Annotated in this window: 56 protein-coding genes (2 of these 56 only partly in view); 20 read left to right on the top strand and 36 right to left on the bottom strand. The window is 36.1% G+C overall.

Features of this window, described 5'->3' with window-relative positions:
- From serS to AC5XHR_RS08885, 11 genes are all read right to left on the bottom strand, one after another.
- Window positions 1–1261, bottom strand: partial view of a serine--tRNA ligase gene (gene serS, locus AC5XHR_RS08935; RefSeq protein ID WP_495950429.1) — the 5' portion only. 8 nt of this gene lie to the left of the window's left edge; 1261 of the gene's 1269 nt are visible here — the first part of the coding sequence; it begins with the start codon at window positions 1259–1261; its stop codon lies off the left edge, out of view.
- A 61-nt stretch (window positions 1262–1322) separates the two neighbouring features.
- Entirely contained in the window at window positions 1323–1817 is a 495-nt protein-coding gene (locus AC5XHR_RS08930; protein ID WP_495950428.1) for a hypothetical protein, read from the bottom strand.
- On the bottom strand, window positions 1818–3725 hold the full coding sequence (gene asnB / locus AC5XHR_RS08925; protein WP_495950427.1) for an asparagine synthase (glutamine-hydrolyzing): 1908 nt from the start codon (window positions 3723–3725) through the stop codon (window positions 1818–1820).
- A gap of 36 nt (window positions 3726–3761) precedes the next feature.
- Window positions 3762–5018 (bottom strand): MATE family efflux transporter, encoded by a 1257-nt coding sequence (locus AC5XHR_RS08920; RefSeq protein WP_495950426.1) that lies wholly within the window; start codon window positions 5016–5018, stop codon window positions 3762–3764.
- A gap of 4 nt (window positions 5019–5022) precedes the next feature.
- Window positions 5023–6153, bottom strand: a complete 1131-nt coding sequence (locus tag AC5XHR_RS08915) for a glycosyltransferase (protein ID WP_495950425.1) — start codon at window positions 6151–6153, stop codon at window positions 5023–5025.
- 113 nt (window positions 6154–6266) lie between these two features.
- Complete coding sequence (locus tag AC5XHR_RS08910; RefSeq protein WP_495950424.1) at window positions 6267–6758, bottom strand: hypothetical protein; 492 nt, start codon at window positions 6756–6758, stop codon at window positions 6267–6269.
- Between the two features lie 21 nt (window positions 6759–6779).
- Window positions 6780–7559, bottom strand: coding sequence for a (Fe-S)-binding protein (locus tag AC5XHR_RS08905; protein WP_495950423.1), 780 nt, complete (start codon window positions 7557–7559; stop codon window positions 6780–6782).
- Between the two features lie 3 nt (window positions 7560–7562).
- Complete coding sequence (locus AC5XHR_RS08900) at window positions 7563–8183, bottom strand: hypothetical protein (protein WP_495950422.1); 621 nt, start codon at window positions 8181–8183, stop codon at window positions 7563–7565.
- 10 nt (window positions 8184–8193) lie between these two features.
- The gene (locus AC5XHR_RS08895) at window positions 8194–9528 is read right to left on the bottom strand and encodes a 4Fe-4S dicluster domain-containing protein (protein WP_495950421.1); all 1335 of its coding nucleotides are present in this window, start codon (window positions 9526–9528) and stop codon (window positions 8194–8196) included.
- A gap of 11 nt (window positions 9529–9539) precedes the next feature.
- Entirely contained in the window at window positions 9540–10490 is a 951-nt protein-coding gene (locus tag AC5XHR_RS08890) for an MlaD family protein (protein ID WP_495950420.1), read from the bottom strand.
- A 124-nt stretch (window positions 10491–10614) separates the two neighbouring features.
- Complete coding sequence (locus tag AC5XHR_RS08885; protein WP_495950419.1) at window positions 10615–12768, bottom strand: peptidylprolyl isomerase; 2154 nt, start codon at window positions 12766–12768, stop codon at window positions 10615–10617.
- Between the two features lie 269 nt (window positions 12769–13037).
- Here AC5XHR_RS08885 and lon point away from each other — a divergent pair, with 269 nt between their 5' ends.
- The 10 genes from lon (at window position 13038) to AC5XHR_RS08835 (ending at window position 24673) form a co-directional block, all read left to right on the top strand.
- Window positions 13038–15443: an endopeptidase La gene (gene lon, locus AC5XHR_RS08880; RefSeq protein WP_495950504.1), complete on the top strand. Its 2406-nt coding sequence runs from the start codon at window positions 13038–13040 to the stop codon at window positions 15441–15443.
- A gap of 81 nt (window positions 15444–15524) precedes the next feature.
- On the top strand, window positions 15525–16634 hold the full coding sequence (locus tag AC5XHR_RS08875) for an AI-2E family transporter (protein ID WP_495950418.1): 1110 nt from the start codon (window positions 15525–15527) through the stop codon (window positions 16632–16634).
- 151 nt (window positions 16635–16785) lie between these two features.
- Window positions 16786–17688: a DUF4349 domain-containing protein gene (locus tag AC5XHR_RS08870; RefSeq protein ID WP_495950417.1), complete on the top strand. Its 903-nt coding sequence runs from the start codon at window positions 16786–16788 to the stop codon at window positions 17686–17688.
- Between the two features lie 159 nt (window positions 17689–17847).
- Window positions 17848–19491 carry a glucose-6-phosphate isomerase gene (pgi, locus tag AC5XHR_RS08865; protein WP_495950416.1) on the top strand — a complete coding sequence of 548 codons (1644 nt, stop codon included), beginning with the start codon at window positions 17848–17850 and terminating at the stop codon, window positions 19489–19491.
- A gap of 82 nt (window positions 19492–19573) precedes the next feature.
- Entirely contained in the window at window positions 19574–20458 is an 885-nt protein-coding gene (locus AC5XHR_RS08860) for a bifunctional 5,10-methylenetetrahydrofolate dehydrogenase/5,10-methenyltetrahydrofolate cyclohydrolase (RefSeq protein WP_495950415.1), read from the top strand.
- Window positions 20451–21083 carry a 7-carboxy-7-deazaguanine synthase QueE gene (locus AC5XHR_RS08855; RefSeq protein WP_495950414.1) on the top strand — a complete coding sequence of 211 codons (633 nt, stop codon included), beginning with the start codon at window positions 20451–20453 and terminating at the stop codon, window positions 21081–21083. The genes AC5XHR_RS08860 and AC5XHR_RS08855 overlap by 8 nt, the downstream gene beginning before the upstream one ends.
- 23 nt (window positions 21084–21106) lie before the next feature.
- Window positions 21107–22474, top strand: a complete 1368-nt coding sequence (locus AC5XHR_RS08850; RefSeq protein ID WP_495950413.1) for an exopolysaccharide biosynthesis polyprenyl glycosylphosphotransferase — start codon at window positions 21107–21109, stop codon at window positions 22472–22474.
- 27 nt (window positions 22475–22501) lie between these two features.
- The gene (locus tag AC5XHR_RS08845; RefSeq protein ID WP_495950412.1) at window positions 22502–23254 is read left to right on the top strand and encodes an MlaE family ABC transporter permease; all 753 of its coding nucleotides are present in this window, start codon (window positions 22502–22504) and stop codon (window positions 23252–23254) included.
- The gene (locus AC5XHR_RS08840; protein ID WP_495950411.1) at window positions 23254–24063 is read left to right on the top strand and encodes an ABC transporter ATP-binding protein; all 810 of its coding nucleotides are present in this window, start codon (window positions 23254–23256) and stop codon (window positions 24061–24063) included. Before AC5XHR_RS08845 ends, AC5XHR_RS08840 begins: the two co-directional genes overlap by 1 nt.
- Window positions 24056–24673 (top strand): outer membrane beta-barrel protein, encoded by a 618-nt coding sequence (locus AC5XHR_RS08835; RefSeq protein WP_495950410.1) that lies wholly within the window; start codon window positions 24056–24058, stop codon window positions 24671–24673. Before AC5XHR_RS08840 ends, AC5XHR_RS08835 begins: the two co-directional genes overlap by 8 nt.
- Before the next feature lie 33 nt (window positions 24674–24706).
- Here the strand turns inward: AC5XHR_RS08835 and AC5XHR_RS08830 are convergent, their stop codons facing one another.
- Together AC5XHR_RS08830 and AC5XHR_RS08825 are read right to left on the bottom strand one after the other, a co-directional pair.
- Entirely contained in the window at window positions 24707–25012 is a 306-nt protein-coding gene (locus tag AC5XHR_RS08830; RefSeq protein WP_495950409.1) for a hypothetical protein, read from the bottom strand.
- A gap of 73 nt (window positions 25013–25085) precedes the next feature.
- Window positions 25086–25895 carry a M48 family metallopeptidase gene (locus AC5XHR_RS08825; RefSeq protein ID WP_495950408.1) on the bottom strand — a complete coding sequence of 270 codons (810 nt, stop codon included), beginning with the start codon at window positions 25893–25895 and terminating at the stop codon, window positions 25086–25088.
- A 103-nt stretch (window positions 25896–25998) separates the two neighbouring features.
- On the opposite strand from AC5XHR_RS08825, the gene AC5XHR_RS08820 reads away from it, so the two are divergent.
- Entirely contained in the window at window positions 25999–26532 is a 534-nt protein-coding gene (locus tag AC5XHR_RS08820) for a DUF4251 domain-containing protein (protein WP_495950407.1), read from the top strand.
- On the opposite strand, the gene meaB is transcribed toward AC5XHR_RS08820, so the two are convergent.
- Window positions 26529–27503, bottom strand: a complete 975-nt coding sequence (gene meaB, locus AC5XHR_RS08815; RefSeq protein WP_495950406.1) for a methylmalonyl Co-A mutase-associated GTPase MeaB — start codon at window positions 27501–27503, stop codon at window positions 26529–26531. The two genes, AC5XHR_RS08820 and meaB, sit on opposite strands and share 4 nt — an antisense overlap.
- Window positions 27504–27562: 59 nt before the next feature.
- On the opposite strand from meaB, the gene AC5XHR_RS08810 reads away from it, so the two are divergent.
- Entirely contained in the window at window positions 27563–27844 is a 282-nt protein-coding gene (locus AC5XHR_RS08810; RefSeq protein ID WP_495950405.1) for a cytochrome C, read from the top strand.
- A gap of 35 nt (window positions 27845–27879) precedes the next feature.
- Here the strand turns inward: AC5XHR_RS08810 and AC5XHR_RS08805 are convergent, their stop codons facing one another.
- Complete coding sequence (locus AC5XHR_RS08805) at window positions 27880–28872, bottom strand: enolase C-terminal domain-like protein (RefSeq protein WP_495950404.1); 993 nt, start codon at window positions 28870–28872, stop codon at window positions 27880–27882.
- 201 nt (window positions 28873–29073) lie between these two features.
- Here AC5XHR_RS08805 and AC5XHR_RS08800 point away from each other — a divergent pair, with 201 nt between their 5' ends.
- Window positions 29074–30003 (top strand): DUF4349 domain-containing protein, encoded by a 930-nt coding sequence (locus tag AC5XHR_RS08800; RefSeq protein WP_495950403.1) that lies wholly within the window; start codon window positions 29074–29076, stop codon window positions 30001–30003.
- 33 nt (window positions 30004–30036) lie between these two features.
- Here the strand turns inward: AC5XHR_RS08800 and scpA are convergent, their stop codons facing one another.
- The 4 genes from scpA to AC5XHR_RS08780 all read right to left on the bottom strand — a co-directional run bounded on the left by scpA (window position 30037) and on the right by AC5XHR_RS08780 (window position 35504).
- Window positions 30037–32151 (bottom strand): methylmalonyl-CoA mutase, encoded by a 2115-nt coding sequence (gene scpA, locus AC5XHR_RS08795; protein WP_495950402.1) that lies wholly within the window; start codon window positions 32149–32151, stop codon window positions 30037–30039.
- A 122-nt stretch (window positions 32152–32273) separates the two neighbouring features.
- Window positions 32274–33359 carry a peptide chain release factor 1 gene (prfA, locus tag AC5XHR_RS08790; protein WP_495950401.1) on the bottom strand — a complete coding sequence of 362 codons (1086 nt, stop codon included), beginning with the start codon at window positions 33357–33359 and terminating at the stop codon, window positions 32274–32276.
- Between the two features lie 171 nt (window positions 33360–33530).
- Window positions 33531–33803, bottom strand: coding sequence for a hypothetical protein (locus tag AC5XHR_RS08785; RefSeq protein WP_495950400.1), 273 nt, complete (start codon window positions 33801–33803; stop codon window positions 33531–33533).
- Between the two features lie 93 nt (window positions 33804–33896).
- Entirely contained in the window at window positions 33897–35504 is a 1608-nt protein-coding gene (locus tag AC5XHR_RS08780) for a fumarate hydratase (RefSeq protein WP_079666707.1), read from the bottom strand.
- 166 nt (window positions 35505–35670) lie between these two features.
- Here AC5XHR_RS08780 and AC5XHR_RS08775 point away from each other — a divergent pair, with 166 nt between their 5' ends.
- From AC5XHR_RS08775 to AC5XHR_RS08765, 3 genes are all read left to right on the top strand, one after another.
- The gene (locus tag AC5XHR_RS08775; protein ID WP_495950399.1) at window positions 35671–36432 is read left to right on the top strand and encodes a Rossmann-fold NAD(P)-binding domain-containing protein; all 762 of its coding nucleotides are present in this window, start codon (window positions 35671–35673) and stop codon (window positions 36430–36432) included.
- A gap of 8 nt (window positions 36433–36440) precedes the next feature.
- Window positions 36441–37835, top strand: coding sequence for a class II fumarate hydratase (gene fumC / locus AC5XHR_RS08770; protein ID WP_495950398.1), 1395 nt, complete (start codon window positions 36441–36443; stop codon window positions 37833–37835).
- Between the two features lie 137 nt (window positions 37836–37972).
- Window positions 37973–39076, top strand: coding sequence for a leucine-rich repeat domain-containing protein (locus tag AC5XHR_RS08765; RefSeq protein ID WP_495950397.1), 1104 nt, complete (start codon window positions 37973–37975; stop codon window positions 39074–39076).
- Between the two features lie 46 nt (window positions 39077–39122).
- On the opposite strand, the gene AC5XHR_RS08760 is transcribed toward AC5XHR_RS08765, so the two are convergent.
- The 8 genes from AC5XHR_RS08760 to AC5XHR_RS08725 form a co-directional block, all read right to left on the bottom strand.
- Window positions 39123–39842 carry an ABC transporter ATP-binding protein gene (locus tag AC5XHR_RS08760; RefSeq protein WP_495950396.1) on the bottom strand — a complete coding sequence of 240 codons (720 nt, stop codon included), beginning with the start codon at window positions 39840–39842 and terminating at the stop codon, window positions 39123–39125.
- A gap of 24 nt (window positions 39843–39866) precedes the next feature.
- Complete coding sequence (locus tag AC5XHR_RS08755; RefSeq protein WP_495950395.1) at window positions 39867–41336, bottom strand: DUF5687 family protein; 1470 nt, start codon at window positions 41334–41336, stop codon at window positions 39867–39869.
- Window positions 41337–41388: 52 nt separating this feature from the next.
- On the bottom strand, window positions 41389–43038 hold the full coding sequence (recN, locus tag AC5XHR_RS08750; RefSeq protein ID WP_495950394.1) for a DNA repair protein RecN: 1650 nt from the start codon (window positions 43036–43038) through the stop codon (window positions 41389–41391).
- A 75-nt stretch (window positions 43039–43113) separates the two neighbouring features.
- Window positions 43114–44016, bottom strand: coding sequence for a type IX secretion system protein PorD (gene porD, locus AC5XHR_RS08745; protein ID WP_495950393.1), 903 nt, complete (start codon window positions 44014–44016; stop codon window positions 43114–43116).
- A 31-nt stretch (window positions 44017–44047) separates the two neighbouring features.
- A complete protein-coding gene (coaBC, locus tag AC5XHR_RS08740; RefSeq protein WP_495950392.1) occupies window positions 44048–45253 on the bottom strand; it encodes a bifunctional phosphopantothenoylcysteine decarboxylase/phosphopantothenate--cysteine ligase CoaBC in 1206 nt (401 codons plus the stop codon).
- Window positions 45254–45358: 105 nt separating this feature from the next.
- Window positions 45359–45679, bottom strand: a complete 321-nt coding sequence (locus AC5XHR_RS08735; protein WP_495950391.1) for a DNA-directed RNA polymerase subunit omega — start codon at window positions 45677–45679, stop codon at window positions 45359–45361.
- A gap of 41 nt (window positions 45680–45720) precedes the next feature.
- Entirely contained in the window at window positions 45721–46713 is a 993-nt protein-coding gene (locus AC5XHR_RS08730) for an outer membrane protein assembly factor BamD (protein WP_495950390.1), read from the bottom strand.
- 99 nt (window positions 46714–46812) lie between these two features.
- Window positions 46813–47442, bottom strand: a complete 630-nt coding sequence (locus AC5XHR_RS08725; protein WP_495950389.1) for a TetR/AcrR family transcriptional regulator — start codon at window positions 47440–47442, stop codon at window positions 46813–46815.
- 188 nt (window positions 47443–47630) lie between these two features.
- On the opposite strand from AC5XHR_RS08725, the gene AC5XHR_RS08720 reads away from it, so the two are divergent.
- The 4 genes from AC5XHR_RS08720 to AC5XHR_RS08705 are packed head-to-tail and all read left to right on the top strand — an operon-like array spanning window position 47631 to window position 50015.
- Window positions 47631–48254, top strand: a complete 624-nt coding sequence (locus AC5XHR_RS08720; protein ID WP_495950388.1) for a TatD family hydrolase — start codon at window positions 47631–47633, stop codon at window positions 48252–48254.
- Window positions 48251–48982, top strand: coding sequence for a tRNA threonylcarbamoyladenosine dehydratase (locus AC5XHR_RS08715; protein ID WP_495950387.1), 732 nt, complete (start codon window positions 48251–48253; stop codon window positions 48980–48982). Before AC5XHR_RS08720 ends, AC5XHR_RS08715 begins: the two co-directional genes overlap by 4 nt.
- Window positions 48983–48985: 3 nt before the next feature.
- Window positions 48986–49348 carry a ribonuclease P protein component gene (rnpA, locus tag AC5XHR_RS08710; protein ID WP_495950386.1) on the top strand — a complete coding sequence of 121 codons (363 nt, stop codon included), beginning with the start codon at window positions 48986–48988 and terminating at the stop codon, window positions 49346–49348.
- 49 nt (window positions 49349–49397) lie between these two features.
- Window positions 49398–50015 carry a DUF4126 domain-containing protein gene (locus AC5XHR_RS08705; protein WP_495950385.1) on the top strand — a complete coding sequence of 206 codons (618 nt, stop codon included), beginning with the start codon at window positions 49398–49400 and terminating at the stop codon, window positions 50013–50015.
- Between the two features lie 39 nt (window positions 50016–50054).
- Here AC5XHR_RS08705 and AC5XHR_RS08700 read toward each other — a convergent pair whose 3' ends face one another.
- From AC5XHR_RS08700 to lysA, 9 genes are all read right to left on the bottom strand, one after another.
- A complete protein-coding gene (locus AC5XHR_RS08700) occupies window positions 50055–51992 on the bottom strand; it encodes a DUF8458 domain-containing protein (protein ID WP_495950384.1) in 1938 nt (645 codons plus the stop codon).
- Window positions 51992–52549 (bottom strand): LPS assembly lipoprotein LptE, encoded by a 558-nt coding sequence (lptE, locus tag AC5XHR_RS08695; RefSeq protein ID WP_495950383.1) that lies wholly within the window; start codon window positions 52547–52549, stop codon window positions 51992–51994. Before lptE ends, AC5XHR_RS08700 begins: the two co-directional genes overlap by 1 nt.
- A complete protein-coding gene (locus AC5XHR_RS08690; protein WP_495950382.1) occupies window positions 52521–53219 on the bottom strand; it encodes a DUF4013 domain-containing protein in 699 nt (232 codons plus the stop codon). Before AC5XHR_RS08690 ends, lptE begins: the two co-directional genes overlap by 29 nt.
- A 14-nt stretch (window positions 53220–53233) precedes the next feature.
- Window positions 53234–54514, bottom strand: a complete 1281-nt coding sequence (locus AC5XHR_RS08685; protein ID WP_495950381.1) for a sigma-54 interaction domain-containing protein — start codon at window positions 54512–54514, stop codon at window positions 53234–53236.
- Between the two features lie 61 nt (window positions 54515–54575).
- The gene (locus AC5XHR_RS08680) at window positions 54576–54923 is read right to left on the bottom strand and encodes a hypothetical protein (protein WP_495950380.1); all 348 of its coding nucleotides are present in this window, start codon (window positions 54921–54923) and stop codon (window positions 54576–54578) included.
- 23 nt (window positions 54924–54946) lie between these two features.
- A complete protein-coding gene (gene miaB, locus AC5XHR_RS08675; protein WP_495950379.1) occupies window positions 54947–56383 on the bottom strand; it encodes a tRNA (N6-isopentenyl adenosine(37)-C2)-methylthiotransferase MiaB in 1437 nt (478 codons plus the stop codon).
- 141 nt (window positions 56384–56524) lie between these two features.
- Window positions 56525–57010 (bottom strand): energy transducer TonB family protein, encoded by a 486-nt coding sequence (locus tag AC5XHR_RS08670; protein ID WP_495950378.1) that lies wholly within the window; start codon window positions 57008–57010, stop codon window positions 56525–56527.
- Window positions 57011–57065: 55 nt separating this feature from the next.
- A complete protein-coding gene (locus AC5XHR_RS08665; RefSeq protein ID WP_495950377.1) occupies window positions 57066–57548 on the bottom strand; it encodes a hypothetical protein in 483 nt (160 codons plus the stop codon).
- A gap of 65 nt (window positions 57549–57613) precedes the next feature.
- A protein-coding gene (lysA, locus tag AC5XHR_RS08660; protein WP_495950376.1) for a diaminopimelate decarboxylase crosses the window boundary here: on the bottom strand, window positions 57614–57671 show its final stretch. Its footprint extends 1142 nt past the window's final position; 58 of the gene's 1200 nt are visible here — the last part of the coding sequence; the start codon falls outside the window, past its right edge — the gene reads right to left on this strand; the stop codon is at window positions 57614–57616.

Genomic DNA, 57671 nt, shown 5'->3' with positions numbered 1-57671 from the left:
TCAATTCAAATCGAGCATAGTCAGCAATTTTCTTTGGAAGTTTAATTCCTTCTTCCGTTTGGTTATTTTCAAGCAAAGCAGCCATAATTCGTGGCAAAGCCATTGCTGAACCATTCAGTGTGTGAACCAATTGCGTTTTACCGTCGGTTTTGTATCGACACTTCAAACGATTCGCTTGGAACGTTTCGAAATTAGAAACTGAAGAAACTTCCAACCACTTTTCTTGAGCAGCACTCCAAACTTCGAAGTCATACGTCATCGCTGCCGCAAAACCGGTATCTCCACCACATAAACGTAGAATACGATACGGCAATTCAAGATCTTCTAAAATACTTTTCACATGCTCTACCATCGTTTCTAAAGCCGCATACGAGTTTTCTGGCTTCTCAATACGAACGATCTCTACCTTTTCAAATTGATGTAAACGATTCAACCCACGAACATGAGCGCCATAACTTCCCGCTTCACGACGATAACATTGAGAAAACGCCGTATTCATCACTGGAAAATCTTTGTCATCAATAATCGTATCGCGATAGATATTTGTCACTGGAACTTCAGCTGTAGGAATCAAATACAAATCATCTGCATTGATATAATACATTTGCCCTTCTTTGTCAGGAAGTTGCCCCGTTCCGTATCCAGAAGCTTCGTTAACCACATGTGGAGGATTCACCTCAAGATAACCAGCATCCGTGTTTTTATCTAAGAAATACTGAACTAACGCTCTTTGCAAACGAGCGCCTTTCCCCAAATAAACAGGAAAACCTGCTCCTGCAATCTTTACGCCTAATTCAAAATCAATTAAGTTGAATTTCTTTGCCAATTCCCAATGCGGAATCGCACCTTCGCCCAAACCTTCCACTTCATGAGATTGAAAAATAATTTCGTTGTCATCCGCAGAAACTCCGGCAACAACTTTCTCATATGGAATGTTCGGAATTTGATATAAAATAGATAATAATTTCTCTTCGATTTCAGGTTTTTGAGCTTCCAGCTCTTTAATTCTACCCGAATATTCCGCGGTTTTAACTTTTACAGCTTCTGCTTCTTCCTTTTTACCGTCTTTTAACAACAACCCGATTTCTTTGGAGATTTTATTTTTCTCCGCATTCAGATTGTCTAATTCGAATTGGATTTTCTTGCGCTCTTCATCTGTGGAGATCGCAGCATCTACCAATCCTAAATCTTTAAAATTTCTTTTTTTAAGACCTTCAATAACACGGTCTTTTTCGTCGCGTAAAAAGTTTACTAGTAACATGCGTTTGAGTATTAAAATAAAAAAGAGCTTTTTTGCTCTTAATTCAGGCAAATTTACGGAATTATTTCACGATTTTAATGATATTTGGCTCACCTTCTTGCTTGGTAAAAACCACTTTCTCATTTACTTCCACTTTTTGAATTTGAAAAACAGAAGGTTTATTTTCATAATAAATTCGATAATGATCAATAAAATCAGCTGTAGTGATGTTTTTCTTGTAGAAAGAAATATCAATATCCGACACATAAATCTTAGTATCTCCACTTTCATTTAAAAAGTTACGAGCGGCACCAGCCGAATATTCTATAAAAAATCGATCTAGCGAATCCTTTTTTACACTAAAATTACTGATAGCCTGCGAATTGTAGTCGCCTCCCAAATCCGTCATTTTTACCGAAGCATAACCGTCCGCCAACTCTGAATTCAGATAATCCAATCCAGCCGCATTTTCCACATAAATATGCATTTTCTGATCAATCTTTTGCAAATCATCATCCGCATTGCTGCATGACGTCAACAAAAACAAAGAAAGCAGAATAAAAAACGTGTTTTTCATTTAATTTTCATTTGTCGGATCCAAATAGTTTTGAAGCCACAGTTCAAAGGTAAGCAATTGCCATAATTTGGAAGAATTGACTTCTGTAATTCCTTCATTCATCCATTCCGAAATTAGTTCTGAATTCAAAATTTGACGTTCTTGAAGTTGCTGAATTGTTTCTAAAACAAAGTTTTTCAAAGATTCATTTTCGTTGATAAAACGAGCCAAAGGAAAAGAAAAACCTTTTTTCGGCATGTTTAAAATGGATTCTGGAAGCTTTTTTGAAGCAACTTTTCTCAAAAGTGGTTTGTTTTCTTTTCCAGTAAAACGAATATTCTCTGGCAAACTAGCTACATAACTTGCCAATTGATTATCCAAATACGGATAGCGGAATTCCACTGAATACATCATCGCCGCCAAATCGTCCCGATAGGCATGATGCGAACCCAATGAATATCGCATATCCAATAAAAAATAATCTTGATAGGATTCGCCTTCACTTACCTGATATTTGTTCAATGACGTATCTACCCACTTTAATTTATCAATATTAAATAAACTCTTCACTTCATGCGGACGCATTCCACCTTGTCCATTTCTAAAAAAGTCGAAAAGAGTATTTTGTTCAAAATAATTTTGAATTTTCTTAGACGGAATCAGTGTTTCGGGTAAAGTGGAAACAAAAGGATTCAAAACCTTAAAACTTTTCCATCGATTTAGTTTTTGCGTATGCATATAACCGCCAAAAAGTTCATCGCCTCCATTACCACTTAAAACCACTTTAAATCCGTTATTATGCGCAATTTCGGCTGCATTTATTAGAACTTCAATACTGACATATGGTTCTTCAAAATGCTGAATCTTTCGCTTTAAATCTGCTAGAATTGTTTTACTTGAAATTTGGTGCGTCTTATGATTTAAATTTTCTACTTTTGCAAAGCTTTTTGCATTTTGAATTTCTTCATTTGAAAACTGATAATCAACCGTAAAACAAGGAATCGACGAATCGATTTGATTCGCTTCAAGAGCAAGAAAAGTAGAATCAATTCCGCCGCTCATCATAATCGCCCGCGGAACGTCCGCAACCAATTGATTTTGAACACTCACTTTGAATAAGTTTTCAATCTCTTCAATATGAACTTCGTTTTGCGTTTCAACATTTGAAAAAGTAAAAAATGAATTCGTTTTTAAAACCAGTTCATCTTGCATTTCAACTTCCATAAACGTTCCCGGTTCAAGGGAAAATACGTTCTCAAAACAGGTTTGCGGCGAAAGTGTCGTTTGAAAAAGAAAGTTCGTGTACACGCCTTCCCAATTGATTTTTCGAGCGATCCACTCGCATTCTAAAATCGCTTTGATTTCGGAAGCCCAACAAAGAGTTTCGTCTTGAACGGAGTAAAATAAAGGTTTTAAGCCAAATCGATCTCGTGCAAAAACTAATTTATGCTTTTCTAAATCGATAATACATATTGCAAACATGCCGTTAAGCATCGCAAAAACATCCGTTCCCCACTCTTGGTAGCCTTTTAGAACAACTTCGGTATCGGATTCGCTTTCAAATGAATGTCCTAGCTTCTCTAATTGAATTCGTACTTCACGAAAATTATAAATTTCTCCATTAAATGTGATAATCAGCTTCTTGTTTTGCGAGGACATCGGCTGATGTCCTTTTTCGGAAAGCTCCAAAATCGATAATCGTATGAAACCAAGAGCTATAGAACATTCTTCCTTAGTTGAAATTTGTGGAAGTGCAGACTTAATTTCCACCATTGAATCCTTTCCCGAATAAAATGCATTCACGGAATCATGCAACAACCAAAATCCTTCATCATCAGGACCTCGATGTTTTATGGCAGCGTTCATTTTCACACAAGTTTCTGCTTTGCGTAAATGTTTTGGTGAAAAAAAACCGGTAATGCCACACATAAATGGAAATTAAGTGGCGTAAAAATAAGGATTACACTACCATTTAAAAAGAGTTTTAAAGAAACTTTTCAGTTCATTTCTAGTGATTAGATAGTCATTGAAATGAAATTCAGTCTCTTTAAAAAATTTAAAAAACAACAATCCGGAAGATGCGAAATAAGAAATTGACGTTGCAACACATGCTCCCAAAACGCCGTATTTTGGAATCAAAATAACAGAAAAAATGATGGTGAATACCAATCCCAGAAGCGATTTTAAATTGAGAATTCTTAATTGTTTGGTTCCGGAAAAATAATGTCCGACCATGTCGCTGGTTGCTATTGCCAGGATACCTAAAGCTAAGTAGAGTACGATAATTCTCGTACTTCCAAAATCCTTCCCGAAAATCCAAGAATAGACATTTTCAGGAATCACTAAAACGCATAAAAGGAAAACTATCGTAAGCCAAAATGTAATTTTTACTGCGTTTTTGGTTTTGACAATGGATTCTGCGGAACTCTTGCTATTCATCACTTCGGAATATAAAACAACCGCCATACTTCGTGTAACCGTCCAAATGGCTTCTGCAAATGTAATTCCGACCGAAAAAATCCCAACCACAGCTAAACCTTGATAATATTCCAAAAAATAAAAAGACAATCTGTAATTTAAAAATTGAATAAACGCGCTAAGTTGTGTTTTCCATCCGTATTCAAACATATTATTGAAAACCTCCTTGGAAAATGAAAATCTTCGAATCTTTTCTTGTTTGATGATTTGAAAAAAACTCACCACAAATAAGATAATCAACGCTAAAACCTGCGAAATAAAATAAACGGAAACGTCTTGACGATGTAAGCCGAAAAAGAAAATCATCAGCAATACAACATGAACACTTAGCTGAAGTATTGTGTACGTATTATACAACTTGATATTTCGAGTTCCGATAAAAAAATTAATATTGGTATTCAGCAAGGCAGAAAAAACGGAAATCCCAATTAAATAAATCAAAAACTCACTTTGAATTTGGGCAAAACTAAGGACAAAAGGAATTACTAAACCAATACAAATTGCCCATATATACGACAAAGGTAGAATTTGCGCGACTTTGAATCGTGATGCAAAATACGAAGAGCTGCTTCCAGTGAAAATTCCGCTAAAAAAAGTCACCATGGCAACATTAGCAATAACCATCGCAATCGCTCCTTTTCCTTCGCTTCCCCAAATATTGGTGGTGAAAATCACCAAACCAAAACTTAGAAACAAGATAAAAAATCGAGAAAAGAAGGTCTTTACCACCGTTAATTGCTTCATCGCTCTAAGATTCTACAGATTTAGTAACGAAATCGACGAACGAATCACTAATTTTTTCCCAAGTATAGCGCTCTAAATACAATTTTCTCGCATTATCAGCATGTTGCTTGTACAAGTCTTTGTTATTAGTGTAATTCAGAATACAATTAACGATTTCTTGTGTATTTTTAGGATCAACAAGGCAACCAAATTGATGAACATCCAAATGCTTTTCTATCGCCTTCAATTTAGAATACACCACCGGTTTTCCTGAACCCATGTAATAAAACAACTTTATAGGAAGCGAATGATGGTTTTCGAAATTCAATTCTCGTAAATCAAAACACAAATCAGCCTCCGCTAAAGATTGCGAAAATTCTAGAAATTTGGTCGGTTCTTTTATTGTAATTTTCAGATTGGGAAACTTCGATAAATGCGAATTAAAAATATACGTTTCTTCATCATTAATTGGCTTTCCAATAATTAAAACCGAAAAGTTTAGTTGATGTTCATTTTGAAGCTTTTCAATCACTTTAAAAAAATTTGAAATCCCTTTTTCTTCTGAAATAGCTCCTGTGAAGCACAATTTGATTTCATCCTGTAAAGCATGTTTACTATCAACAAGATACTTTGTGGCCGGATAATACGGAAGAATTAGATTCTTCTTAAAAGGAAAAAATAACGTCAAAGGACGTTGCTTCTCTGTTTCACCAAAAATAAAGTGGGAACTTAGATAACCCGCCCAAAGATTAAAACCAAAAAACTTAATGTATGAAAACGGCTTTTTATAAATTGGAATATCCACTAACATCGACCGAGAAGGGTACCACTCTGTTACATCATAAATAATACTGCAGAAATGAAATTTCTTAATTTTATTTGCTGCAACGACCGCCAAAGGCTCTGAACAAATAATGCAACCCGGTTGATAATTGATTCCGATGTCAACTAATTTTTGAATTTTATCCTTGATTGGTTTCTTTATAATGGAATAGGCTTCAATTTCGATATCATCTAATTCTCCAACATAATTGGAATTTAAGCTTATAATTTTGACACGAAAGCCTTGTTCTTTTAACTCAAGTGCTTGATGATAAAAAATTCGATCATCATTATATTTATGCGAGGTTGTTAAAAAAAGAATTTTTTTCGGCATAAGCACCTTTTACCCTTGAATTACGGTTGGTTTTCCAACGCTCAAATGTAAGTATTTTAAAAGAAAAACCCTTTCAGAAAAATCTAAAAGGGTTTTGTATTTGGTTTGAGTTGTTAATCTACATAAACTCCGGCCCAACTTCGCTTTAAGGGAAGTAAGAAATCGGAAAGGAAATTAACATACGTGTTTTTAGAAAAGTCAAAAACTTCGATATCATGCGACAAAGAACCGTCTTTCAACGCAGATCTAAAATCTTGCAATTTCATTGTTTTCACTTCATCGTTTTCCACAAAACTCGCTTTCATACGATCGAAAAAGCCAAAATTAAATTCAGCATCCAGTTTGCGCATTACTTGTCCCAAAGCATCTATAGAACATCCTGAAGCGGCTTCTTTTTCTTCATCAACACAAATCACCACAAACTGATTTTTTTCAATCTTAAACGAAGACGACAACGGCTTTCCGTGTGCTACCCAAGTGGCTAAAAAATCATACAAAGTCTCCGAAATTTTCTTGGACTCGATTGGTGAAAATGGTCTTGACGCCGGGTAAATAATTACTCGGTAATCGTTGGTTTCTACTATATTGGATTCTTCAATTCTCATTTTTAAGGATTTGCTACAAAGTTACAAATCTTCTGCTTCTGCTAAAAGTTCGGCGATGTCTTTAACCGCAACTTCACCTTCTTTATTAAAATGCTTCACACCATCGGTAATCATCGTGTTACAGAAAGGACATCCTGTTGCTATAATGTTTGGCTTTTCTGCTAAAGCTTCTTCAGTACGCTCTACATTGATGTCAACTTTCCCTTTTTCAGGCTCTTTAAACATCTGAGCGCCACCTGCACCACAACATAAACCGTTTGTTTTGCAACGCTTCATTTCAACCAATTCGGCGTCTAATTTCGAAAGTAATTCTCTTGGAGCTTCGTATTCGTCATTTGCACGACCTAAATAACACGGATCGTGGAACGTGATTTTCTTACCATCGAATTTACCGCCTTCAATTTTCAAACGCCCTTCTTTCATAAGTTGTTTCAAAAACTGTGTATGGTGCATCACTTCGTAAGATCCGCCAAGTGAAGGATATTCATTTTTTAAGGTATTGAAGCAATGTGGACAAGCGGTAACGATTTTTTTAATTTCGTATGCGTTTAAGATTTCAATGTTGGTCATCGCCATCATTTGAAACACAAATTCGTTTCCTGCTCTTTTTGCTGGATCCCCTGTACACGATTCTTCTTGGCCTAAAACCGCAAATGAAACGCCAATTTTATCTAAAATCTTGCAAAATGCACGCGTAATCTTCTTCGCTCTATCATCAAAACTTCCTGCGCAACCAACCCAAAAAAGAACTTCTGGTGATTTGCCTTCGGCAGCATATTCTGCCATTGTTTTTATTTGCATTGCCTATTTTTTGCTTTCTAATTGAGTATTATATTCTTTTGCCTTGTTCATGATTTCTTCTGGAATAATCGAAGCAAACATCATATTATTAGGCTCATAGTTCACATACTTCCATTGGTTGTTTGTACTCGCATCTTTCACTGCAATCGAAAGCGAAAGCTTGCTTACTTCCATTTCGTTTTTAGAAAGAAACTTCGCATTCATCCCTTGTTGCTTGAAAATATCTTCCATCGTCGCGTATTGATTGGGCTCGAACGAGTTTTTCAAATACGTCATTTTCATCGAGATCGGATACGTTACGAAAGCATATTCCGAAGCATTATCCTTGGTTTTCATAATGTCTGAAACCGTAAACTGTGCATTTGGACTTTTTAAAATCTCAATTTTAAGTTCATCATTACCTTCAAAAATTTGTTTGAAAGCGCCTTTCAGCATTTCGCGATCCACTAATTTATATAATGCAGGATGTGTTAAATCTAAAATTGCATCGTAATTTTTAGCATCCATCGCATCTAGTATGCTTTTATTATCCGCAAGGATTTTATCTTTGGTTTCTTGTTGAGACTGCGCAAACGTAAAGCTTACGAAGAACAAGAAAAACAAGGTTGATAGCCAATTTTTCATAGGTTTAGAATTAATCGTTAGCCCAATTTAATCGGTCGGCTTGGTTATATTGCCAAGGCGCACCATTGTTTTCGATATTGGTCATCATCATATTCCACTCGGCAGGAGCAGATGACTCTTCCATAATCATAAAACGTCTTAAATCGATAATAATAGAAAGTGGATCAATAAGAACCGGACACGCTTCTACACACGCATTACACGTTGTACAAGCTCTCAACTCCTCTCTTGTAATATGATCGTCTAATAACTTCTTCCCATCATCTACAAAAGAACCGTTTTTGTCAATATTTTTAGATACCGCTTCGAGACGATCTCTCGTATCCATCATAATTTTACGAGGCGAAAGTTGCTTCCCTGTTAAATTTGCTGGACAAACCGATGTACATCGACCACATTCGGTACACGTATATGCATTTAAAAGTTGAACACGATCCAGATCAAATATATCGCTTGCCCCGAATTTTTCAGGTGCAGCTGGAGTTTCTCCTTCTGCTGGAGCTGCGTATGGATCAGCATTTGGATCCATCATTAATTTGATTTCCTTCGTTACTGAATCCAAGTTATTCAACTCTCCTTTTGGTGTTAATTTAGAATACCATGTATTTGGGAAAGCTAATAAAATGTGTAAATGTTTTGAATAATATAAGTAGTTCATAAAGAACAAAACTCCTACAAAATGGAACCACCATGCCCCTCTTTCAACTAAAACCAAGAATCCGTTAGAAAGGTTAAACCACTCTAAAAACGGAGCAAAAATAGCTTGACTAATTGGAAAATACCCATGTGCTTCATAAACTCCGCGAGTTTGCAAAATAAGATCTGAAGAGTTCATGTTGAAAAATGCCAACATCAATAAAGACTCGATAACCAAAATCCAATTGGCATCTCTTTTCGGCCAACCGAAAAGCTCCTTCATGTTAAGACGCTTGAGATGAACTAAATTTCTTCTTAAATAGAAAATGATTACCGCAATTAAAACCAAAAGTGCTAACACCTCCAAAGTTGCTGTAAACGCCGAATACAATGTATTCCCTAAAACGGAAGCCAAGAAACGATGGGTTCCGAAAACACCATCGACAAAAATCTCTAAAAGCTCAACATTGATAATAACAAAACCAACGTACACAAAGATGTGTAAAATTCCTGCAACGGGACGTTTGGTCATTTTGCTTTGGCCAAGAGCAACTTCGCTCATGACTTTCCAACGTTCGGATTTATTGTCGGAACGATTGATGGCTTTACCAAGCATAATGTTACGGTAAATGATCATCAGGCTTTTGATGAAAAACCCGACACCCGCAACAAACAAAACAAGAAATAAAATATTATCAATGTATTGCATAAAGGCTCTTTTTAATCTTTGTTATTCTTACCAAAAACAGAGAAGTTAATGTAGCGCTTAGGATTAGCCTTCATGTCTTCTACAAGTTTATTTAGGTTATCTGACGTTTTCGTTAGGTTATTGTAAAGTTCTTCATCTTTTACCAATTTTCCAAGACTACCGTCGCCTTTTTGTATTCCAGCAATAACATTATTCAATTGGTCCGAGGTTGTTGCTAATTTATCAATCGTGTTATTCAATTTTTGAACATCAACTTGATCGGCAACATTTCCGTATTTGTCAATCGCGTTTTTAGCACTTACAGTAGCTAAATTTGCGTTTTCTAAAACTTTCTGCAAACGAGGGTCATTATTACTTAATAATGCATTGGTTTGTCTCGACGTTCCTTCAAAAGAAGCAACCGTTCTGTTCAAACTTGCTAATAAACTTTTGATTTCGGCTCTGTTTTGATCGTCTAAAAGCTTGTTTGCATTATTCGTCAACGAATCTACTCGTTTCAATACACTTTGCAACTGATCTTTTACGGGGCCAACTTGAGACGAAAGACTATTCAGCATCGAAAGTTCAGATCCTGACTTCAAGGTATCTCCATCTTTTGCAAATGGTGTCCCGTAAACCAAATTCACACGCATTTGCTTCCCGGACATTAAACCAGGCTCAAAAACTTCTAAAGTTGATTGTTTGGAAAACTGATACTGATCGTCCACATGAACTTGAACCACAAAACTCACTCGACTGTCTTTCCCGATAAACGGAATGATTTTATCAACCTGCCCTACTTTCAGACCGTTGATGGATACAGGGCTTGAAGGCTCTAAACCTTCAACATTATCAAATCTGGCGTAGTAAATATTGTCCGAAGAGAATACGTTTTTCCCTTTCATAAACTGATACAACAATACAAAACCAATAATTGAGAAAATGGCAATAAGCCCAGCTTTTATTTCTTTTGAAAATTTCACAATGTTACTTTTTGAAGTGACAAATATACTACAATTTAATTTTTAATTTTTCCAAATACTCGTATAACAAAAGAAAAGCGGCAATTAAGTTGCCGCTTTTCTTATTTATGCTTTTGAGACGTAATTACTGTTGTTGTTTTACTTTGTCCCAAACCTCTGTTCTGTAATCTTCGATGTCAGCATTATCTTGCAAGCTCTTCATCAACATCTGTCCGAACATTTGTCCGTTTTGTTGTGTTAAGGCTTGTGCAATTTGCTTAGCATCTCCTGGTTGTTTGTTGATCGTTTCTGAGTTTTTAACCACTACATAAACACCTGTCATTCCTTCAACCGGATTTGAAAGTTTCCCTTTAGCAACTCCAAAAGCTGCACCAGCAACTTTAGGCTCCATTGCTCCACCAACCATTGGGTTTAGCATGTTTACTTGTGCATTTTGCTTCGCCGTTCCAAAAGCTTTTGCGACAGCATCTAAAGAAGTTAATTTCCCAGAATTAATCTTATCCATAATCTTCTTCGCTGCCATTTCGTTGATCACGATAGGTTCGATTTGGCCACGTACACTTTCAGGATCAGCAAGTTCTTGATCGTATTTTCCATTTAAATGAACAACGATTTTACCGCCTGTTCCATCAATTGAAAACAACTCCGTATCTCCTTTTTCACGCTTCTTATCAAAGGCCCAAGCAAGGATTTCTTCATCTTTCTCAGTTCCTAAACCTTCGATTCTACCATCAAAACGCTTTGCTGCTTTCGGGTTAGAATACTGATAATTGCTTTTCTTAGCTAAATTAGTGAACTCATTGAAAGATTTCCCTTGAACTTGTTGGATGAATCTTCTTGAGTTTTTATCAACTTCATTTTCTGTTGTTTCAGAAGGTTTTACACGCTTAACTAAATTAGCTAATTTATACGTTTGGCTACCTGCTTTTTTATCTTGAATGTTGATAATATGATACCCGAATTGCGTTTCAACAACACCTGTTGCTCCTTTTGGAGACTGATCTACAAACGCTTGGAAAGCTGGAACAAATTGAGGTTGAGAAGAAACTGACCAACCTAAAGCTCCACCTTGAGCCGCAGAATTTGTGTCTGAAGAAAGGTTTACAAACTCTGCAAATTTCGCAGGATTTGCTTTGATAACCGCTCCAACAGAATCTGCCAATTTTTTAGCTTGTTCTTGAGTTCTTGTAGCTCCACCTGAAGCTTCATTTCCTTTGTATGAAATCAAAATATGTCTTGCTAATGTTGAGTCTGAGGGCTTTTTGCCAACTAATTTAGATACAACATAAACATCTTGTTCTTTATATGGACCAAAAATCTGTCCAACTGATGCACCTGCAATTTGAGACTGTAATGCTTGTGGCAATTGATTTAATGGATGATATCTTGGATCGAACTGAGCTTCAGAATTTAACGATACGAACATCGAGTCATTCGTTGTATTTCTAAAGTTTTCTGCTCCTCCTGAAGATTCGCTACCTACATTGAGTAAGTTCTCTATTTCAGCTTTAGCTTTAGCATCATCCGCAGGACTTGCGTTTGCTGCGAAATAAACCACACCTAAATTTCTTGAAGGTTGAGATTTGAATCTCTTAGGAAATCTCTTAATATAGTCCGCTAGATCTTGCGTTGTAACTTTAATAGGATTTTTACCAAGGAAACTTACGTAATCAACTTTTACAAAATCAACATTCGCCAATTGATCTCTGAACTTCATCATCGTTTCCGCTTCTTTTTTGCTCACTGTAACTCCAGGAGAAATGTTTGCAAAAAGTTGTCTCGCCATGATTCGGTATTCAATCGATTTACGAACTTTCACCCAATTATTATAAGCTTCCAGATTTGTCGTTTTCCACGTTTCGATTTCTTTTTTAAGATCGTTTACCTTAAAATTTCCTTTTTCATCAAAAAGACCTGGATTTTGAGCAAACATCGGATCGTACTGAACTTGATTCCAGAACATATCCTCGTTTAAATCCAATCCCAATTTATCAAACTCTTGCTTGATCAATTTACTTTGAACGGTCATTTGCCAAGCCTGCTCCTCCAACCCATTAATTGGTTGTCCTTGCTGTTGTGCTTGTTGTTGCAATACAAATAACTGGTCGTTAAATTCTTCACGAGTTACTTTTTCGCCATTTACTTTACCCAAAATATCTGGATTTTTTCCAAAAAGCTTGTCAATCGTATCCGGATTTACCAAGAAAGCGAGTAACGCAAGGGCGATAATCCCCATCAAAAGAATTGGTCTTTTTCTAATTTCTCCTAAAATTGCCATTTATAGAATGTATTTTTTATCAGTCTGCGAAAATACACATTTTAAAGATATTAGAAAATAAATAGGATGTTTTTTTATAGACTCGCATCGGCTTTAGAAGAAATTACACAAAGGGTATTCGTTTTCACATGAAATTTTGTCCCAAAATTTTCGATGGCATAAGAATTGGGAGATTAGACGACAGTTTTAGCAATGCCTAGTTCTAAAGGAAAAAGGCAGTGTGTATTCTTTTCACAATGTAAAAAAATGACATCTTGTCAGTAGATTATATGATAGATTTTGAAGATTTTAATTTTGAAGACATTTTGGATGATAATTTCGGGTTTGTAGCCAGTGAAATTGATCTCTCTGAAACTGATTTGAAAAAAGACGGTGAAGAACAAGCCGTTTTCCCAATACTTCCTGTACGAAATATGGTGATGTTCCCGAATGTTATCACACCAATTACCGCTGGTCGTGAACAAAGCAAACTTCTTTTGGAAGATGCACAGAGGGAAGGTGAATATGTAGGAATCGTCAGCCAGAAAAACGCAGGAATAGAAAATCCAGAAGCAAATGATTTATTTGATATCGGAACCGTTGTTAAAGTCCTGAAAATCATTAAACTTCCAGACGGAAACACAACCGCAATCACACGCGGAATGCATCGTTTTAAAATTTCAAAATTTGTAGAAACCAAACCGTATTTCCGTGCAGAAATCACCAAATTAAAAGATTCGGCATCACGTAAAAAAGAAGAGTACGAAGCGCTTTTGGAGAACATTAAAGATTTGGCTTTGAAAATTATTCAGCTGAATCCTAACATTCCAAATGCGGCAAATTTCGCCATCAACAACCTTACAAAAGGAGACGATTTGCTGAATTTCATTTGCGCAAACGCTAATTTCCCTTCTGTTGACAAACAACTTCTGTTGGAAGAAAAAAGCCTGATTAAGCGTGCGGAAAAATGCTATATGCTTCTTTTGGAGGATTTTAGAAAACTGGAGCTTCGCAATCAAATTCATCAAAAAACAAATCGCGAACTTGATAAAAGTCAGCGCGAATACTATTTGAATCAACAAATCCGAACCATTCAAGAAGAATTGGGTGGCGGCCCAGATTCGGATGTCGAAGAACTTTTAGTAAAAGGAAAGTCGAAAAAATGGAGTCCAGAAATTGAAGAACATTTTCAAAAAGAATTAAAAAGACTTCAACGACACAATCCAAATTCGCCAGACTACAACGTTCAGCGTAATTACATGGATTTCTTTACAGATTTGCCGTGGGAGACATTTACCAAAGATATTTTTGATCTTAACAAAGCGCAAAAAACGCTTGACAAAGCGCATTTTGGATTAGAAGATATTAAAAAACGGATTTTAGAACACATGGCTGTTTTGAAACTTAAAAACAATATGAAATCGCCTATTCTTTTATTAGTTGGACCTCCAGGAGTTGGAAAAACCTCGTTAGGGAAATCCATCGCCGATGCTTTGGGCAGAAAGTACGTTCGACTTTCTTTAGGCGGACTGCATGACGAAAGTGAAATTCGTGGTCATCGAAAAACCTATATTGGGGCGATGGCAGGGCGAATCTTGCAAAGCATTAAAAAGTCAGGAACATCGAATCCTGTGATTGTTTTAGACGAAATAGACAAAATTGGACAAGGTCTTCATGGTGATCCAAGTTCAGCAATGCTTGAAGTTCTAGATCCAGAACAGAACAAATCGTTCTACGATAATTATCTTGAAATGGGTTATGATTTGTCTAAAGTCTTGTTTATTGCAACAGCTAATACGCTTTCTACTATTCAATCGCCACTTTTGGATCGTATGGAAATCATTCAACTTGCAGGATATACGCTGGAAGAAAAAATTGAAATTGCAAAACGTCACCTCATCCAAAAACAATTGGAAGAAAATGGTTTAGAATCAAAATCTTTTAAGCTTGGAAATCCAGAACTTAAACATATTATCGAAGCGCACACGTCGGAAAGTGGTGTACGTACTTTAGAGAAACGCATTGCGTCCATCGCTCGTTGGGTTGCTTTGCAAACCGCTATGGAGAAGGAATACGACCCTAAAATATCCATTGCAAAAATTGATGAAATCTTAGGCGTTCCACGTCCAAAAAACATTTCAGAAATTACTAATGTTCCCGGTGTTGTGACTGGACTTGCGTGGACAAGTGTTGGTGGAGATATTTTGTTTATCGAAAGTATTATTTCGAAAGGAAAAGGAAGTCTTACGATGACCGGAAACCTTGGAAATGTGATGAAGGAATCCGCAACCATTGCATTGGAATATATTAAAGCAAAACATGCCGATTTAGGAATTTCTCAAGAAGAAATCGAAAACAACAATATTCACGTTCACGTTCCAGAAGGAGCAACACCAAAAGACGGACCTTCCGCAGGTATTGCGATGCTAACTTCCATGGTTTCTAGTTTTAAAAACAAGAAAGTGAAACCTCATCTTGCGATGACGGGCGAAATTACTTTACGTGGAAAAGTGCTTCCTGTAGGCGGAATTAAAGAAAAGCTTCTTGCCGCAACTCGTGCTGGAATTAAAGAAGTCATTCTTTGTGAAGCCAATAAAAAGGATGTTGAAGAAATTAATCCGAATTATTTGAAGAATTTGAAAGTGCATTACGTAAACCGTATGGCTGAAGTCATTAAAATCGCACTGGAAAACTAAATACAATCCTCTCTTTTTTTGAGAGGATTTTTTTATTCTAATAAGAAAATCCTGTACTTTTATACCACCATAAAAAACACAATGCAAGAAATTAAACTTCCTTTCCTCGTAAAAACGACCTTAGTACTTATTAGTATCTTAATTTTCGGTTTTTTGGTGAAAATCGGGAAAGTGATTCTTGCGCCCTTGTTTTTTGCATTTTTATTGGCGTTACTTTTCGTTCCGCTTTCGAATTTTTTAGAAAAGCATTTTCGATTCTCTAGAAGTATTTCAACCATTTTTTCGTTCTTATTATTTACAGCTTTTCTATTTGGTATTGGCTATTTCTTTGTTGGTCAACTAAGTGGTTTCATCAATGATTTTCCGCAAGTCCAGAAACAAGTAAGTTCCACATTAGAGCAATTGCAGTCATGGGTTTCGCATACGTTTGATTTGAATGTTGCCAAACAAATGGATTATCTTAATCAAGGTTTAGAAAAATTAGTAAACGCCACAGGACTTATTTTAGGTGTTACGTTTGGAATGCTCGCTTCAACGAGTGCATTTTTTGGTTTTACGATGTTGTTTTTCATCTTTATTTTGAATTACAGACGAACTTTATATCAATTCATTTCTACATCGTTTCATGTAAAATACCGAGTAAAAGTTCGTGAAATCGCGACAGATGTAGAACGTGTTATTAAGCAATATATCCTTGGATTAATCATACAAATCATCATTGTAAGCATACTTACCGCCATTTTATTAACCTTTATGGATGTAAAATATGCAATACTTCTTGCGATGCTTACGGGTATTCTCAACGTCATTCCTTATGTTGGAATCATCACGAGTTGGGTTTTAGTATCGATTATTGCATTTGCAACGGGCGGAAGCAGCCATTTGTTGTTTTTAGCTTTAGGCTATATCGGGATTCATGCAATTGATGCGAATATTGTTTTACCGTTGGTGGTTGGTTCCAAAGTTAAAATCAATGCGTTATTTACCTTCATCGCTTTATTGGTAGGCGAATCTTTGTGGGGAATAGCAGGAATGTTCCTCAGCATTCCGTTTCTTGCGATTTTAAAAATTATTTTCGAACATGTGGAAGGTTTGGAACCTTGGGGAATGCTTTTAGGTGAAACGAAGAGCAAAAGACCTAAAAAGAAATACAAAATCACCAAAACAATCACACTCGAAGAAAAAGATTAACTTTTTCAAAACCCAATTCTATTTTACAAAAAATTGATTTTCTGACACTTACAAAAGCTTAATTCATTTACAAGCATTAGAAAATCAAAATACAAAGCTTCTTTTCGATTCTGTATGACCTTTGGTAAAACAAATCCAAAGAAATAGCATTATGAAAGCAACGTACAGAAAATTAGGAAGTTTAGCATTGGTAGCAATTACATTAACAGCTTGTTCTAAACACGAAGGAGTTTCCACGACAGAATCTTCATCTGAAGCGGTATCCGCAGACGCAGCAATGGTTTCCGACAGTATTTCTACCGCAGCGACGATGACGGTGAAAGACAAAAAATTCGTAAAAACTGCAGACGTCGATATGGAAGTTAAAGACGTTTACGATGCGACCATTAAAATCGAAGGTGCCGTTCAGGAGCTTCGTGGTTTTGTAACACACAGTAATTTAACATCCAATATTGTTGAGCAAAACACCTATAACACATCGGATACCGAAGCTGTAATGATCAAAAAATACAAATCGGAAAACAACATGGAAGTTCGTGTCCCTACGGAAAATCTTGGTGTTCTTTTGCAAAAAATTAATGATCAAAAATTATTTCTTAACGCGAGAGTTATCAATGCCGAAGACGTTACCGCAGCGATCAAATATGCTGAATTGGAACAACAACGTGTTAAAAACAACTCAGGAAACATCCAAAACTTGAAAAATGGAAAGGATAAGGTGAATTTAAGCAACGAAAATGATTCGGATAAAAACATGCAAGCATTGTACAGCATGGAAAGAACAGATCAAATCAAATACTCTACCGTAAAAATCAATTTGGAAGAACCGTCTTTGAAAGTTGCACAAATCCCTGTTGTTAACACCAAAAACATGGATAATCAATACAAAATCAACTTCTTTTACGACATGAAAAACTCGTTTGTAGAAGGCTTCCATTTCATTCAGTTGTTCATTATTGGACTCATGAAAATCTGGCCTTTCTTATTAATCGGAGGTGTTGTGGTGTATTTTTTACGCAAGAGAAAAAGAGCGCAAGTCGGAAATCCGTCCTAATATAGGACTCTATATAGACCATATAGTGATTATGCAACCTTCCTTTCGGGGAAGGTTTTTGCTTTTGAAAAATGTAAATAGGATTTAATACCGATTCGTGCGAATAAAAACCAAGTCCTAAACTTCAATTTTGTAATTTTGCAATCGAAAAATAACGATATGCTAGCAAAAATAAATCCTTTACATACCCAAAGCTGGAAAGCGCTTCAAGATCACTTCGAACAAAATGATTTTGATTTAAGAACTTTATTCGAATATAATCCTAATCGTTTTGCTGAATTTCATGTTGAAAGACCGGATTATTTGTTCGATTATTCTAAAAATTTAACGGATAAAAACACCAAGCAACTTTTGTTGAATTTGGCGGAAGAATGCCAATTAAAAGACGCAATCCAAAAAATGTTTTCGGGTGATGTAATTAACGAAACCGAAGGAAGAGCCGTTCTTCATACAGCACTTCGTGATTTTTCGGATAAGGAAATTATTGTGGATGGCGAAAACATCAAACCTAAAATCAAAGCGGTTTTAGAGCACATGAAGGCCTTTTCAGAATCCGTAATTTCTGGAAAGCACAAAGGTTTTACAGGAAAAGAAATCACGGATGTTGTAAATATAGGTATCGGTGGTTCCGATTTGGGGCCGGTAATGGTGGTTTCCGCTTTGAAGCATTTTAAAACAAGACTAAACGTTCATTTCGTTTCCAATGTTGATGGGAATCACATTGCCGAAGTGGTAAAAAATTTAAACCCTGAAACAACATTATTTATCGTTGCTTCAAAAACATTCACAACGCAAGAAACCATGACTAATGCAGAATCTGCAAAAGATTGGTTCTTGAAAAAAGGAAGCCAAGAAGATGTTTCAAAACATTTTGTAGCGCTTTCTACCAACGTAAAATCTGTAAAAGATTTCGGAATTGCAGAAGAAAACATCTTCGAATTCTGGGATTGGGTTGGTGGTCGTTACTCATTATGGAGCGCGATTGGTTTGAGCATCGTTTTGGCGGTTGGTTACGATAATTTTGAATCTTTATTAAAAGGCGCGTACGAAACAGACACCCATTTTCAAACTGCTGATTTTCAGGAAAACGTTCCTGTTTTAATGGGCTTGCTGGGAATTTGGTACCGTAATTTTTACGGGGCAACTTCGTATGCAATTCTACCCTACTCACAGTATTTAGATCGTTTTGCGGCATATCTTCAACAAGGCGATATGGAAAGTAATGGTAAATCGGTGGATCGTAACGGCGAATTTGTTGAATATGAAACGGGACCAATTATTTGGGGTGAACCAGGAACCAACGGGCAGCACGCTTTTTATCAACTAATCCACCAAGGAACGGAATTAATTCCGTCCGATTTTATCGCTTTTGTAGAATCCAACAATCAAGTTTCGGATCATCAAGATAAGCTTTTGGCTAACTTTTTTGCACAAACGGAAGCCATGGCTTTTGGAAAAACGGAAGAAGAAGCTTTAGAAGATTTAGAAAAATCAGGCGCTTCTGAGGAGAAGATTGAGCAATTGCTTAATCACAAAGTTTTCGCAGGAAATACGCCGACCAATTCTATTTTAATTAAGGAATTAACGCCATTTACTTTAGGTCAATTAATCGCTGCCTACGAACATAAAATCTTTGTTCAAGGAGTTATCTGGAACATTTTCAGTTTTGACCAATTTGGAGTGGAATTAGGAAAAGTTTTGGCTGGAAATATCCTTAAAGAACTAAAAAATAGTGAAACTATTTCGGATCATGATAGTTCAACCAACGGTTTGATTAATTATTATAAAAAGAATCGTTCCTAAATTGACGTGTCTTTAAAAGAAGGTTCAGAATTATATTTTGTAATTTTGCATCGAAATAAAAGTAAAAAGAAATACCAAGATCATGGCTCAAATTTTAGATGGATTAGCGCTTTCTAAGCAAATAAAATCCGAAATTAAAGTAGAAGTTCAGAAAATTTTAGACTCCAAAAGAAGAGCGCCGCATTTGGCTGCCATTCTTGTAGGAAACAACGGAGCGAGCAAAGCCTACGTTAACTCTAAAGTGAAAGATTGTGCCGAAGTCGGTTTCGAATCGTCATTAATCAAGTTTCCAAGTACTGTTTCTGAAGCTGAACTTTTAGAAAAAATTGATGAGCTTAACAAATCAAAAGCAGTGGATGGTTTTATCGTTCAACTTCCGTTGCCTAATCAAATTGATCAAGAAAAAATCATCAACGCAATTGATCCTAGAAAAGATGTAGACGGTTTTCACCCTACGAATTTCGGGAAAATGGCTTTGGAAATGGACACATTCATTCCAGCGACACCATTTGGAATTTTAACGTTGCTTGATCGCTATAATATTGAGACCAAAGGAAAACATTGTGTGATTATTGGTCGTTCAAGAATCGTAGGAAAACCAATGAGCATCTTGATGGGAAGAAAAGATTTCCCTGGAAATGCAACTGTAACATTGACGCATTCATACACGCCGCATGTAGAGGAGTTTACAAGAAATGCAGATATTGTAATCACCGCTTTAGGTGATCCTCATTTCTTAAAAGGCGATATGATTAAACAAGGTGCTGTTATTATCGACGTAGGAATTACACGTGTTGATGACGATACCGAAAAAGGCTACCATCTTGCTGGTGATGTTGATTTTGAAAGTTGCGAACCTAAAGCAGCTTGGATCACTCCAGTTCCGGGCGGTGTAGGTCCAATGACAAGAGCAATGCTAATGAAAAACACATTACTTGCTTACAAAACATCTGTTTATAATGACTAAAGAAGAACAAGACATACTATTAAATGAAGGAAAAATGCTCCCAGTCATGGAGCATTTTTATACTATTCAGGGAGAAGGATTTCACACAGGAAAAGCAGCCTATTTCATTCGTTTAGGCGGATGTGATGTCGGTTGCCATTGGTGTGATGTTAAAGAAAGTTGGGATGCCAACATTCACCCAGTTATGGATGCTGTTGAAGTAGCTGAAATGGCGGCAAAGCATTGCAAAACAGTCGTTTTAACGGGTGGTGAACCGATGATGTGGAATCTTGAAATCTTAACTTCAAAGTTGAAAGAGTTAGGCTGTACTATTCATGTAGAAACATCGGGGGCTTATCCATTGAGTGGACATTTAGATTGGATTACGCTTTCACCAAAGAAGACCGGACTTCCGAAAGAAGAATTTTATCAAAAGGCAAATGAACTCAAAGTCATTGTTTTTAATAATCATGATTTAGAATTTGCCGAAGAACAAGCCGCAAAAGTTTCAGAATCATGCGAATTGTTCCTGCAAAGCGAATGGGGCAAGCGAGATCAAATCTATCCTAAAATTACATCCTTCATCATGAACAACCCAAGATGGAGGTCGTCTGTTCAGACGCATAAATATCTGAACATTCCGTAACTTTAAGGTCAAACTAATTTTCCATGCAACAACTACGATATTCCAGATATCTCAAATCGATGATCATTTCGATAGATATTGTAGTTGTTGCATTTTGCTTTCTATTAGCACTTTATTTCAGTGATAAGAATGTTAAACAGGTTTATGTAAGTGAAGATTCCGTTTTAATCCTTGTTTTCCTTTTGTTTTTTTGGGTGATTCTCAGTGGTAGAACGAAATTATACTCCATCCCTCGAAGTTTCACGTATGTATCCTATCTTGAAAGGCTTATTACGCACATTATTACCTTTGTTATTGGAGTCATTTTATTAGCGAAAATTTCGCACAACCAAATTCTAAACACAGATTTATTCAAACTAGGGTTAACGCTCTTTGTAAGCCTATTTTTCATTAAATCCACTATATTTTTTGCGTTAAAAATCTTACGATCAACCGGCGCAAATCATCGAAATATCATGTTTTTGGAGCTGAATTCCAATATGGAAATTTTGAAGGAAACCTTTCAAAATAGAAAGGATTACGGTTTTAAATTGTTTGAATATTCAAATTCGGGATTTAATTTAGAGCACTTAACAGAATTTTGGAAAGAAAAAGGAATTCATACCGTTTTTTTACCGTCCAACCACCACTTATCAAAGCAAGAAGAATCGGATTTATTTAAAGAAGCTCTGAATCATAAAATAGCGATTTCGATTGTTCCAAAGATGAATCAACCGGAATTCTATTCGTATGAACTTTCATATGCAGAATTAGTTCCGATCCTCACCACGGCGAAATTTCCGCTTGATTACTATACCAATGACATTATCAAGAGAACTTTTGACATTCTTTTTTCGGTGATTATTCTCGCAGGAATTTGCTCTTGGTTATTTCCTATTATTGCTCTGCTCATCAAGTTAGATAGTAAGGGGTCTATTTTCTTTAAACAAAAACGGCATGGTTATCATGAAGATGTTTTTACTTGTTTGAAGTTTCGAACTATGGTCGAAAATGAGCATTCAACCAAGAAAACAACGGCTGAAAACGATTACAGAATTACAAAAATTGGGAAATTACTACGCATTTCAAGTTTGGATGAGTTGCCGCAATTCATCAATGTTTTAGTAGGAAATATGTCTGTTGTTGGTCCGCGACCGCACATGATTTTGGTGGACAATTATTATAAGCCTAAAATCGGAAAATACGCCATTAGAAGCTTAGTAAAGCCTGGAATCACGGGATTAGCACAAGTAAACGGACTTCGTGGTGATAAGGGCGACATGAATCTTCAGATGCGAAAACGTATTATCGCCGATTCGTATTACGTGAAAAACTGGAGCTTTAGCTTGGATATGGTCATTATCCTGAAAACCATCGCCTTACTAATTACTGGTGACAAAAACGCACAATAATTTCTCAAAATATCTTACCTTAGCAGCATGATTAAGAAGTTTTTGAACGCCTTTGGAGAATACCTGATTTTGGTTGGGAAAAGTTTGAAGGCTCCCCAAAAAAATTCCGTATTCTGGAAAGGATTCATGCGGGAGGTTAACGACTTGGGAATCAACTCTTTTGGACTTGTCGTTTTCACATCCATTTTCGTTGGTGCGGTTGTCGCAATACAAATGTATAATAACTTTAACGCTTCTTCTTTCCCTATTCCAACCTCGTTTGTGGGGTATGCGAGTAAAGCGGTATTGGTTTTAGAATTTTCACCTACAATTATCAGCTTAGTTTTGGCTGGAAAAGTAGGATCGTATATTGCATCAAGTATAGGAACCATGCGTGTTTCCGAACAGATTGATGCACTAGACATTATGGGAGTAAACTCGGCAAATTTCTTGGTTCTTCCAAAAATTTTAGCGTGTATCATTTTTAACCCAATTTTGATTGCCATCAGTATGGTTGTTGGTATTTTGGGAGGTTACGCTGCCGGAATGATTACAGGAAATTGGACGACTGCTGAATTTACAACGGGAATCCAAATGTACATGCCGAACCTTTTCTTCTATTATGCATTTATTAAAACAGCCGTTTTTGCGTTTATAATCGCGACGGTTCCTTCGTATTTTGGATATAACGTTCAAGGTGGTTCGTTGGAAGTGGGACGAGCAAGTACACAAGCGGTTGTTTGGACAATGGTTTTCATCATTATTTCTGAATTACTATTAACTCAAATGATTCTAAGCTAATGATTGAAGTAAAAGATTTAAAGAAGAGTTTTGATGGCGTTGAGATTCTAAAAGGCATCAGCACCACATTTGATACAGGAAAAGTAAACCTCATCATTGGCCAGAGTGGTTCGGGTAAAACGGTTTTCCTAAAATCTCTTTTGAACGTTTATGAGCCTACAAGTGGTAGCATTATGTTTGATGGTCGAGATGTGATGAATATGTCTCAACACGAAAAACAAAGTTTACGTGCAGAAATCGGAACCGTATTCCAAGGAAGTGCACTTTTCGATTCCTTAACGGTTGAAGAAAATATTACGTTTCCTCTTGACATGTTTACGAATTTAACTTTTCGTGAGAAAAAACGACGTGCTATCGAAGTAATGGGACGTGTACACCTAGATAATGCGAGTAAAAAGTATCCATCGGAAATTTCTGGGGGAATGCAAAAAAGGGTTGCGATTGCTAGAGCGATTGTAAACAATCCTAAATATCTTTTCTGCGACGAACCAAATTCTGGATTAGACCCATATACATCAAATATTATTGATGACCTTTTATTGGAGATCACGAAGGAATACAACACAACAACGATTATCAACACCCACGATATGAATTCTGTGATGACGATTGGTGAAAAGATTGTCTATCTAAGAAAAGGAATTAAAGAATGGGAAGGCGACAAAGATATCTTAATCACGGCAGGCAATAAAAACCTGATTGATTTCGTTTATTCATCAGAGTTGTTTAAAGAATTAAGAGAATACTTGATGGAAAACAACAAAACATCTATTGAAAATATCATAACTAAACCAAACAGTAATGACTAAATTATTTTACGCGGCGTGCATCTGTATTTCAGGATTAGCATCAGCCCAAATTTCAGTTGCTGGAAAAGCCAATTTACTTTTCCCTTCAAGTTCTGCATCTTGGAAAGACATTAAAAATGCAGCAAACACCGCTATCGACGAAAAAGGAAAAAACAATACAGGTTTCAACGTAGGTTTATCAGTAAAAATTGATACACCAACAGCATTTTTCGTAATGCCGGAATTATATTACACAACTTTCAAAAATGAAACGGATGTTAATGGTGTTACTATCGAAGCGAAAAGTAACCGTGTTGACCTTCCTGTGCTTTTAGGATACAACCTTTTGGGTAAAACATTAGGAGTTTATGTTGGTCCCGTTGCTAGCTACAATTTAAGCAAAGAAAATACCTACAACGAATTCAAAGAAAATGTAAAAAATAACTTTACAGTAGGTTATCAGTTTGGTGCACAAGCACAAATTAAAAAGCTACTTATCAATGCTCGTTACGAAGGTGCTTTCAGTAAAGATCAAAGAGAGTACATTAGCCAACTTGCTGATAAAAACGAAACAATTAGATACGACAACAGACAAGGATTATTCATCGTTGGTCTTGGATATCAGTTCTAAAAGAATTCGAAATTTAAAATAAAAAATCCTCAGTTAAACCTGAGGATTTTTATTTTCTAGAGCTTGTTGCTTCGCCAATTCGGCAGCTTGCTTTTCCAATTCCACTTTTTCTTTTTGCAATTGGGAATACTCTTTTTTACGTTGCGCTTGTTTTACCGCATTTCCTTTAGAAACGTAGCCTACCATACCACCCATAATTAATCCAATCCCAATTCCGGCTAAAATTCCCATTAAAGTTGTGGGTTCAAATAGTTTTACCACCGAAAAATTTGGAATAAAATAGAATAAAATGGCTGATAATCCTAATAATATTAATCCAATAAGAGTTAAGCTTCTCATAGTTTTGAAAATTAAAATTCCATTTCAAAAATACTAAAATTTGAAATGGAATTGGTTGAAAACTAAAATTCTATTAAATTTTTCCTCCTGCAGCTTTGTAATATTCTAAAGCTCGAGGTAAATGTTTGTTGATATCGGCTCTTCGGTTTTCAGGGCTCGGGTGCGTTGAAAGGAATTCTGGTGGTCTGTTCCCTGAAGAAATTGACTCCATTCTTTCCCAGAAAGGCGCCGCCGTTCTTGGGTCGTAACCTGCCATTGACATGAGATACAATCCCATTTCATCTGCTTCCAATTCTTGCGATCGACCATATTTTAATAAAACCGCTTGTGCTCCCAATGGATATGCCTGTTGGAAGATATTAGACCATTGCGATGAAGATAAAGCTCCACCTAAAATTTGTCCACCATACTGAGCGATAACTGCTTGTGAAATTCTTTCGTTTCCATGTCCTGCCAAAGCGTGAGAAATCTCGTGTCCCATTACAACCGCCATTCCATTAGCATCTTTAGTCACTGGAAGAATCCCCGAATAAACCGCAACTTTTCCACCGGGCATACACCAAGCATTCACTTGATCGGACTGAAGTAAATTAAACTCCCAAGAATAGCCTTCTAAACTACCCGCCCTACCAATACTTGTATAGTACTTGTTTGCTGCGTTTTTAATATTGTTACCTACTGTTTTAATCTGATTAGCGGCAGTTGTTCCAGAGATAACTTTGCTCGAAGCCAAAGTCTCTTTATATTGCTGAACTGCCGAAGCTTGAATTTGAGAATTCAAAGAACCAATTTGAACTGATTTTCTCCCCGTAATAGGGTTAGTGGTACAAGCCATCAGCATCAAGGAAGCTGCGCCTACACTAAAAATGGATGTTATTTTCATAGCTTTATAATTTAATAGTTGAACGTTTACAATTATTATTCCAACAAATTAATTCAAGGTTGCATAATTTTTGATTAATTTTAAAAAATATAATTTCAAAACAATGAAAAAGTTACTAATACTGACCTCAGCTGTACTTGGATTGCTATTTCTACAATCGTGTGGTACTACTCAAAGTTACTTAGATAAAACGACACTTACGCAAGTTATTGAGCAAAATGAATTCACTTTTATGGCGCAACGTGCCAATCCGCTTGATACTTCTGCCAATACCATTATGAATTCTATTCCTGGTGGTTTTGCCAATCGTGTGATGAATTTGGATTATGGATATACAATTGTCTTCAAGAAAGATGAAGTCTCCGTAAACCTTCCTTATTTCGGACGAGCTTATACAGCGCCAATTGATCCTAGAAAAACAGGATTTGATTTTGATTCTAAAGACTTTTATATTAAAAAATCCCAAGGCAAAAAAGGAAGTACGGTCTTGAATATTTCATTTAACGATCAAAACACAGTTCGCAAAATGATAATGGAAATTTTCCAGAATGGAAAAGCGTACGTTTCTGTGGAATCTAACGACAAACAACCTATTTCTTACGATGGGTATATTATGAAAAATGAAGTGAAAAACTAAGACAATAGTTGATCTACAAATAATTTTGCTTCTGAACTGGGATTTGCCAAAAGTTCGGAAGCATTTTTTTTATGCACGTCGTACAAGCCATCCTTGGCGTGTTTTGATGCTTTTTCCAAAATCAATTCGCGAACCCAATATTCATATCGTTTTTTAGCTTGTTCCTTTCGAACCTCATCAAATCGACCTGATTTCTTCTTCAACTCAACAAAATCGGAAATTTTATCATAAACAGAATCCAAACCTTCGTGTTGCAAAGCCGAACCTAACAAAACTGGAACATTCCACCCTTTTTCCTTTTCGGGCATAAAATGCAGCGCGCGAAGCAATTCTTGTTTGGTAGATTTAGCTTTAGAAAGATTGTCTTGATTTACTTTATTGATAAAAATAAGATCGACCATTTCCATTACGCCGCGTTTGATTCCTTGAAGTTCATCTCCACCACCAATAATTTTCAAAAAAAGAAAAACATCTGAAATATCAGCAACTAAAACTTCACTTTGCCCAACACCAACGGTTTCTATCAAAATATAATCATATCCTGCTGCTTCGCAAATGAGCATCGTTTCAAAAGTTGTATTGGCTATTCCTCCCAAAAAACCAGAACTTGGCGAAGGTCGAATAAAGGCATTCTCTTCTTTGGCAAGCTCCTCCATTCTTGTTTTATCACCAAGAATTGAACCTTTGTTGAGGGCCGAACTAGGATCAATAGCGAGAACCGCTACTTTTTTTCCTTGTTGAATTGCTAGTTGACCGAAACTTTCTATAAATGTTGACTTCCCCGCTCCTGGAACTCCTGTAATACCTATCCGAACAGAATTTCCGGTGAAAGGCATTACTTCTTTCAGAACCAATTCGGCTTGAGTGCGATGTTCTTCTTTTTTGCTTTCAACCAAGGTAATTGCCTTACCTAAAAGCCTTTTATCACCAGAACGAACACCAGCAACCAACTCATCAATAGAAAACTTCATAATCTCTAGACTGCAATTGTTTAAAATTAATTATTAAATTTGAAAGAAAAGATATTTATATGAAAAAAATACTGTTAGCATCAGCTTTTGGAGTTTTAGGTTTGGTTTCGTGTACGAAGAAACCGATTGCGCAAGAAGAAGCATTAAAAGCGGAAAAATTAGCCCAAGGAAAAGTTATATTTGAAAACTCGTGTAAAAAATGCCACGATTTGCCTGTTCCAACCTCTTTTTCGTCTGTACAATGGGTCGGAATTATGAATTCGATGGCACCAAAAGCAAAACTCAACGAAGAACAACACCAAATGGTCTATGACTATATCGTTTCCGTTAAGAAGCAATAAATAAAAAACACCGTCGAAAACGGTGTTTTTTATGTTTATACTAATTCGATTCCTAATCCAGGTTTATCGGATAAGATAATTTTTCCACGATCGACATAACTTCCTTTGGCGTAATCGTTGGAGATTAAATTGGCGCCATCCAAATCGGCAAAATCAAGCAAGCCACCTAATGCACAGCCAGCCGAGATCCCAACGGACGATTCTGTCATACATCCCAACATCACTTTATAACCAAGAAATTTCGATTTTTTAATGAGTTCCAAGGCTGGAGTTAGTCCCCCGCACTTCATTAATTTAATATTGACACTCGAATAATGCGGTCTCAATGTTTCCAAATACGTGATATTCTGAACATCTTCATCAGCCATCCAATTGGCATAACCCCGATTCTTCAGAGGATGATATTTCCCAACAGCTAAAGGTTGTTCTAAATATAAAAACTTCTCAGCCAAAGGGTTTTCTTGAATCCAAATACAATCTTCATCCTTCAAACTCGCATTAGAGTCTAAAGCAATGGGGCGATGAAAATTAGCCAAAACTTCAAAATCTTTTTTATCTAAGTGATTGCATTTGACCTTAAAGCGAGACCAATCGCTCTTTTCCATTTTCTTAAGCTGCTCTTCTATAGGCGCTATAGAAATCGTGTACGAACTTTCTGCAATTTTAGAATTATCTAATTTATTTAATTCAGCAAAATTTTTATTCTCCAATTTTCCAAATAAATCCCAATAGGCGCAATCCAAAGCCGAAAGAAGGAATGCGGGAATATTCAGTGAAACTAAAAAATCATAAAAATCTGTCGGATACGAAATTTTATGCGATTCAATCTTGCTTCTAATTTGCTCTAATTTCACCTCAAATTCGGCTAAATTAATTCCATAATAGTTGATTGCTACGCACTCACCATAACCTTTTTTCCCTGCATGACTCAACTGAACCATCAAAGCATCGCGCTTATCATAACTTCCATACGCAATGGCAAACGTTTCTTTTAATTTTAGTTCTTTCTGAAAATAAGCTAACTGCATCGTGATTAAATTCTAAAAAAAGGATAATTCTACTTTGTTCAACGAATTAAAAGTACATAAAACTGCCGATTCTTTTTGTAAAACAATTGTAAAACAAACGTAAAAAGCATTAAATCAGCATATTAATTTTAAAAATGTTTTACATCTCCTTTTCTTGAATGCGGCATTTGTTTGGTATAGTTTTACATCAGATAATCAATTATGAAAAAATTACTCATTCTCAGTATCACATTGCTTGGTTTGACTTCATGCAGCAAAAACGAAATTTCACAAGCTCGAGATACAATTAATAAAATGGATAGCACCTACACTTCTGTTACTAATCAAATAAAAACAACTGATTCCATCGTGAGTTCGGTGCGGGATTCAGCTCAAGTAAAAATCGAAAAATTTCAAAAAGACAAGAATAAAATTCAGGAAAGTTTTAAAAAGACGATTGATTCTACCGAAAAAATATTGAAAGGCTATTCGGAAATTCCAAAACAAATGGATTCATTGCAAAAAGTAGCCGATGAAAAAATAAAGCAAGCCCAAGAAAAAACGGAAAAGATTGTCAAAGAGACAAAAATTATCTACCGTGATAAACCAGTCGCGACTTCCGAATCAAAAGAACCAGTTTATAAAGAAGTACTGCCTTCAGTCCAAGAAACTAGTGCGCGCGTTTCTCTTCATGTACCAGTAATTTCTGAAGCAAAAGACGAGATAAGAAATCTCATCAATAAATATGATGGAACTTTAAAATCGGAACAAATATCCATTAATTCAGGAACTGAAAATGGGTATTTTCAAATTCGACTTCCCCAGGAAAAATTAGAATATTTTCTATCGGATTTACAAAACTTTGGAACAATTCAGCAAAAAGACATTGAAAACGTATATCCAAATGGAAATTCGGTACAAATAACGAATTTAAGCTTATCCATTAAAAATCAACCGATTGCAACCTCAAATAATGAAGATGAATCCTTTTCTAATAAATCAGCTTCGGCATTTGGAAAAGGTTGGGACGTACTTCAGGAAATCTTTTTGTTTCTGATTCCTTTTTGGCCAATCTTTCTCATCGGAGGAATTATTTTCTATATCGTTAGAAAAAACAAGAAACCGAAAGACCCAACCCAAGATTCAATATAAAAAAAAAGAAACCTTATTTGGTTTCCTTTTTTATTAATCTAAAAATTTTTCTAAAATATCTACCGCGCATTTTGGAAGATTGGTTCCTGGACCGAAGATGAAATCGGCACCGTTTGCATACAGATAATCGTAATCTTGTTGCGGAATTACACCGCCAACAACGATGGTAATATCGTCCGCACCTAACTTTTTCAGCTCCTCAACAACTTGCGGAACCAAAGTTTTGTGACCTGCTGCCAAAGAGGAAACGCCCAAGATATGGATATCATTTTCTACGGCTTGTTTTGCAACTTCTTCTGGCGTCTGGAAAAGTGGCGCCACGTCCACGTCAAATCCCATATCAGCAAATGCCGTTGCAACTACTTTTGCACCGCGATCGTGACCGTCTTGTCCCATTTTCACTATCATAATTCTTGGTCGGCGACCTTCTTGCTCCTCGAATTTTTGTGTTAAATCGATGGCTTTTCCGAAATATTCGTTCTTTGTTGCATTCATAGCGTAAACTCCTGAAATGGTTTTGATATTGGCTTTGTAACGTCCGAATTCTGTTTCCAAAGCATCGGAAATCTCGCCCAAAGTAACGCGATTTCTTGCCGCTTCAATACTTAAAGCCAAAAGGTTTTCGGTTTGATTAATGGCAGAATCTTTAATTCTTTGTAAAATAGCTTCTACCGCTTTATTATCACGTTTTTCCTTGATGGAATTTAATCGATCAATTTGTTTTTGACGAACCATGGAATTGTCGATATCTAAAATATCGAACTCTGGTTGTTTTTGGGACGATTTGAATGAATTTACACCAATAATAAATTCCTCACCGCTATCGATTTTTGCTTGTTTTCTTGCTGCTGCTTCCTCAATTCGCATTTTTGGAATTCCAGCTTCAATCGCTTTCGTCATTCCGCCTTCTTTTTCGACCTCATCGATGTATTTCATAGCTTCTTCAATCATTTGTTGAGTTAAAGCTTCCACCAAATGACTTCCACCCATTGGATCGACAACATCGCAAATATGGCTTTCTTGTTGTAAAATAATCTGTGTATTTCTTGCAATTTTTGCAGAATAATCGGTTGGTAAAGCAATCGCTTCATCTAAAGCATTCGTGTGTAAAGATTGAGTTCCACCTAAAGCCGAAGAAAGCGCTTCGATAGCCGTTCTCGTGATATTATTGAATGGTTCTTGCTCCGTTAAAGACCAACCCGACGTTTGAGAGTGCGTTCTCAAAGCTAAAGATTTTTGATTTTGAGGATTGAATTGTGAAATCAAATTCGCCCAAATTACTCTTGCTGCACGCATTTTGGCGATTTCCATAAAGTGATTCATCCCAATTGCCCAGAAAAATGACAAACGTGGTGCAAAATCATCAATATTCATTCCTGCTTTAATCCCCGTTCTCACGTATTCTAAACCATCTGCCAAAGTGTAAGCCATTTCCAAAACTGGCGTTGCACCCGCTTCTTGCATATGATAACCCGAAATAGAAATCGAGTTAAATTTTGGAATGTGTTTCGAGGTATATTCAAAAATATCCGCGATTATTTTCATTGACGGAGTTGGTGGATAAATATAGGTATTTCGCACCATGAATTCCTTCAAAATATCGTTCTGAATTGTTCCTGAAAGCAGTTCTTGAGAAACTCCTTGCTCTTCCGCAGCAACGATATAAAACGCTAAAATCGGAAGAACCGCACCATTCATCGTCATGGAAACGGAGATCTGATCCAAAGGAATTTGGTCAAACAAAATTTTCATATCCTCCACGGAATCGATGGCTACACCTGCTTTCCCTACATCTCCAACCACTCTCGCATGATCGGAATCGTAACCTCTATGGGTTGCTAAATCAAAAGCTACGGAAAGACCTTTCTGACCTGCGGCTAAGTTTCTTCTGTAAAACGCGTTCGATTCCTCTGCCGTCGAAAATCCTGCATATTGACGAATCGTCCATGGTTTTTGAACGTACATCGTAGTATAAGGTCCACGAAGATAAGGTGCAATTCCTGCCGAAGCTTCGCTCTTGCCAGCATCTACATCTTCTTTCGTGTATTGGGTTTTCAATTGAAGACCGTCTTTTTCGAAGGTGTAGTTTTCTAAATTTGAAGCGGTTATCTTAAAATCAGGATTCGTATTCGTAATTGCTTTTCGCATTTTTTGTAAGAAATTGATTGCTTATAAAGTTACGTTTTTTTTAAAAAACAAAAAGTTCATTTTGCTAATTTAGTATAGGTTGACATAAATAAAAAAAGCGACTTAAAAAGCCGCTCTATATTTTAAATTCCTTCCTCTTCGCCTTTCATTTTTTCGGCATTCTCTGCCATGATTACGGCATCGATCATCTCTCCAATATCACCATTCATATAGGCATCCAAATTATAGATTGACTTATTAATTCGGTGATCGGTAACACGACCTTGAGGGTAATTGTATGTTTTAATTTTTGCAGAACGGTCTCCTGTAGAAACCATGGATTTTCTTTGTGCCGCAATATCTCCTTGAACTTTTTGCAACTCGATATCGTACAATTTTGTACGAAGCATTTCCATTGCTAATTCACGGTTAGCCAGCTGCGAACGTGCTTGTTGACAAACGACAACCATACCGGAAGGTTTGTGCGTTAATTGAACTTTTGTTTCAACCTTGTTTACGTTTTGTCCACCAGCACCTCCAGAACGTGAAGTTTGCATTTCAATGTCTGCAGGATTCAATTCAAAATCAACTTCTTCGGCTTCTGGAAGAACGGCAATTGTAATAGCTGATGTATGCACACGACCTTGAGATTCAGTTTCAGGAACACGCTGTACACGGTGAACTCCGGATTCAAATTTCATTACTCCATAAACGCCATCGCCTTCCACTTTCATGATTAATTCCTTGTAGCCCTTTGCTGCTTCGTTAGAATCGGTTACTTCATGTCTCCAACCTTTCGTTTTGAAATACATAGTATACATTCTATACACATCTTCCACAAAAATAGCCGCTTCGTCGCCTCCCGTTCCCGCCCGTAATTCAACAATAACGTTTTTGTCATCGGCTGGATCTTTAGGAATTAAAAGAACTTTCAACTCTTCTTCCAAACCTGGAATTTTTTCTTGAGCCTCTAGCTTTTCCATTTTAGCCAAATCCACCAAATCCCTGTCAGAACCATCTGCAATGATTTCATCAGACTCTTCAATTGAATCTAAAGCACCTTTATATTCATCATATACCTTAACAATTTTACCCAAATCACTATATTCCTTGTTTAAAGAGGAATATTTTTTTTGATCTGAAATGACATCTGGTTGAATAATCAAATCGGCAACTTCATTATAACGTTGCTTAATGGCTTCTAACTTTGGAATTAATGACTTTGACATTATGGAATTTTTGTGGGTGCAAAGATACGTTTTTTTGAAAAAAGAAAATTTCTAGTTTTCCAGGATTACAAGCAAACAAAAAAAGTTTCAACTAGGTTGAAACTTTTGTATATATTGTATTGCTTTGATATCACTTCACTCGAATTAAGGGAGCAAAGCGATGACACCAAATTAATGATGACCGTGATGTAAGAAAGGACCGTTTCCTTTAGGCTCGCTATAGATAACTTCTACTCCTTCTTGCTCTGTAATCAATTTTCTTCTGATCGTTTCTGGATCAAATGGTTTTGACTTACCAAAATATTCTCTCAGACCTTCAGTAAGCCACATAGGTACAACTACCGTAGCGAACATAAAGATACACCAGAATCCGATAATGAACATCGTAAAGAAATAAATAGTCCAAAGGAACTGGTAAAATGGCCAAAATGCTGATAACATCATTTTCTTAAATATTTAAGGCAAAAATAGAACTTTTTTCTTTTTTGACAAAAGATTTAAAGCCTATTTTCGAAATTAGATTGAGTTTAAATTATTCTAATGCGCCAAATTTGCAAAGAAATCATTTCCTTTATCATCCGTAATGATGAATGCAGGGAAATTAACGACTTCGATTTTACGCACGGCTTCCATTCCTAACTCTGGGAAATCTACCACTTCAACAGATTTTATGTTGTCTTTCGCCAAAATCGCCGCTGGACCACCGATAGAACCTAAATAGAAACCTCCATATTTTCCGCAAGCATTAGTTACATCTTTACTTCTGTTTCCTTTCGCAAGCATCACCATACTTCCGCCGTTTGCTTGGAATTCGTCCACATAAACATCCATTCTTCCCGCAGTTGTTGGTCCAAAACTTCCTGAAGGCATTCCTTCTGGAGTTTTTGCTGGTCCTGCGTAATAAATTGGATGATTTTTGAAATATTCTGGCATTGGTTTTCCTGCATCCAACAATTCTTTAATTTTTGCGTGAGCAATATCTCTCGCAACAATTAAAGTTCCGTTCAGTTTCAAACGTGTTTTGATTGGATATTTAGACAATTCAGCCAAAATTTCTGGCATTGGTTTGTTCAAATCAATCGTTACAGGCTCTTCCAAATGTGGCGGCGTTGCAGGCAAGAATTTCTCAGGATTGGTTTCCAATTGCTCCAAGAAAATACCGTCTTTGGTAATTTTTCCTTTGATATTTCTATCTGCAGAACATGAAACGCCCATTCCAACTGGACAAGAAGCCGCGTGACGAGGCAAACGAATCACACGAACATCGTGCGTTAAATATTTTCCGCCAAACTGCGCTCCAATCGCACTTTCTTGGCAAATTTTCTGAACTCTTTTCTCCCACTCCAAATCACGGAAGGCTTGACCGCCCATATTTCCTTCTGTCGGAAGATTATCGTAATATCCTGCACTTGCTTTTTTCACCGCCGCCAAATTCGCTTCTGCAGAAGTTCCACCAATCACCAAAGCCAAGTGGTAAGGAGGACAAGCCGCTGTTCCCAAATCCATAATTCTTTCTCTCACGAAAGCGTCCAAAGAAGCTTCATTCAACAAAGATTTTGTTTTTTGATACAAGAACGTTTTGTTGGCAGAACCACCACCTTTTGCTAAAAATAAAAATTTATAAGCATCGCCTTCTTCTGCATAAATATCGATCTGAGCAGGCAAATTAGAACCCGAATTTTTCTCATCAAACATCGTCAAAGGAACGATTTGAGAATATCTTAAATTCTGTTCTTGATACGTATTATAAATTCCTTTCGAAATCCATTCTGCGTCGTTTGCGCCAGTGTAAACGTTTTCACCTTTTTTAGCAACACAAATCGCCGTTCCTGTATCTTGACAAGAAGGCAACGCACCTTGAACTGCAACAGCCGCGTTTTGAAGCAAATTATAAGCGACAAATCTGTCGTTATCCGTAGCTTCTGGATCGTCGATAATATTTTTTAGCTTTTGTAAATGAGCCGAACGAAGCATGAAAGAAACGTCTTTCAAAGCGTTTTCGGCAAGAAGTTCCAAAGCTTTTGGATCAACAGTTAAAATTTCTCTGTCGCCCAATTTCTCCACTTTTACGAAGTCAGAAGAAAGCTTTTTGTATTGTGTATCGTCTTTTAAAATAGGAAATGGTTCCTGATAAGAAAATTCCATAATATGATTGATTTCTGAAATAAAATTAATTCCCGTAAAATTAAGCATTGAAAAATGCTCTACTTGAACAAAATGAGTAAAATCATTTGGCTTGATTGATATTTATAATGATTATAAATTGGCTCTGAAAATTATTCTTCCTAATTTTAAACAACGAAAATTTGGAATGAAAAAAATAGGTATTATCGGTTGCGGTTGGTTGGGTTTTAGAATGGCAAAATATTATGTTCCAACGAATCAAATTTTTGCAACGACAACTTCCAATGATAAAGTGAAAATGCTTTCTGAATTGGGTTTTGAAACGTTTAAAATTGATTTTGATGCGGATGAATTTCTAAAATCGAGTGATGTTTGGTTGAATTTAGATGTCATTATTATTACAATTCCTTTTTCTAAAGCTGCGGATTTTGAAGTTTTAATAAAGAGATTCGAAAACATAAGTTCTTTCCTTAAAGATTTTGAAAAGCCTATTTTTTTGATGAGTTCTATTGGAATTTATCCTCATATTGAACAAGAAATTACAGAAAACAATTTGGACGAAAATTTATTGAATTCAAACATTTTCGGAATTGAAAATTTAATGAAAAAAAATTTTCCTCAAATCAATATTCTACGGTTGGGCGGATTGATGGGTGACGATAGATATTTGAGCAAATATAAAATCAAGGAACCGCAACAAATCGTGAATCACATTCATTTTGAAGATATTTCCAGAATTGTTGAAAAAATGATTAACGAAAATTTACAATCGAAAACATACAATTTGGTCGCGCCTTTGCATCCTACAAAGCAACAAGTTGTTGATTTTCAAACCAAAAATATTGAAACCGAAATTGAAGAAAGTTTCGGAAGAAAAATCGTTTCTACAAATTTAGAAAATATTTTAAAGTACAAATTTCTTCATCCTGACCCGAGAAAATTTAAATAAATAAAAATATGGAATACAGAATAGAACACGACACAATGGGCGAAGTAAAAGTGCCTGCTGATAAATATTGGGGAGCGCAAACAGAGCGTTCCCGCAACAATTTCAAAATCGGTCCAGAAGCTTCGATGCCTCACGAAATTATTGAAGCTTTTGCGTATTTGAAAAAAGCTGCGGCGCTTACTAATGCAGATTTAGGTGTACTACCGAAAGAAAAAAGTGACATGATTGGAAAAGTGGCGGACGAAATTTTGGCTGGAAAACTAAATGACCAATTTCCTTTGGTAATTTGGCAAACCGGCTCTGGAACTCAATCGAATATGAATGTTAACGAAGTAATTTCCAACCGTGCTCATGTTTTGAATGGTGGAAAGTTGGGTGAAAAATCTGAAATTCATCCGAATGATGATGTCAACAAATCTCAATCGTCAAATGATACCTATCCAACGGCGATGCACATTGCAGCTTATGCAAAAGTGGTTGATGTCGTGATTCCTGCAGTTGAGAAACTAAAAATTACGTTGAAAGAAAAATCCGAAGCATTTAAAGATATTGTGAAGATTGGTAGAACGCATTTGATGGATGCAACGCCTTTGACTTTAGGTCAAGAATTTTCAGGTTACGCTGCTCAATTGGAGTTTGGATTACGAGCACTTAAAAATACACTTCCGCATCTTGCGGAACTCGCTTTGGGCGGAACAGCAGTCGGAACGGGATTGAACACTCCAAAAGGTTATGATGTAAAAGTTGCAGAATATATTGCGAAATTAACTGGACATCCTTTCATCACGGCAGAAAATAAATTCGAGGCTTTGGCGGCACATGATGCGATTGTAGAATCTCACGGCGCTTTGAAGCAATTAGCAGTTTCATTATTTAAAATTGCACAAGATATCCGAATGTTGGCTTCTGGACCACGCTCTGGAATTGGCGAAATCCACATTCCTGAAAACGAGCCCGGTTCTTCCATCATGCCTGGAAAAGTAAATCCAACGCAAAATGAAGCATTGACGATGGTTTGTGCTCAAGTTTTAGGAAATGACACCACAATTTCATTTGCTGGAACGCAAGGAAATTACGAGTTGAATGTTTTCAAACCTGTGATGGCGTACAACTTTCTGCAATCTGCACAATTGATTGCTGATGCATGTATTTCATTTAATGATCATTGTGCAGTGGGAATTGAGCCCAACCTACCAAGAATTAAAGAGTTGGTGGATAAATCCTTAATGCTAGTTACTGCTTTGAACACCCATATCGGCTACGAAAATGCTGCAAAAATTGCAAAAACAGCTCACAAGAACGGAACAACGTTAAAAGAAGAAGCCGTAAATCTCGGTTTGGTAACGCCCGAACAATTTGATGCTTGGGTAAAACCTGAAGATATGGTGGGAAATTTGAAATAGTGGCAAGAATCGAGTAATTAGACTTGCATTTTTAGTTTGAAACTAGAATGATTTATGTTAAACATAAGCAGAAATTGGCCTTTGTGAAAAAATAAAAAAACAAATTTTTCGTTATTTTATTAACTTAAAACATGATTATGATGAAATTTTTAACAAAGAAAAATCTAGGTATCGTTTGTTTACTTTTTGTTTTCCTATTTACATTTAGCTGCAGTTCTGATGATGACACGATCGATGGAACAAATCCAGAAGAGCTTCCTTTAGACAAATTGGCGATTGAATTTCGACCGCAATTTGCCGTTGGAAAAACCATTGAAATCGGACTTTCAACAGTAGCTGACAAGCCAATTGCAGTAGATTTTGGCGATGGAAAGCCTATTCAATTTGCAACAGACAAAAATTCGAAAGCAATAACGGGAAAAATTGTTTCCAAAAACATGAAAATTTACATCAACAATCCTGGAGATGTTGATACATTTTTTGTTGAAGGAGGTGTGGAAAGTATTAATGTTACACGGGTTACTAATTTAAGATATCTGCAAATCGATGGACCTTCCACTCCAGATGCTTCAGCCGTACTTTTAAAAACTATTGACCTCACAAAAAATCCAAACCTTTTCTCATTAAGCGTGCAAAATAATGCCTTAACCAGTATTGATTTATCAAATAAAGCAATATTAAATCTACTAAATATAAGCAACAACAAACTTTCTAGTATTGATTTGAAGAGCTTACCTCTCCTTTCAAATCTAAATTTGGAAAATAATCTAAATTTAACGGCAGTAGATATTTCTGGAAATCCAGAGTTAAGCAGTCTTTATCTAAGTTATAATGAAAAACTGACATCTATTAATGTCACAAAACAGCCTAAACTTAAAACCCTACGACTGTATCGCACGCCAATAACGACTCTGAATCTTACTTCTAATACACTTTTAGAGGATTTGACAATTGAGTCAACAAAAATTGCGACAATTGATCTATCGAAAAATACCAATTTGGAGAAATTTAATGCGTCAAATGCACCTTTAACGTCCGCTTCTTTTACAAATAACAAGAAGCTAAGTTTGGTGCGAATTCATCGCACTTCCTTGAACCAAACAGCACTAACATCGGCACTTAATACATTGCATAATCTGAATATTGCAAACAAAGAAGTACTTGTTACAAAAGCGAATGCCACGTCAGCCGCGATTACATCGACAACCAATAAAGGCTGGAAAGTCACCTTAGTTGACTAACTAGTCTAACAAAAAACGCCTTCTGATTTAGAAGGCGTTTTCTATTTTAAACCAATTCACTTGGCGAAATTTGATCTGCAAAATACTGTTCTAAATCTCGAAGCGTTTCTGGGCTGGTTTGAATATCACGAACCAATTCTCCTTTATTCAAAACAACAATTCGGTTACAAACTTCCGTTGTATGCGCTAAGTCGTGGCTCGAAATTAAAAAAGTAACATTGGAATCTTGAGACCAAACTTTGATTAGATTTTTCAATTTAATCTGAGTTGATGGGTCCAAATTCGCAAAAGGTTCATCCAAAACAATAATATCAGGTTTTCCGATTAAAGCGCCAACAATCCCCACTTTCTTCTGATTTCCTTTGGAAAGATCACGGATGTACTTTTTTGCATTCAGAATTTCACCGTTAAAAAAGTCATTAAATTGCTTTAAAAACTCATCAACAGAAGCTTTATTTTGACCTCGAAGTTCTCCTAGAAAATAAAAATATTCTTCAGGTGTTAAATAGCCAATTAGAAAAGATTCATCGATAAATGCGGCAACTTTCGATTTCCACGCTTCAGACTCGTTTACTTTAACATTGTTAATAGCAACATAACCCGTTGTTGGTTCAATTAAATCTAAAAGAACACTAAATAATGTTGTTTTTCCAGCTCCGTTATTTCCTACTAAACCAAAGGTTTCGCCTTTCGGAATTTCTAAATGCTCTATATTCAGTACTTTTCGAGTACCGTAAACTTTGGATATATTTTCTATTTTAATCATGGATTGAATATTACAAATTAATACTTAAGCGGTCTTTTTGAACGCTTCAATGGTGGAATATTTTTGTGTTTTATAAATACGAACGATTTTATCGAAGATTTTGTTTCTAAGCAAAAATCCTATAATCCCAAGAATTGCTAAGCTCAAAACAGCACCGTAAATCCCGAAGAAATACTTTGAAGTTCCAAAAACAACAACCGGAACCACAAGCTGCGGAATCAAAAGCAACATGATTTTCATGTTAAAATTATTTCCACCACCACCAAAAGACTTGGAACTGGAGTTCAAATCAATTGGTTTTTTGTTGAAAGCACCTGCTAAAAGTGTGATATAAGAATTGATACCTAAATTATACAAACCTGCTGCTACTACCGTAAGATAGAAGTCTAAACTCACGAAAAGATAGCCTGTACAAAGAATCATCGATACTAAAATTGCAAGAATAACTAATGACCATTTCGCACGTAAATATTCTTTGTAAGGAACATTTTGCGTCATCATTAACGGATAATACGACGAATCCCAAGCCGGAACACGTTGCCCAAACATCATCATAAATCCGCCAGTAGCAAAAATCCCGCAGAAAAGTTGCATAAAGTCGTTTTGATACGCTCTATTGAAAACCAACAAACCGTAAAAAAGGAAAGCGACACCAGCAATAACCGCCGATTTTGCTGCTTTACTTCTTCGTAAAAGTCGAATATCATTATTAATAAACGTTCCTAAAACGCCGTAACGATTCAAAAACTCGATGTTTTCCGTTTTACCAACAGCTTTTTTCAGCTCTAAACCTTTATCTAAATAAAAGTTGTCGTAGATCTGTCGATATGCTAAATAACCTAATACACACGTAATCAATAGCGGAACAACGATTAAGTTAGGCATTGTGTAGAACAAGTAAAAAACTTTTGCCGATAGTGCGGAAAGCGATAGAACGTGATAATAATCTAAAGCCGCCAAAATAGTCATCGCTCCAAAAACGACAAAAACAACCCAATCTTTTCCATTTAATAGAATGTTCAAGAAGTTGTTTCCGTAAAACACGAAGAATATTGACAATGTAAAAAGGAGAACGGAAATGCTCGAATAACCGCCATCAAAAAGCAACAAACCTGCAAAAGGAATTAGAAATAACAAATTACCCCAGTTAAAGAAGTTCGTTAGAATTTTCAACATGGTGTAATTCACCAACTTCTTTTTCGTAATTCCGATGGTTAAGAATGGTTTGATATTTTGCGTTGGCATTTGTTGAACAAAATACCGAACAATTAAATCAAATGCCCAATAGTAGATGAAAAACTTACAGAAAATCTGTAAAGGATCTGCATTTAGTTCTTCTTTACTAAAATAAAATAAGGCAAATGGAAGACCCACTAAAATGGCCGCCATATAAAACAATCCGAAAAATGTTAAGATCTTAAAGGCGAGATTCGCTCCGAAAGATGGATTTCGAAAAAAACTTTTGAGTTCTAAGAGCAAGAGCTTTCTGTACATGTTCTCAATTTTATATAATTAGTTGAAAATTAAGAAAAATGTTACAGAATTTTTACTTCATAAGTTCCTTTGCTTGAATTAAAGCTGCATCTGTAATCTGTGCACCCGAAAGAAGTTGGGCAATTTCCTGAAGTTTTTCGTCATCAGAAAGCGAACGAATATCCGATTTTGTTTTTCCATCCACATCAAACTTCACCACTTTATAATTCTGATTTCCTTTTGCGGCAACTTGCGCCAAATGCGTAATCACAATCAATTGTAGGTCTTGTGACATTTCTTGCATCAACTTTCCGATTTCGTCGGCAACTTTTCCAGAAACTCCGGTGTCAATTTCATCCAAAATCAAGGTTGGAAGTTCCGAATTTTCTGCCATAATCTTCTTCACAGCAAGCATCACACGAGAACGTTCACCACCAGAAATTGCAGATTGAATTGGCTTTAATGGAAAACCAGAATTGGCTTGAAACAAAATTGCAATCGTTTCTTTTCCAAATTCGTTGTAGGTTGTAGATTCTTTCAGTTCTACTTCGATTTTCGCTTTTTCCAAACCTAATTTCTTCAACAAAACTTCCATTTTTTCAGAAAAGTCTGTCGCTGACGCCTTTCTATTTTTAGCTAATTTTTTAGCATATTTGCTCAAATTCGCTTCGGTTTTTTCAATTTTTTGTTGAATTTGAGCAATATTTCCTTCCAAATCAGAAAAACCACTTTGCTCAGAAGCTAGTAGATCTCGAATTTCAATAAGCCCCAAAACCGAATCTACTTGATGCTTGGAAAACAAGATTTGTATTGCATTTACCTTTTGATGAAGTTCATCTAAAAGCTGCGGATCCATCTCAATTTTTTCGGCTTTGTTCTGCAATTCAAACAAAACATCTTTAAACTCAACAAAAATTTGCTCAAGTCTATCGTTTGGTTCTGTAAATTGATGCGAAAGATCAGCCACTTTAGAAAGTTTTGCGCGAACATCCAACAAAGAATCTAGCAAACCGACTTCTTCTTGATCAATTCGTTGAAAAATTTCAGATAAATTTTGCGAAATACTTTCCGCATTTTCTTGAAGCGACAAACGACTTTGCAAATCGTCTAAATTGGTTTCATCCAAATTCGCTTCTACCAATTCGGAAAGAAGAAAATTTTTGTATTCAGAATCTTTATTGCCTTCCAAAAGTCTGTTTTGTAAATCAGTCAATTCTCTTTTTAGCGATTTATACTCGGAAAACAAGCTTTGATACTTTACAATTTCCGTTTTGTTTTCACTAAGACCATCAATGATTTTAAACTGATATTCTTCGGAAAAAAGATTCGACGTTTCAAACTGGGAATGAATGTCAATTAAATGTTCCGAAAGGTTTTTTACCACTTCTAAAGTCGCAGGAACATCATTGATAAAGGCCCGAGATTTTCCCGTAGGAAGAAGTTCTCGACGAATAATGGTATGTTTTTCAAAATCAAGATCGTTTTCTTCAAAAAACGATTTTAATTTATCCGAAACCTCAAATTCGGCTTCAACAATACTTTTTGCATCCGAATTTTGAATCGATTTCACATCGGCCCTTTCACCCAAAATAAGGCGTAAAGCACCAAGAATAATGGATTTTCCCGCACCTGTTTCCCCTGTAATCACTTGCAATCCTTTTCCCAAATCGATATCCAAGGTATCGATCAATGCAAAATTCTGTATAAAAATTCGTCTGAGCATGCTATCAAAAAAGCTTTAAGTGCTGACTTAAAGCTTTACAAAAGTATTGGTTATATCTTAAATCTACAAATTCTACTACTTCCATTTACTCCATTTTTCGCTGTCTTTTGCCGAGAAAATGGTCATTAAATTTTTAAGCTCGTTGATATTGTAGCTTGTGTTGTTTCCACTATTAAAAATATCGAAGATTTCGTTGCGTTTGGTTTGAAGAAAAACATCAAAAGGATAATTCATTTGGAAACTGTTTTCGTAGTATTTCAAGCTCATTAAAGCATCAAAAATCGCTTTCTTTGCTCGCGTAGGATCGCCTTGATTAGCCAAATTATCCAAACCTTGACGGTGATAATTATAATACGCCGTTCGCAACGTATTGGCTTCGGTTTTCACCATATTATCAATTAGCTGTCCGCGGGTTCTAGGCCCTTCAACAACCGACCAACCGCTGTATCTTTGGTTCTGGGAGTTTTGTGAAATTTTCAATGCTTTTTCAAACCAAGGTTGGCCACCATTTCGTTGAAAGCTATCACCATCATACCCCAAAATCATGTACACATAAAAACTGACTACGTCAATTAAATTCTTTCCTGAAAACTGTCTTTCGTTGAAAACTAAATTTTCATTTTCTGTATATTCAAACGTAAAATCACGATCATTGATATTCAATAATGGCGATGTATACGTTGAATTAAAAACCGGACGAACCGCCTGAACTACGATAGACGCTGTATATTTATTTCCTTCTCGAGAATTAATTGCAATCGCAAAGTTGCATTTTATCTTTTCGAAATTTTGCAATTTCTTCCCAGTCCAACTTGTATTGTTAATGAAATCCCGAAGGTTTTTTTCTAAGGTTTTATAGGTTTGCACATTACTTCCTTGTACTTGCTGGTAATTGAGCGTTACTTCCGACAATAATTCTTGTGCCGAAACCAACGTCGCCTGAATACAAATCAATAAAAGAATCGCGATTTTTTTCATCAAAAAATTTTTACTTAAACGGATTTGTCCGCTATTTATTTTCCATTTTCTCAACAACAAAATTGAGAATATCAACCGCGACATCATCTTTAGATTTCAAGTCGAATTCTCGTTTTCCTTCTTTTGTTAAAATTTTTATTTTATTGGTATCGCCTTTAAAACCTGCACCCGAATCACGAAGTGAGTTCAACACGATCATATCCAGATTTTTCTTTTCTAGTTTTCCTTTGGCGTTTTCTTCTTCATTTTGCGTTTCCAAAGCAAAGCCTACCAAAAACTGGTGTTGCTTTTTTTCGCCCATCGTTCTCAAAATATCTGGATTTTTCACCAATTCAATCAACAAAGAATCATCATTCTTTTTGATCTTTTCAGAAGCAACTTCTTTTGGTGCGTAATCTGCAACGGCCGCACTCGCAATCGCCACATCTACGTTTTGATAATGTTTAAAAACCTCATCAAACATTTGTTTTGCCGAAGTTACTCGATGCAGATTAATATTCGGATTTTGCGTATTCAAACTTGATGGACCCGAAATTAAAATCACTTTCCCACCTCGTTTTGCGACTTCTTCCGCCAAAGCAAATCCCATTTTTCCGGACGAATGATTTCCGATAAAACGAACAGGATCAATCGCTTCATACGTCGGTCCTGCCGTTATCAAAACCGTTTTATCTTTAAAATCTTGTTTAGAATCTGATGAAAAATAGTTTTGAATGTGTTGAACAATTGTTTCAGGTTCTGCCATTCTTCCAACTCCAACTAAGCCACTTGCGAGTTCGCCCGATTCGGCTGGAATAATATGATGTCTAAACGATTCGGCTAATGCCAAGTTCTGTTTTGTTGAAGGATGCACATACATATCCAAATCCATTGCTGGAGCTATCATCACTGGGCATTTTGCCGACATATACACGGCAATAGCGAGATTGTCACAAGTCCCATGAACCATTTTCGACAACGTATTTGCTGTACACGGCGCCACCAAAATCAAATCCGCCCAAAGTGCTAATTCGACATGGTTATTCCAAGTTCCCTTATCATCAAAAAAAGTAGTATAAACTTCGCCTTTGGCTAATGTGGAAAGTGTTAATTTCGAAACAAATTGCTCCGCAGAAGGCGTCATAACAACTTTGACTTCTGCTTTTTGTTTTACCAATTCGCGAACGACCAAATTCATTTTATAGGCTGCAATGCCGCCTGTAATAATGAGAACGATTTTCTTACTTTCTAAGTTCATGAAGTGTGAAATAAAGGTCTAAAATACGTTTTTTTGAAGTTCTAAAAAACAAAAGTCACAAAAGAATTCTCTCTTGCGACTTTTGCTTCTAAAAAAACTTGAAAATTATTTTTTGTCTGTTTTTCTGAAATAAATATCATCGTTTAACCATTCTTCAACAGCAATCGATGTAGGTTTTGGAAGTTTTTCGTAATGTTTTGAGATTTCAATTTGCTCTCTGTTTTCGAAAACTTCTTCTAAAGATGTGTTATGCACTGCAAACTCATCTAATTTATTGTGAAGTTCAGTACGGATTTCTGCATTAATTTGCTCCGCTCTTTTACCCATAATGACAATCGCTTCGTAGATAGAACCTACTTTTTCTTCGATTTTGTCTTTGTCATACGTAATGGTATTTACTTCTGCTTTAGTATCTTTTACACTCATTTTCAGTGATTTATTTAAATTTGATTTTGCAAAGATAAGAATTATCTACGAATTTTGAAAGTTGACGCTGGAGTTGATGTTGCTGCCGCACTATCCATTTTAGCTTTCGTTGTAAGATCCTTATCGTCCTTTTCTTTTTTACGTTGTTCTTTTTCCTCTTCTTTGGCTTTTATTTTCGCCTCCTCCGCTTTTTGTTTCTCCGTAAATTCTGCTCTTTGCTTTTCTACAGTTTCCTGCACTTTCGCAAATTTCACTTTTTCATCTTCCAATTTCTTTCTGAAATCCAAAGCTGTTTTAGTGTAATCGGTTCCGGGAAGTTCTTTTTCAACAAAACGAGTATACGCAATTGCTTTATCCAAACGCTCTGCTTTTAGATCGTATTTTGAGAACATCGCCAATTCATAATTTGACTTGTTGATAAAATCATAGATTTTTGGTCTCAATTTCGTACTTGGGAAATCTTCTAAAACGTTTTCAAAAGTGATTTCCGCAGCTTTATACTGGCCCATTTTGTAGTATTGACGAGCGTTTTCATACGCTTTGAACTCTTGCTTGTACATCAACTCATCAATTAATGTGTTGATGTTTTTAGAACGCTCCGAGTTTGGATATTTATTCAAGAAATTCTGAAGCTCGTTAATCGCCAAATCCGTATTCGTTTGATCCAAATTGTAATCATACGAACCTTCGTAATAACAAAGTGCGGACATATACGAAGCTTCTTCTGCACGAGGATCGTCTGGAAAACTTACCGCAAAATTTTTGAACTGGTGACCAGCCAAACGATACGATTTTTGATAATAATTAGCATAAGCCGTGTTAAAACCTACATTCGGGAAATCGTCTGTCCCCGCAACCAAATTGGTAACTCGCTCATAAAGAGCCAAAGCATTAGTCCAATTTTTTTGTGCGTAATATTCATTTGCTGTTTGCAAGATGAGGTTCTTATCCGCACTCTTCATTGCATCGTTGAACTTTTTATTACATGAAAGTAAAAGCAAAGAAGCGACAAGAACTATACTGAATTTTTTCATAAAAAATCTATCTGCAGTAAATCTACATTGGTTAATCAATCTGCAAAAATAAAACTTTTTTAGCAACATTCTTTTTTTTATGATACTTTAACGAAAATATCAGTCAGGATGATAGCCAAGAAGCGAAAAAATAGTTTGATAAAGACTCAATCTAATTTTAGTTTCGGCTTCATCAAGATAGTTTTCTTCATTGGTATTTGGAAGATACAATTCGTAGAATTTTTTGTTTCGAATGACAAACAAAGCCGTTCCAATAATCATGGTTAGGACATCTTCAGGTTTTGGCGCATATTGAAAAACTCCAGAACTCACTCCTTTTTTGATCACATCATCAAATTTCAAAACCGCCATTTTATAGAATTCTTGCAACTCATCATTCATCAATTCCGTATTGCGAAGCTCTTGTTTTACAAAACCATGAAAGTATTTGTACTTAAACATCTGGCTGATGATGAATTTGATAATTTCCTTCATCTGCATTTCAGGCTTGCCATCTTTGATGATATGGGCAAATTCGGCAAAATTATCACGTGTTTTTTGTACCCGATATTGATACAAATACGTTAACATCTTTTCTTTCGAACCAAAATAATAGGAAATCATGGCGACATTTATTTCGGCTTTCGCACAAATATCCCGTACAGAAGTACCTTCGTAACCCTTTTGCGCAATGAGTTCTTCGGCAATATCCAGAATTTTGATTTGCTTATCGGTAAATTTTTTCGTCATCTCTATTTATGTTTAATAGAATATACAGCAAAAATAGTGACATTTTAAATAATTGTTTAATTTTTTATTGTATCTATTTGAATAAATGACATTTCTCAATTCCAAAAAACTTGAATTTTACAAGGGAATTCCAATATTGACAGCAGAAAAATAAATTGATTTTTAAGATTAATGAGTATTTTTGAATTATGTTTTTTGATTTCCATCACCATCATTTTTCAAAAGAAAACGGAGTTTATAATTTGAGTTTAGGAGAATCTCCTTCTAATTCTTATTTTTCTGTGGGAATTCACCCCAAAGACATTCCCGAAGTCACCAATGAAGATTGGGCTTGGTTGGAAAAACTCAGTGTAAAAACAAACTGCATTAGTATTGGAGAATGCGGCTTGGATGGATTAATTGATGTTCCCGAAGATAATCAAGAACGTGTTTTTCAAAGACAGATTAATCTCGCAAACGATGTAAACAAACCAATGACCATTCATTGTGTGCGAAGATTTTCACAAATTTCACATTTTTACAAATTCACGAAAACACCTTTTATCATTCATGGTTTCAACAAAAAAAGCAGTGTTGCCCAACCTCTTTTAGAAAAAGGAATGTACTTATCGTTTGGTGAAGCGGTATTGCATCACGTATCTTTGCAGGAAATTGTGAAGGAAACACCGATAAGCCAAATCTTTTTGGAAACCGATGCCGCTGAATTTGATATTGAAAAGCTGTATGAAAAAGTGGCAAACCTTAAAGGAATTTCAATAGAAACGTTGAGCGATGAAATCCAAAACAATTTCGACAAATTGAGGAATTTATGAGTAAAAAATGGTTGGAAAGAACCGAATTATTAATTAAAGAAGCGGGAGCTGAAAAACTTCAAAATGCCCATATTTTAATTGTTGGTTTAGGAGGCGTTGGTTCATTTTCTGCAGAATTTATTGCAAGAGCCGGCGTTGGAAACATGACCATCGTGGATGGCGATACCGTTGATACAACAAACATCAATCGCCAACTTCCTGCTTTGCACTCCACTGTTGATCAGCATAAAGTTGAACTTGTTGCCCAACGCTTATTGGACATCAACCCCGAATTGAATTTAACAAAAATCAATCAATTTCTCCTTCCTGAAGACATGGAAACAATTTTAGATTCAACTCCATTTGATTATGTATTGGATTGTATTGATAGTGTTACTCCAAAAATCACCTTAATTAAAGCGGCAAGACGTCGAAAAATCAAGATTATTTCGGCGATGGGCGCTGGTGGAAAAATGGATCCGAGCAAAGTGATGGTTCGCGATATCAGTAAAACCAAAAACTGCTATCTTGCCAAACAAGTGCGCAAACGTTTGAAAAAAGAGCATATTAATAAAGGTTTTCGTTGTGTTTTTTCTACTGAATTGCAAAGCGAAGACAGCCTAAAAATGACGGACGGAAGCAATTATAAAAAATCCTATTACGGGACAATTAGCTACATTCCTGCACTATTTGGATTGTATGCTGCAGCCGAAGTTATTACGTACCTAATTAAAAAGCAAGACCAATAACGCGTGAAAAGCAATGGATTTCCCAAGTCTAAAAAACTAAAAAAAGAAAATGAGATTTCACTTTTGTTCAAAAAAGGGAAATGGAAAACCGTAGGAAACATCCGTGTTATCACGTATTCGCATCCTGATTTTGCCGAATCAAAAATTGGCGTTTCTGCATCAAAACGCTATTTCAAAAAAGCGGTTGATAGGAATCGAGTTAAAAGACTTTTACGAGAAGCCTATCGCTTGCATCAAAACGAATTTGAAGCGGCTTTTGGAAACCATTCTTTAATCATGTTTTTCTGGGTTTCGCCGAAGCTACCTGCTGATTTTCAAGAGGTAGAAAAAAACTTTTTGCAAGTATTGGCTCAGAAAAAACAATAATTGCATATTTTTTGTAATTTCCCTTATCTAAAACTAAAAACAACAAACGATGTTTCAAGATGTATCAGTTTGGGCTTATTTATTAAGCGCATTTATCGGAATCGGATTGGCGGCAGCTTCAGGATTCCGCGTGTTTATGCCGATGTTCGCCTTAAGCCTTGCTGCTTATATGAATTGGATAAACCTTCCCGAAAACTTTCTTTGGTTAGCAGGACTTCCAACTTTAATCGCGACAGGAATTGCGATGTTGGTCGAAATTTTGGCGTACTACATCCCTTTTGTCGACAATATTTTAGATTCGATAAACGTTCCATTAGCCGCAGTTGCGGGAACTATTTTATTTGCGAGCCAATTCGCTGGAATGGAGGCTTTCCCTCAATGGGCATTAGCCTTAATTGCAGGTGGAGGAACCGCAGCAACTATTAGTGCTGGGTTTGCGGGAACGCGAGCCGCTTCATCGACAACCACAGGTGGAATTGGAAATTCAATCGTAGCAACCACGGAAACAGCAGGAGCAGGAATATTATCAGCCATGTCTTTTCTATTCCCTGTCTTAGCAGCTGTCGCAGCCGTTGCTCTAGTAATAACGGTGATTGTTCTCGGAAGAAAAATCTGGCAGAAATTCAAGAAATACAATACCGACGAAACGGCAACGCCTAGTCTCTAAACGAAGATTCTAAACTAAACAAAATAAAAAAAGCAGGAATTATTTTCCTGCTTTTTGGTCTTTTATCTGTTGAATTCGTTCTTCGAAATGCTCCTTTTTTTCAGGATGTTTTTCTATTAAAACCTCAAAAGCATTTAGTGCTTTCGTATAAAGTTTTTGATCCACATACAAATTCGCTAATGTTTCCGTCATTAAATGTGAGATATTTTCACCGCGATCTTTTACAACGAAATCACTTTCTTCCTTGAGTTTGGAAATCTTCGGATTGGCTTCAATAAACGTTTCAATCGCTTTATTTTTCTGCTCAACTTTCGCTTCTTCATCCATGGAAATTTCGCCATGAATCACCGAATCTGATTTATCAAGCTTCAACCAGCTTTGCCACGTATTAATAAACGTTGGAATGTTAGACGTTGAATTTAGTTTTACTTTTTTATCCTCTTTTAACTCTTCTTTCGGTGCAATCGGTGCAACGCTATCGGAAAAGAAAGAAACGTTAAGAACAGGGCGTTCCGTTTCTGATTTTGTTTCAATTTGAACATCAGTTTTATCCTTTTCTTCTGATGAAATTGGTTCTACAACTTTCTTTTCAACCGATTGTGGAGTTGAAACTTCTACCGCTTTTGGTTTTGAAAGCAACGCATCGGGTGCGTTATGATCCAAAACTAAAGGTTTCCATGCGTCGTTTGACTGTGTTTCTGCAGTAGTATCTTCGGTTTGAATTTCTTCTTTTTCCTCAATCTTATTTTGAATCGGCTCCGTAGGTTTTACTTCTTCAACAACTGGTTTTTCGTCATGTTGAATTTCAGAAAAAATAACTTCAGAACTAGGAATTGAAACATCTTCTACTTCAACTGTAGCTGCAGCCTGATCCTTTTTCTTGGCTTTCATTTTTGCTTCCACCTCCGCGATAAGTCGCTTCATTGCGTCATCTCCAGAACTCGCTGCTTTTGCAACAACTGGTTGAGAATACGCATCCGTAGAAGCTACTGGAACATGCGCCAAGAAGTCTTCGGTCTTGTGAAAACTAACCTGAGCTGGTTCCGTCTCATTATTTTCAAAAGAAACATTTTGCTCTTTTTCTATTTCCTGTTCGTCTTGAATCGGGTTTACAACTTCAACTTTCGAGAAGCTTTCCGCACCGGCAGCTTCTTTAAAATCTGATTCAACTTGCGTTTCTGCAGGAACTTCTTCCGTAGGATTTAATTCCTCAACTTCTTGGAATGAAATTGTTTCTTCATCCTTAACTTGTTCTTCTGCTTGCGGATGCTGTAAATCAACAATTTCTGTACTTGTGAAACTTTCTGCATTAGTAGCTTCTTTAAAATCTGATTCAACTTGCGTTTCTGTCGGAACTTCTTCCTTAGGATTTAACTCTTCAACTTCTTGGAAAGAAATCGTTTCTTCATCCTTAACTTGTTCTTCTGCTTGTGGATGTTCTAAATCAACAATTTTTGTACTTGTGAAACTTTCTGCATCAGTAGCTTCTTTAAAATCTGATTGAGTTTGAGTTTCTGTTGGAGTTTCTTCGCTTGGATTTAATTCCTCAACTTCTTGGAATGAAATTGTTTCTTCATCCCTAACTTGTTCTTCCGCTTTTGGATGATCTAAATCAACAATTTCAGTCTTTGTAAAACTTTCAGCATCGGCTGCTTCTTTGAAATCAGATTCCGCTTGAGAAACTGGTTCTTGCGGCAAGTCATCTTCTGGAAGTGGTTCTCCAGAAACGCCAGAATCAACAATTTGAATTTGATTAACAAACTGATACAAAATCTTTTTATCCGTTGTATACGCAGCGGTTGACGTCAACAACGATTTATAATCCTCTTGCTGATGCTCATGCGTTGCATACAAAAGCAAAGCGCGTAAACTTTGGATATACGGATATTTTGAAATTTCTTGGTTGAGCAACCCAATATCCTCTTTTTGAATAAGATTCGGATTTTGAAGCAACTCTAAAGTTCTAGAAACAAGCATTACCAGTCTGCAATTATATCATTAAACATTTTGTTGATGATTCGCTCCGTAACAATTTTTATTTGCGAAGCCTCGATCGCGTTAATATCGAGATCACTGCTAAACACAGCTTCATCGGTATAGGTTCTATCGAAGTTTTTTTCCGGTTGAAGTCTATTTTCATAATGAACTTTCACCGTGATGGTCATTTTATTTTGAGAGGTCTGTATCAAGCCACCATTGGTCGTAGAAACCGACGTGGAAGAAACCGTTGCTGGCGAGCTCGGGTTATAATCTACAATTTCACCCTCAATTAAAAGATCCGGGTTGGTTTTCGTTCCCTTCAAAGTTGTTCTTTGATTGAAACGATTCTGAACATCCGTAGAAAACTGTTGCGCCAGCATCGGGTTTTTCAACGCAGAATTATCGATAAACTCGTTAATCTGCATTGTCTTTATGTCTTTATGCAAAGACGACCCTGTAAAGCTATAGCTACAAGATTGTATCATAAAAGTAGCGACAACAAGCATCGCTACCCATTTTAAATTTTTAGAAATTCTGTTGTATACCAATTTCATTAATTTCGTCCTTAATAATTTGTTGTAGTGCATCTTTATATGCAAAATAATAGCATGTATACGCCAAAGGCAATGTTAAAAACACTCCAATATAACATCCGATCATACCAATCATTCCCATAAAGCCAGCTACAATTGAGAAAAGAAATATTTGTAAATAATTTCCTTTTGCCATTTCGCTAGAAGCTTTGAATACTTCTTTGAAATCTGACATACCCTTGAAAGTAACTAATGGTGTAATGTAAAATGTTCTTATCGAAATCAAAAAGAGAACTACGAACAAAAACAAATAATAGATTCCCATTAAAACAAAAACAATAGGATTAGGGTCACTTTCTCTGTTCATCAGAAATGGCATAAAAAACAAAAATGGTATATACAGAACCAAAATTATCCCTACTAAAACCAGCGTGATAACAAAGTATTTCGAAAAATCAGAAAAGTCAAAAATTTCTGAAGCTGAAGGATTCTGCCCTTCCTCTAGTCTTTTACAAAACTTCATAAAATTACCCACCGCCATCAATCCTACAAAAGGAATAATGCATAATAAAAACACAAAAAACATTGGTAAAATAAGTTTTCCGAAATTGTTTTTATAAAATTCCCAACCTTTGTTGATATAGTCACCTAATTTAAAATCTACAGGCTCAATCACTACATTTCCATTCATAATTTGTTACTTTTTTATTCTTCTAAATTGTATTGTTTTATTTTTCTATACAACGTTCTCTGAGAAATTCCCAATTCATTTGCCGCCTTATTTCTACGTCCATTGTGTTTTTCTAACGCTTTAACAATTAGCTCCTTTTCATTATTTTGAAGCGAAAGCGATTCTGGTCGTGCTTCCTCCAATTCGATATCTTCTACCTCATATTCTTCTTCGGAAGGCGATGTAATAATCGTTGGATTCTGAATCGTTGTGGTTGTCGGTTGTTCAAAATACAAAAGCGAATTTGCAGGAACACTTGGTTCCGGTTCTGGAGTGTAAATTCTGCTTATCAAATTTTTCTCCTGATGGCTAAATTCTGAATTCCCTCGATTTTTTATGAGTTCCGAAGTTAATGATTTTAAATCATTGATGTCACTTCTCATATCAAAAAGAACCTTATACATAATTTCTCTTTCTGACCCAAAATCAGAATTTGACGTTCCTGGTTTCTGTATAACTGCAGGAAGTTGAGAATTCATCGGAATATATTCTGCTAATTTCGAAGCGCTTATTTCTCGATTTTGTTCCACAACTGTCATTTGCTCTACCAAATTACGAAGCTGACGAACGTTTCCTGGAAACGAATAATTTTCTAAATACTGAACGCCATCTTCGGTTAATTTCAACTCGGGCATTCTGTATTTTTCAGCAAAATCAATTGCAAATTTTCTAAATAGCAAGTGAATATCGCCTTTTCGATCTCGTAAAGCCGGCATATCAATTTGAACCGTGTTCAAACGATAGTATAAATCTTCACGAAAACGTCCATCTTCAATGGCTTTCATCATGTTGACATTGGTTGCTGCAACAATACGTACATCGGTTTTTTGAACTTGAGAAGATCCAACTTTCATAAACTCGCCACTTTCCAAAACACGTAACAAGCGAACTTGCGTTTGCAATGGCAATTCACCCACCTCATCTAGAAAAATTGTACCTCCATCCGCAACTTCAAAATAGCCTTTACGCGTTGCTGTAGCACCCGTAAATGCTCCTTTTTCGTGTCCAAAAAGTTCGGAATCAATCGTTCCTTCAGGAATTGCACCACAGTTTACGACGATGTAGGGTTGATGTTTTCTTTTAGATTCGGCATGAATTATTTTTGGGATAAATTCTTTCCCGACACCACTTTCTCCCATCACCAAGACGGAAATATCCGTAGGAGCCACTTGAACCGCTTTTTCTAAAGCGCGATTCAACGCGGGAAAATTTCCAATTATCCCGAAGCGGTTTTTTATATTTTGTAATTCGATCATTTTTTATTGATTTAAAGGGTTTTTGTATTAAAAAGTAAAGCATACTTTTCTTCATTGAATTTTATACGAAAAACTTTTCTGTTAAATCATCTTTATTTCGAATTTTTGATATTTTCTTAATTAAATCATGTTGACTTTCAACGCTTTTTACTTTTTTAAAGCCAAATGAAAAATCAAGTTTTTTTTGTGACACCGCATCATTTGAACAGATGATGTGCGAAAACTTTTTATTGTATTTTGAAGTAAGGTAATTAAGCTCTTGCAAAAGCTGTTTTACCTCATCTTTAGAACTATTTTTGTCAATTTTTGAAGCTAAACATTTAGCCTCATTTTGGTCACAAAAAGCCTTCCCTGACTGGCATGTACCAATCAAACTCACTAAAATAATGATATAGGATAAACTTTTCATTTATTACTTTTTAGAATAAAAACTTACTGAACAGTACTTCCTAAAAGCGTTCCTCGGGTGCTAGAATCCACAAAAACATCGACTAAATCTCCTAATTTTTGTCCTTCCAATTTATCAAAAACAACGACCGCGTTTTGAGAATTTCTTCCTTTCCATTGGTCTTTGTTCTTTTTACTTTCGCCTTCAATAAGAACTTCGTGAACTCTTCCAACATACGATTTCATACGTTTTGTAGATAATTCGCCTTGAAGATCAATCACTTCTTGAAGTCGTTTTTTCTTCACTTCTTCAGGAACATCGTCTTCCATTTTCTTATGAGCCGGAGTTCCTGGTCTTTCCGAATACGCAAACATATAGCCGTAATCGTACTCCACTTCCTGCATTAACGACAATGTATCTTGATGATCTTGTTCTGTTTCGCCACAGAAACCGATAATCATATCTTGTGAAAAAGCGATTTCAGGAACAATACGTTTTGCTTCTGCAATTAAATCTAAATATTCCTCACGAGTATGCTGTCTGTTCATGGCTTTTAACATGGTGTTACTTCCACTTTGAACTGGGAGATGAACATACTTACAGATATTGTGATGTTTTGCAATCATATGGAACACCTCCAAACTCATGTCTTGAGGATTGGACGTTGCAAAACGAATTCTCATATTCGGAACTGCTAAAGCCACCATTTCCAGCAAATGAGCAAAATCAACCGCCGTTGCTTTTTGCATATCCGTTGCTTTTGAAAAATCCTTTTTCGGCCCGCCTCCGTACCACAAATAGGAATCTACATTCTGACCTAAAAGCGTGATTTCTTTATAGCCTTGATTCCATAAATCCAAACATTCTTCAATAATCGAATGCGGATCGCGACTTCTCTCACGACCTCTCGTAAATGGAACGACACAAAAAGTACACATATTATCGCAACCACGTGTAATAGTTACAAATGCAGAAACGCCATTCCCGCTTAAACGAACCGGACTAATATCCGCATACGTTTCTTCTTTGGAAAGAATTACGTTAATTGCATCTTGACCTTCTTCGGTCTCTTTCAACAAGTTAGGAAGATCACGATACGCATCAGGTCCTACAACCAAATCCACCAAATGTTCTTCTTCTAAAAATTTGGTTTTAAGACGCTCGGCCATACAGCCTAAAACGCCTACAGTAAGATTGGGTTTATTTTTCTTTTGATTTTTAAATTGCGACAAACGCATACGAACCGTTTGCTCTGCTTTTTCACGAATAGAGCACGTATTCAGCAAAATCAAATCTGCTTCTTCAACGTTTGTTGTCGTGTTATAGCCTTCGTTATTAAGAATGGACGCAACAATCTCCGAATCGGAAAAATTCATCTGGCAACCGTAACTTTCCAAAAATAACTTCTTGGTATTTTCCGGCTTTTCCTCAATTGCATATGCCTCTCCTTGCTTGGTTTCGTCTATATATTTTTCTTGCACTTTTTAAAGTTTTGAGTTCAAAGTTCAAAGTCTGAAAGTTTGCTCAGTGCAAACATTAAACCTGAAACCTAAAACGAATTTAATTCGCAAAGATAACGAAAAACCATGACAGAATGGCAGATTTTATTTTAGCAAATTCAATTAAAATCTAAAACTTAGAGGAAGGGTGAATGTTGCCGTAGTTGGTACTCCGTAAAATGTTGCTGGTTTCCATTTTTTAGTAACATATTGCACTCCCCTTAAGACATCGGCGTCAAATCCCTTGTTTCCAGAACTTTCAGAAAGGTATATATTATCAATTTTCCCATCAGTCCCTACTTCGAATCGTACTTTTAAACTAAAATCAATATTTGCTGTATATCGCGAAACATCGACATTTCGAGCAATAAGAGCTCTAAAAGCTCCTATTCCACCAGGAAACTCAGCATTGGTATATCGCTGATCAGAAACATAATATTCTGGCGAATCAGGATAAACTACAACTTGAATTTCTGCAATTTCATCACCACACTCCGCAAAACTCCCTTCGGAATATATCTTCTTAAAATCTGAAATCATACCGGTATATCCACCTTTATAAGCTTTCTGATCTTTTGGATACCGATTTAAAATCTGAGCGTTCCCCATTATGGACAATAAAAAAAAAGTAGTAAAAAGCTAATTTTCATCATTTTCTTTGTTTTTATCGATCAATATTTTCGGTTCTAAAATCAATTTTTAAGCGAAGTTTCGAATCTATGTTTTCGCCATTGCACGTTGCAGGCTTCCAATTTCCCGGAAGTCGTTTCACAATAAACTGAAGGTCTTTGTAAAACATCGCTCCATTCTGAACCGATGGTTTTACTTCAAATGTTTTCATGACTCCTTTAGAATCAATTCCAAATTCAAAACTAAAAACCCCGTTTACGGCGTAAACATCGTTATCTAAATACGAAACCATATTTTGAGCAAGGACTTCTTTGAACTTCTGTTCGCCCCCAGGAAATTCTGCATACGTTGGATTATTACACGTAATTCTATAAAATTCAAGTGGATTATTTAATGTAAACCGAATTTTCGCACTTCCAAATTCATTAAAACTATCGCTATCGTCAAACTCTTCTAAAAGAAATTGAGCTTGAACCAACGAGGAAATTAGTATAAAAAATAGACTTAAATACTTCATTTGAAAATTTGAATGGAAGGTATAAAAAAACTTGCTTTCGGAAAAGCAAGTTTGTATCGTTTTTATCATAAAACCTCGATCTGATTTTTCAGCAGATCATCGAAGGTATCACGTTTTCTAATT

The sequence above is a fragment of the Kaistella sp. CFF1-2 genome (genome assembly GCF_059509915.1).
This window is presented reverse-complemented; position numbering and strand designations above follow the sequence as displayed.

Excerpts from the sequence above, each read along its gene's own strand:
- AC5XHR_RS08835 (WP_495950410.1), top strand. The coding sequence starts at position 24,056 with ATGACTAAATTATTTTACGCGGCGTGCATCTGTATTTCAGGATTAGCA.
- AC5XHR_RS08670 (WP_495950378.1), bottom strand. The coding sequence starts at position 57,010 with ATGGGGAACGCTCAGATTTTAAATCGGTATCCAAAAGATCAGAAAGCT.
- AC5XHR_RS08735 (WP_495950391.1), bottom strand. The coding sequence starts at position 45,679 with ATGAGTGTAAAAGATACTAAAGCAGAAGTAAATACCATTACGTATGAC.
- AC5XHR_RS08895 (WP_495950421.1), bottom strand. The coding sequence starts at position 9,528 with ATGCAATACATTGATAATATTTTATTTCTTGTTTTGTTTGTTGCGGGT.
- AC5XHR_RS08810 (WP_495950405.1), top strand. The coding sequence starts at position 27,563 with ATGAAAAAAATACTGTTAGCATCAGCTTTTGGAGTTTTAGGTTTGGTT.
- AC5XHR_RS08685 (WP_495950381.1), bottom strand. The coding sequence starts at position 54,514 with ATGATCGAATTACAAAATATAAAAAACCGCTTCGGGATAATTGGAAAT.
- AC5XHR_RS08915 (WP_495950425.1), bottom strand. The coding sequence starts at position 6,153 with ATGCCGAAAAAAATTCTTTTTTTAACAACCTCGCATAAATATAATGAT.
- AC5XHR_RS08665 (WP_495950377.1), bottom strand. The coding sequence starts at position 57,548 with ATGAAGTATTTAAGTCTATTTTTTATACTAATTTCCTCGTTGGTTCAA.
- lon (WP_495950504.1), top strand. The coding sequence starts at position 13,038 with ATGATAGATTTTGAAGATTTTAATTTTGAAGACATTTTGGATGATAAT.
- AC5XHR_RS08920 (WP_495950426.1), bottom strand. The coding sequence starts at position 5,018 with ATGAAGCAATTAACGGTGGTAAAGACCTTCTTTTCTCGATTTTTTATC.
- AC5XHR_RS08805 (WP_495950404.1), bottom strand. The coding sequence starts at position 28,872 with ATGCAGTTAGCTTATTTTCAGAAAGAACTAAAATTAAAAGAAACGTTT.
- AC5XHR_RS08860 (WP_495950415.1), top strand. The coding sequence starts at position 19,574 with ATGGCTCAAATTTTAGATGGATTAGCGCTTTCTAAGCAAATAAAATCC.
- AC5XHR_RS08870 (WP_495950417.1), top strand. The coding sequence starts at position 16,786 with ATGAAAGCAACGTACAGAAAATTAGGAAGTTTAGCATTGGTAGCAATT.
- AC5XHR_RS08885 (WP_495950419.1), bottom strand. The coding sequence starts at position 12,768 with ATGGCAATTTTAGGAGAAATTAGAAAAAGACCAATTCTTTTGATGGGG.
- AC5XHR_RS08820 (WP_495950407.1), top strand. The coding sequence starts at position 25,999 with ATGAAAAAGTTACTAATACTGACCTCAGCTGTACTTGGATTGCTATTT.
- AC5XHR_RS08845 (WP_495950412.1), top strand. The coding sequence starts at position 22,502 with ATGATTAAGAAGTTTTTGAACGCCTTTGGAGAATACCTGATTTTGGTT.
- AC5XHR_RS08900 (WP_495950422.1), bottom strand. The coding sequence starts at position 8,183 with ATGAAAAATTGGCTATCAACCTTGTTTTTCTTGTTCTTCGTAAGCTTT.
- meaB (WP_495950406.1), bottom strand. The coding sequence starts at position 27,503 with ATGAAGTTTTCTATTGATGAGTTGGTTGCTGGTGTTCGTTCTGGTGAT.
- recN (WP_495950394.1), bottom strand. The coding sequence starts at position 43,038 with ATGCTCAGACGAATTTTTATACAGAATTTTGCATTGATCGATACCTTG.
- AC5XHR_RS08875 (WP_495950418.1), top strand. The coding sequence starts at position 15,525 with ATGCAAGAAATTAAACTTCCTTTCCTCGTAAAAACGACCTTAGTACTT.
- AC5XHR_RS08825 (WP_495950408.1), bottom strand. The coding sequence starts at position 25,895 with ATGAAAATAACATCCATTTTTAGTGTAGGCGCAGCTTCCTTGATGCTG.
- pgi (WP_495950416.1), top strand. The coding sequence starts at position 17,848 with ATGCTAGCAAAAATAAATCCTTTACATACCCAAAGCTGGAAAGCGCTT.
- AC5XHR_RS08855 (WP_495950414.1), top strand. The coding sequence starts at position 20,451 with ATGACTAAAGAAGAACAAGACATACTATTAAATGAAGGAAAAATGCTC.
- AC5XHR_RS08830 (WP_495950409.1), bottom strand. The coding sequence starts at position 25,012 with ATGAGAAGCTTAACTCTTATTGGATTAATATTATTAGGATTATCAGCC.
- AC5XHR_RS08850 (WP_495950413.1), top strand. The coding sequence starts at position 21,107 with ATGCAACAACTACGATATTCCAGATATCTCAAATCGATGATCATTTCG.
- AC5XHR_RS08760 (WP_495950396.1), bottom strand. The coding sequence starts at position 39,842 with ATGATTAAAATAGAAAATATATCCAAAGTTTACGGTACTCGAAAAGTA.
- asnB (WP_495950427.1), bottom strand. The coding sequence starts at position 3,725 with ATGTGTGGCATTACCGGTTTTTTTTCACCAAAACATTTACGCAAAGCA.
- AC5XHR_RS08700 (WP_495950384.1), bottom strand. The coding sequence starts at position 51,992 with ATGCTTGTTTCTAGAACTTTAGAGTTGCTTCAAAATCCGAATCTTATT.
- AC5XHR_RS08765 (WP_495950397.1), top strand. The coding sequence starts at position 37,973 with ATGATGAAATTTTTAACAAAGAAAAATCTAGGTATCGTTTGTTTACTT.
- AC5XHR_RS08785 (WP_495950400.1), bottom strand. The coding sequence starts at position 33,803 with ATGATGTTATCAGCATTTTGGCCATTTTACCAGTTCCTTTGGACTATT.
- AC5XHR_RS08780 (WP_079666707.1), bottom strand. The coding sequence starts at position 35,504 with ATGGAATTTTCTTATCAGGAACCATTTCCTATTTTAAAAGACGATACA.
- AC5XHR_RS08725 (WP_495950389.1), bottom strand. The coding sequence starts at position 47,442 with ATGACGAAAAAATTTACCGATAAGCAAATCAAAATTCTGGATATTGCC.
- AC5XHR_RS08715 (WP_495950387.1), top strand. The coding sequence starts at position 48,251 with ATGAGTAAAAAATGGTTGGAAAGAACCGAATTATTAATTAAAGAAGCG.
- prfA (WP_495950401.1), bottom strand. The coding sequence starts at position 33,359 with ATGTCAAAGTCATTAATTCCAAAGTTAGAAGCCATTAAGCAACGTTAT.
- scpA (WP_495950402.1), bottom strand. The coding sequence starts at position 32,151 with ATGCGAAAAGCAATTACGAATACGAATCCTGATTTTAAGATAACCGCT.
- AC5XHR_RS08775 (WP_495950399.1), top strand. The coding sequence starts at position 35,671 with ATGAAAAAAATAGGTATTATCGGTTGCGGTTGGTTGGGTTTTAGAATG.
- AC5XHR_RS08905 (WP_495950423.1), bottom strand. The coding sequence starts at position 7,559 with ATGCAAATAAAAACAATGGCAGAATATGCTGCCGAAGGCAAATCACCA.
- AC5XHR_RS08705 (WP_495950385.1), top strand. The coding sequence starts at position 49,398 with ATGTTTCAAGATGTATCAGTTTGGGCTTATTTATTAAGCGCATTTATC.
- porD (WP_495950393.1), bottom strand. The coding sequence starts at position 44,016 with ATGAAAAAAATCGCGATTCTTTTATTGATTTGTATTCAGGCGACGTTG.
- AC5XHR_RS08840 (WP_495950411.1), top strand. The coding sequence starts at position 23,254 with ATGATTGAAGTAAAAGATTTAAAGAAGAGTTTTGATGGCGTTGAGATT.
- AC5XHR_RS08720 (WP_495950388.1), top strand. The coding sequence starts at position 47,631 with ATGTTTTTTGATTTCCATCACCATCATTTTTCAAAAGAAAACGGAGTT.
- AC5XHR_RS08910 (WP_495950424.1), bottom strand. The coding sequence starts at position 6,758 with ATGAGAATTGAAGAATCCAATATAGTAGAAACCAACGATTACCGAGTA.
- coaBC (WP_495950392.1), bottom strand. The coding sequence starts at position 45,253 with ATGAACTTAGAAAGTAAGAAAATCGTTCTCATTATTACAGGCGGCATT.
- AC5XHR_RS08800 (WP_495950403.1), top strand. The coding sequence starts at position 29,074 with ATGAAAAAATTACTCATTCTCAGTATCACATTGCTTGGTTTGACTTCA.
- AC5XHR_RS08930 (WP_495950428.1), bottom strand. The coding sequence starts at position 1,817 with ATGAAAAACACGTTTTTTATTCTGCTTTCTTTGTTTTTGTTGACGTCA.
- fumC (WP_495950398.1), top strand. The coding sequence starts at position 36,441 with ATGGAATACAGAATAGAACACGACACAATGGGCGAAGTAAAAGTGCCT.
- AC5XHR_RS08690 (WP_495950382.1), bottom strand. The coding sequence starts at position 53,219 with ATGAATGGAAATGTAGTGATTGAGCCTGTAGATTTTAAATTAGGTGAC.
- AC5XHR_RS08680 (WP_495950380.1), bottom strand. The coding sequence starts at position 54,923 with ATGAAAAGTTTATCCTATATCATTATTTTAGTGAGTTTGATTGGTACA.
- lptE (WP_495950383.1), bottom strand. The coding sequence starts at position 52,549 with ATGAAATTGGTATACAACAGAATTTCTAAAAATTTAAAATGGGTAGCG.
- AC5XHR_RS08755 (WP_495950395.1), bottom strand. The coding sequence starts at position 41,336 with ATGTACAGAAAGCTCTTGCTCTTAGAACTCAAAAGTTTTTTTCGAAAT.
- AC5XHR_RS08730 (WP_495950390.1), bottom strand. The coding sequence starts at position 46,713 with ATGAAAAAATTCAGTATAGTTCTTGTCGCTTCTTTGCTTTTACTTTCA.